Consider the following 55,538-nt stretch of genomic DNA (forward strand, 5'->3'; position numbering starts at 1 on the left):
TGCGCCCCAGACCCCCTGCGGGGGCTCCGCCCCCTGCACCCCCTTCGGGGCTCCGCCCCGGACCCCGTTCGCGCCTGAACGGCGCTCGTCCTCAATCTCCCCCAAGGCCTTAAGGGCCAGGGGGGACCCCCATGACGGGCTGAAATGCCCCGATGCGGGCCCGCACCGATCCTGCTAGGGGCGCGGGGAACTGCGCGACCAGCCACCCACGGCCCGAGGACGAAAACGGGGTTAGGGGCGCGGGGAACTGCGCGACCAGCCACCCACCACCCGCACCCACCACCCGCACCCACCACCCCCACCCGACGGACACTCCCAACGGACTCTCCCCCAACGGACTCTCCCCCGGCGGGTCTCGGGAAGGGGCGGGGTGGGGGAGAACAAGACACCAGCACAACACCACCCGCACGGAAGGGCACCAACCCCGATGGACATCGACCACCTCATCCCCGCGCCCAGCACCATCCGCCCACCCACCGCCGACCAGAACGCACCCACCCCGGACCCCAACCGCCTCACCGCCGCCACCACCCTCCACACCGCCCCCGGCACCGAACCCCTCGCCCCCCTTCTCCGAGGGACCATCGGCGCCGCGACCGGGCTCGCCCTGCCCGACGCGGGCGGCGCGGGCGACGCGGGCGGCATCGTGCTGCGGCTCGACCCCGGCATCCCCGGTGGCCCGGAGGCGTACCGGCTCTCCACCGACCGATCCGTCCAGGACGTCGCCGTACTCATCGAGGGCGCCACCCCCGCCGGCGTATTCCGTGGCATACAGACGTTCCGTCAGCTGCTGGGGCCGGAGGCCTTCCGGCGGGCGCCGTTGCGGGGCGGGCAGGACTGGCCGGTGCCCCGTGTGACCATCGAGGACAGCCCCCGGTTCGGCTGGCGCGGGCTCATGCTCGACGTCTCACGGCACTTCATGCCGAAGGACGGCGTGCTGCGCTATCTCGATCTCATCGCCGCCCACAAGCTCAACGTCTTCCACTTCCACCTCACCGACGACCAGGGCTGGCGGATCGAGATCAAGCGGTACCCCCGCCTCACCGACGTCGGCGCGTGGCGCAGCCGGACCAAATGGGGGCATCGCGCCTCGCCCCTGTGGGACGAGAAGCCGCACGGAGGTTACTACACCCAGGACGACATCCGCGAGATCGTCGCGTACGCCGCCGAGCGGCATATCCGCGTCGTGCCCGAGATCGACATCCCGGGACACTCGCAGGCCGCCATCGCCGCGTACCCCGAACTCGGCAACACCGATGTCATCGACACCGCCTCCCTCTCCGTCTGGGACACCTGGGGCGTCAATCCGAACGTACTCGCCCCCACTGACAACACCCTCCGTTTCTACGAGGGGGTGCTGGAGGAGGTGCTCGACCTGTTCCCCGAGGACGTCTCGCCGTTCATCCACATCGGCGGTGACGAGTGCCCCAAGGAGCAGTGGCAGAAGTCGGACGTCGCCCAGGAGCGCATCCGCGAACTCGGGCTCGCCGGTGAGAACGAGCTCCAGTCCTGGATCATCCGGCACTTCGACACCTGGCTGAGCGCTCGCGGGCGCCGCCTCATCGGCTGGGACGAGATCCTGGAGGGCGGGCTCGCGCCCGGCGCCGCCGTCTCCTCCTGGCGCGGCTACGGCGCCGGAATCGCCGCCGCCGAGGCCGGGCACGACGTCGTGATGTGCCCCGAGCAGTACGTGTACCTGGATCACCGGCAGGCCGGCGGTGCGCAGGAGCCCGTGCCGATCGGGTTCGTCCGCACCCTGGAGGACGTCTACCGCTTCGAGCCCGTTCCGCCGCGGCTCGGCCCCGAGGCGGCCGCCCATGTGCTGGGCACCCAGGCCAATGTCTGGACGGAGGTGATGGAGAACCAGTCCCGCGTCGACTACCAGGTGTTCCCCCGCCTCGCCGCCTTCGCCGAGGTCGCCTGGAGCGAGCTGCCCGCCCCCGCCGAGCGCGACTTCGCGGATTTCGAACGGCGAATGTCCGCCCATTACAAGCGACTTGACGCGCTCGGCGTCGACTACCGCCCGCCCACCGGCCCGTTGCCGTGGCAGCAGCGCCCCGGAGTGGTCGGACGCCCGATCGAGGGGGCGCCCCCAAACAGGTGAGCCCGGCGTCAAGGGCGGTGCCCGGCGGCCGTGCGCCTGGGAGCGTGGCCCCGGGTCACGGCCGCCCCGGCCGCGACCGGCTGCGAGGAAGACCGCTGTGACGAACACCCGGCGTGCGGAACGAGGCGTACCGCATAAGTCGTACAACGCCTGCGAAACCGGAACATTCCCCAGGTCGGGGACGGAAGTGCGCTTCGCGGACCCTGCCGTCGGCCGGTCCGGAAGATGTGCCAGAGTTGCCACGTCCGGGCTGTGAGCACGTACGGTACGGCCATCAGCAGGTGGCCACAGACGGCACAGTCGTACGGCCGGGACACCGGGAAGGGGCAGCTGGGTTGACCACGCACGCACCGCAGGCGGCGCAGTCGGTGACGCTGCCTGCCTCACTGGACGAGGCCGTGGCGGCGCTCGCGGCCATGCCTGCCGCCGTGCCGGTCGCGGGCGGCACCGATCTGATGGCGGCCGTCAACCGGGGCCTGCTGCGGCCCGCGGGGCTCGTCGGACTCGGCCGGATCAACGAGATCCGCGGCTGGCAGTACCAGGACGGCCACGCCCTGCTCGGCGCCGGTCTCACCCACGCCCGGATGGGGCGCCCGGACTTCGCGGCGCTCATCCCGGCGCTCGCCGCGGCCGCGCGCGCCGCCGGCCCCCCGCAGATCCGCAACGCGGGCACCCTCGGCGGCAACATCGCCTCCGCCGCCCCCACCGGTGACGCGCTGCCCGTGCTCGCCGCGCTCGAAGCGGCCCTCGTCATCGCGGGCCCGGACGGCGCCCGGCGTGAAATTCCCGTGTCGCATCTGCTGGCGGGGCGGGACATGCTCGCCCCGGCCGAGTTGATCGGTTATGTCCGGGTCCCGCTGCTGCACGCTCCCCAAGTTTTCCTCAAGGCCACCGGCCGCACCGGCCCCGGCCGTGCCACCGCCTCGGTCGCGGTCGTCCTCGACCCGGCCCGGCGCGGGGTGCGCTGCGCGGTCGGCGCCATCGCGCCGATGCCGCTGCGCCCCCTGGAGGCCGAGCGCTGGATCGCCTCGCTCATCGACTGGGACGGCGAGCGCGCGGCGCTGGCCCCGGAGGCGCTCGGCGCGTTCGGCGAGTACGTGGCCGCCGCCTGCATCCCGGATCCGGAGCCACCGGCGGACGGCTCACCGCCCGCGCCCCTCTCGCCCGCCGTACTGCATCTGCGGCGTACCGTCGCCGCGTTGGCCCGACGAGCACTGGGGAGGGCGCTGTCGTGACCAGCCGCAACAACGATCAGAACAGCGGTCGCGACCACGACCGGAACGACGACCGCAACGGCCCGTACGAGCCGGAGCGCGAGCACGAGCACGGCTACGGGCAGGTGCCCCGGCACGGTGGCTGGGAGCCGGTTCCGCACGGCGGCGAGTACGAGCCGGACGCCACGGCGTTCGTCCAGCTGCCTCCGGACATGGACCTGATGGGCGCCCCCCTCGCGGCGCCCGGCCACGGCTACGTGCCGCCGATGATCGTGCCGCTCACCCCGGCCGCCGCGACGGATCCCGGTGCCACCGGCGTCTGGCGCATCCCGACCGAACTGACCGGCCAGGGCGCGCCCGAGAGCGATCCCGCGCCCGGCGCGCAGACCGTGGTGTGGCCGGAGCCTGCCGCACCCACCCCCGTGCCCGCGACGCCGACGCACCCCGCCCACGACCCCTCGGCCACGGCCCAGTGGAACTTCGCGGACGAGCCGTCCCTCGCCGGTACGGGTCAGTGGACGATCCCGGTCGCCGACGGTGAACTCCCGGAGGAATCAGGTGAGTTCACCACGTCGTCGCTGATCGAGCAGTGGGGTTCGACCCCGCCCGCCACCCTCCCCGGCGGAGCCCCGGCCCCCTGGGCGAACCAGCTCCCCGAGCCGCCCGCGCCCGAGGCGGTGGAGGAGCCATCGGCACCCCCGGCGTCCCCGGCACCGGAGACTCACGCAGCCCCGCCGGCGCCCGAAGTGCCGGACGTACGTGACGTATCGGACCCGCTTGGTCACGCGGACGCCCCCGCCCCGGAGCCGCACGCGCACCCGGAAGCCGCGCACACGCCGCACACCCCCGAGCCGCCCGCCCCGGCGCCCGGGGCGTTCGCGCCGGAGCCGCCCCCGGAAGTGCCGCTGATCGTCGAGCCCCTCGCCGAAGCGGTCCCGGAGGCGTCGGCACCCGACGCCCCCGATGCCCCCGACGTGCCCCAAGCGCCGCAACCGGCGGCCGAAGCCGTCCCCGACGCGGTGGCCGAACCGACCGGAACCGGCGATGTACCCAAGGCCCGAGAGGCCCGAGAGGCCCAAGAGGTCACCGAGGCCCAAGGGAACCCCGAGGGCCGGGAGGCGCAGGACAGTCCCGGGACACCCGAGGCGGCGGAGCCCGTCGCCGGGGCCGAGCCGGAGTCGGAGCCCGCGCCCGCCCTCGCCGGGGCGCCCGACCTCGAACACCCCCGCGCCTCCTACGTGCTGCGGGTGAACGGCGCCGACCGGCCCGTCACCGAGGCGTGGGTCGGCGAGTCGCTGCTCTACGTGCTGCGCGAGCGGCTCGGGCTCGCCGGGGCCAAGGACGGCTGCTCGCAGGGCGAGTGCGGTGCGTGCAACGTCCAGGTGGACGGGCGGCTCGTCGCCTCCTGCCTGGTACCCGCGGCGACCACGGCCGGCAGCGAGGTCCGTACCGTCGAGGGGCTCGCCACCGACGGCGAACCCTCCGACGTGCAGCGGGCGCTGGCCGAGAGCGGAGCCGTGCAGTGCGGCTTCTGCATCCCCGGCATGGCCATGACCGTGCACGACCTGCTCGAAGGCAACCACGCCCCCACCGAGCTCGAAACGCGCCAGGCGCTCTGCGGCAACCTGTGCCGCTGCTCCGGCTACCGGGGCGTGCTCGACGCCGTGAAGGACGTGGTCGCGGGCCGCGAGGCGGCCGGCGCGGCCCCGGCCGACGAGGCCCGCATCCCGCACCAGGCACCCCCCGGGGCCGGCAGCGCCAAGCCCCCGCACACGCACGACGGAGGCATGGCGTGAGCAACGACGCAGCCACCGCGACGGTCGAAGGCGCCACCCCGGTGGCGGGGCCGGAGCAGGAGCCGCCCGCGCACGGGATCGGCGCCTCGCTCGCGCCCGTCGACGCGCGGGCCAAGACCGAGGGGACCTTCCCCTACGCGGCCGACCTGTGGGCCGAGGGCCTGCTGTGGGCGGCCGTGCTGCGCGCCCCGCACGCGTCCGCGCGCATCGTCTCCATCGACGCCGCGGCCGCCGTCGCCATGCCGGGCGTACGGGCCGTGGTGACCCACGCCGACGTGCCGGGCGACCCCGCGTTCGGCCGCCGGATCGCCGACCGCCCCGTGTTCGCGTCCGACTACGTACGCCACCAGGGCGAGCCGATCGCCGCGGTGGCCGCCGATCATCCGGACACCGCGCGCCTCGCGGCCGCGGCCATCGCCGTCGAGTACGAGGTGCTCGAACCGGTCACCGACCCGGAGAAGGCGTTCACGGCCGAACCGCTGCACCCCGACGGCAACCTGATCCGGCACATCCCGCTCCAGTACGGCGACCCCGAGGCGACCGGCGAGGTCGTGGTCGAGGGCCTGTACCGGATCGGCCGCCAGGACCCGGCGCCGATCGGCGCCGAGGCGGGCCTCGCGGTGCCCCGGCCCGACGGCGGCGTGGAGCTGTACACCGCCTCCACCGACCCGCACAGCGACCGCGACCTGGCCGCCGCCTGCTTCGGCCTGGAGCCGGACCGCGTCAAGGTCGTCGTCACCGGAGTGCCCGGCGCGACCGGCGACCGCGAGGACCTCGGCTTCCAACTCCCGCTGGGACTGCTGGCGTTGAGGACCGGCTGCCCGGTCAAGCTGACCGCGACCCGCGAGGAGTCCTTCCTCGGCCACGCCCACCGCCACCCCACCCTGCTGCGCTACCGCCACCACGCGGACGCCGAGGGCCGGCTGGTCAAGGTCGAGGCGCAGATCCTGCTCGACGCGGGCGCCTACGCAGAGGCCTCCTCCGAATCCCTCGCCGCCGCCGTAGCGTTCGCCTGCGGCCCCTACGTCGTGCCGCACGCCTTCGTCGAGGGCTGGGCGGTGCGCACCAACAACCCGCCCTCCGGACACGTCCGGGGCGAGGGCGCGCTCCAGGTGTGCGCGGCCTACGAGGGTCAAATGGACAAGCTGGCCGGGAAGTTGGGCATCGACCCGGCCGAACTGCGCATGCGCAATGTGCTCGCGACCGGTGACCTGCTGCCGACCGGTCAGACGGTGACCTGCCCGGCCCCGGTGGCCGAACTCCTCGCCGCCGTAAGGGACTTCCCGCTGCCGACCCTGCCCAAGGACGCACCCGAGGACGACTGGCTGCTGCCGGGCGGCCCGGAGGGCGCGGGCGAGCCGGACGCGGTGCGGCGCGGGGTGGGCTACGCGCTCGGCATGGTCCACATGCTCGGCGCCGAGGGCACCGACGAGGTGGCCACCGCCACCGTCAAGGTCCAGGACGGCATCGCTACGGTGATCTGCGCGGCCGTCGAGACCGGCCAGGGCTTCACCACCCTCGCCCGCCAGATCGTCCAGGAGACCCTGGGCATCGACGAGGTGCACGTCGCCCCCGTCGACACCGACCAGCCCCCGGCGGGCCCCGCCACGCACGGCCGCCACACCTGGGTGTCCGGCGGCGCGGTCGAGCGCGCGGCCAAGATGGTCCGTACCCAGCTGCTCCAGCCGCTCGCGCACAAGTTCGGCATGTCCACGGAGCTGCTCCAGATCGCGGACGGCAAGATCACCTCGTACGACGGCGTCCTGTCGACCACGGTCAGCGAGGCCATGGAGGGCAAGGAACTCTGGGCCACCGCCCAGTGCCGTCCGCACCCCACCGAGCCGCTCGACGAGACGGGCCAGGGCGACGCGTTCGTGGGCCTGGCGTTCTGCGCGATCCGCGCGGTCGTGGACGTCGACATCGAGCTCGGCTCGGTCCGCGTCGTCGAACTCGCCGTCGCCCAGGACGTCGGCCGCGTCCTGAACCCCCGTCAGCTCGCGTCCCGCATCGAGGCCGGCGTCACCCAGGGCGTGGGCGCGGCCCTGACCGAGAACCTGCGGACGGTACGCGGCCAGATCCGCCACCCCGACCTCACGGGCTACGCCCTGCCGACGGCCCTGGACGCGCCCGACATCCGCATCGTGAAGCTGGTGGAGGAGCGGGACGTCGTGGCCCCGTTCGGCGCGAAGGCGGCCAGCGCCGTCCCGGTCGTGACCTCGCCGGCCGCGATCGCCTCCGCCGTCCGCGCCGCGACCGGCCGCCCGGTCAACCGCCTCCCGATCCGGCCCCAGGCGGCGGTGGTCCAGCAGGGTTAGACGGCCGGCCGCCGAGGGCGTACGAGGAGGTCGACCACGCCGGTCAGGTCCTCCCCGGCGTCGCCCTCGGCGAGGCGCCGCCGCATCAACTCGAAGTAGGGAAGCAGCAGTTCGGGGTTCACGCCCTGCTGCTCGGCGGTGTCGAGGAAGGTCGCCACCCCGCCCACCTGCATGCCGAGGTTGGACACGACGCCGGTCGTGTAGTCGCCGCTGTTGAGCCGCGCGGCGGTCTGGTGCACCGACGGGGCCATCGCGCCGAGCCAGTCGGTGAGCAGCGGGGCCAGCGAGGCCGGGTCGATGTCCTCCGCGCGGATCAGGGCGAAGGCGTGCGTGACCCCGGCGAACATCCCGTACATGGCGCTGAGCAGAGCCACGTCGTGCAGCGCCGCGAAGCCCGCGTCCTCGCCGACGTACGTGGTGCCGGCCGGGACGGCCAAGGTCGCGCGGTGCCGCTCGAACAGCTCGGGCGAGCCGCTGTAGATGACGTAGGCCCCCGCGTCCGGCACGCCGATCATCGGCGGCACGGCCATGATCCCGCCGTCCAGATAGCGGGCGCCGCGCTCGCCGGCCCAGGCGGCGCGGGCGCGGGCCTGGGCCGGAGTGGTGGTGGTCAGGTTGACCACGTCCTTGCCGTCCAGGTCGACGCCGTCGAGCACCTCGCCGACCGAGGCGTCGTCCAACAGGCAGACCACGACAAGGGAGTTGGCGGCCACCGCACCGGCGGCGTCGTCGGCGACCCGGGCCCCTTCGGCGGCGAGCGCGGCGGCGCGGGCGGTACTGCGGTTCCACACGGTGAGCGGATGGCCGGCGGCCAGCCAGGTACGGGCCAGGGCGGTGCCCATGGCGCCGAGGCCGAGGAGGGTGACGGGGGTGACGGGGGTGACGGGGGTGGTCGGGGCGGGCTTCTCAGGATTGTTCTGTGCCATGCGGATCAGGCTCGCCGCGCGGCGAAGGATGCTCAAGTACGCACTAAAAAGTGGGTGGGGTGCCGCCGTACCGGCCCCGGCGGAGCCGCGCGGGCCGCCGTACCGGCCCCGGCGGATCCGCGCGGGCCGCTGTACCGGCCCCGGCGGATCCGCGCGGGCCTGGCAGGGGCACGGGCGGATGACGTCCGGCACACAGGTTCGCCCGCACTGTCACCCCTGAGGGCCCCCGGATGCCGGATCCGCGAGTTCTCCGTCCCGTACGCTGCCGGGCGAAGAGACGGCAATCGGCCCATGCGGAACGGGAGTTGGCGATGGCGTCAGAGGTGCCCGGCGCCCAAGGGGCGGGCGGTGCGGATCTGGTCGCGCACGCCGACGACCTCGGGGTGGTCGGCTCGGACGCGTACCGCCTGTACGAGGGGTTCCGGCGCGACGGGGACCACGCGAGGGCGGCCACCTTCGAGGCGGCCCGCGCGCTCAGCGCGAACAACTTCGCCAGCGGCGCCGCCCTGTTGAAGCTCCACGACACCTGGCAGCGCCAGTACACGACGCTCCGCGACGCCTGCGCGCAGATCTCCAACCACCTCGACCACTCGACCGCCCGGCACGCGAAGGATGACGCGCGCGTGCGGGGCTCCTTGACCGCCGTGTCCGTACTCAGCGACTACCTCAACTAGCCGACGGGACAGGTGACTTGCTGAAGTACGCGGACGTGTTGAACGCGCCGGTCGGCAGGCTCGGGAGCGCGGTCGACGACTGGTCGCAGATGGCGGTCCGGCTGAAGGGGCTGGCCGAGGAGGCCCACGACGGCCTGCGGGCGCACGCCGAGACGGCCAGGTGGGCCGGGGTCAACGCCTCGGTCACCCGCGAGTTCGTCCGCAGGACGGTGAAGGAGTTCGCGGACGCGGAGAGGGAGGCGGCGGGTGTGCACCGGCTGCTCCTGGACGCCTACACGGAGTTCAAGAGGGCGAAGGACGGTCTCCAGGCCGTCCTGGACGGCGCGCGGCGCGGCGGCATCGTGGTCGACGCGCACGGCAGGGTCGCGGCGCGCGAGCCGCTCGCCGACGACACGGCGGCCCGGCACGACCCCGGCCTCGACTTCCCCAAGGCCCTCAAGGCCCAGAACGCGAACGTGGCCGCCTGGCAGCAGAAGGTGGACGCGCTCGTCGCGGCGTGCGGCGCGGCCGACGAGGCGCTGCGGGCCGCCCTCACGGCCAACATCCCCGACGCGCACGACTTCACCGCCCCGAGGTACGCGTCCCTGGACGACGAGGAGGCCGCGCGGGCGGTGGACCTGGCGAAGCGGGTCACCGGCGAGGGTGGCACGGCCCGCAACGTGGACGAGCTGAGGCAGCTCCAGACCCTGCTGGACGCGAACGCCCGGGACCCCGAGTTCTCCACCGCCTTCTATCAACGCCTGGGCCCACAGGGCGCGTTGGACTTCTACGCCCGGCTCTCCCTCGACGCGACCGGCCTCGGCCCGGCGGGCCTCGACCGGGCCGCGATGGTCCGCCACGTCCAGGACGACCTGGGCCCGATGCTGGGCCTCGCCACGAACCCGGGCACCACCGGCCACCTTCCGTCCCGCTGGACGGCCGACCTGATGCGGGCGGGCCGCCGCCCTATCGACGTCGGGGACCTGGCGGGCCCCGGCGCGCGGGTGTACGGCTACCAGGCGCTGGGTGCGCTGCTGCGCCACGGCACGTACGACAGGGCGTTCCTGCTGCCCGTCGCCCGCGACATGGCGGGCTTCGAGCACCAGCACCCGAACCTCTTCGAGCGGGCCGTCCCGGCGGTCCCCGGCATGTCCCTGAACCTCGACCCGGCGGGCGGCCGGGGCTTCGACCCGTTGACAGGCCTGCTGTCAGCCATGGCCAACAACCCGGCGTCTTCAGCCCAGTTCTTCAACGAACCGCTCCGCGCGGACACGGACGGCGACGGCCTGGTGACGACACACGACGCGGCGGTCCGCACCCCCTCGGGCACCCCCCTGACCATGATCGACCACCTCCTGGACAAGCCCCCCACGACCGACCTCCACGACGCGACCCCCGACGCCCGCACCCCCTACCAGTCGGCCCTGGGCAACGCCCTGGAGGCGGCGGTGACGGGCCGGGTGCCGGGGAGTGCGGGGGGTGCGGGGGGTGCGGGGGTGCGGTCGGTGGAGCATACGGGGGTGATGGCGAGTGTGATGGAGCAGGTGGTGGCGAAGATCGGCTCGGACCCCGGGCTCCTGACGGAGGGCGAGGACGGCACCCCCGGCAAGCTGTCCGGCCTGGCGGGGCACTTCGGAAACATGGCGGCGGAGTACATGCCGGACTTGCAGGCCGTCGCCGAGAACGGCGCCCGTCAGGCGAGGCCGTTCGGAGTGCTCGCGGAGTTCAACAGGGGGCAGGTGGGGCACTTCCTCGGTGCCGTGGCCCAGGACCCCGAGGCGTACGGCGCGCTCACCAACGCCCAACAGGCTTATACGACACTGCTGGTGCGGGATGTCTTCGCGCACCCGGAGAATCACGGCCACGATGTGGGCGAGGCGGTACGCAACGCGGTGCATCCGGGCGGCCAGATCGCGGGAATGATGGCCGAGGCGCGGGTGGAGGCCGTCTACGAGAGGCATGCCGCCGCCGACGAGGAGTTCAACAAGGCCGTCGAGGAGAGGGTCGACTGGACGGGCCGAATGATCGACGCGGTCGGCGGCAAGTACATCGAGATGCTGCCGATCGGTGGCGACGCGATCGACTGGCTCAAGGAGGACATCTCGAGCTCCCTGGTGGAGCGGGCGCAGCAGGACTCGTCCAACGAGGCGAGCCAGGAGGCCGTCGCCGGCTACTCGAAAGCGGAGGCGAGCGCCAAGCGGGCCGCCGCCGACGCGGTGGGCGCCGCAGGGCGTAGTGCGGGCCTTGAGGAGCGGGACATCAGGGAGTATCAGGGGGCTGCCTCTACCAGCATCGCCGATGCGTATTCGGACGGGCGTAATGTTGCCGCGACCGCTGCAGCCAGAGGCGCTGAAAAGTGATACGTGCCGGGCGCCCGGCAGCCGCTGCCATGGCGGCCAGTTTGCTGCTGCTCGCACTGAGCAGCTGCTCGCATGAGCCGTCCGTGCCGAGCATTCCCAAAAGCCTGTGCTGGGGGGCATTCACCGGGAGTTCCGTTACGCCCCTACTCCCGGATGGCGACTCGGCCTCCCTGAAGAATGACGGCCGCTTCGACGCATTCGAGGCGCAGAGCAACGCTTACTGCACGCTGTTCGTCGACGACCATGCCGCCTTAATTGTCTCTGTCGAGCGCCGGAACAGCGGCAAGGGCACCGATTGGAACGGCTTTGCGCGCACTCACGGAACCCCGGTACAGGCCGGTGACGAGGGGTTTGTCTGGGACAGAGGGGCGGGTGCGGTCTTCTTGTGTGAGCGCCCGGACCTTCCGAGGGGGCCCGCGTTGCCCCCGTCGCAGAAGTATGTCGAGTTGGAGCTTTCCGCCGACCGGGCCCCGACAGTGCCCCGCACCCGCGAGGTTCTCACCGTGCTGCTGAAGCAATATGTGCAGTTCGCGACGCGGGAACTCAAATGCGCTAACAAATAAGGCAGTTGGAGGCCGTGGCGGGAATCGAACCCACGTAACTCGCTTTGCAGGCGAGCCCCTGAACCACTCGGGCACACGGCCATGTGCTGGTGCGTTGGTACGAACGTAGGGGGTGGGCCGGGGGAGGGGAAGAGGGGCGGGCGGGCTGCAATGTGACTGCCATGTGGCGTTCACAGGGGCCGGGACTACGACCATCGGCGTAGCCGGAGTCCCGTCCTTTGACAGGGGTCAGACCGTGATACGCCTCTTACTCTGGGCGGATGAGCGCCCTTGAACCGACCGATGCCCGCCTCGCCGACCTCCCACCGGAAGGCGTCGGCGAGGGCGGGATTCTGGGGCGGGAGCATCGCGCGCTGAGCTTCGGGATCGTCACCGTCGTGCTGCTCATCGCGTTCGAGGCGACCGCCGTCGGCACCGCGATGCCGGTCGCGGCGCGCGAGCTCGACGGGGTCTCGCTGTACGCCTTCGCCTTCTCCGCGTACTTCACGACGAGCCTGTTCGGGATGGTCGTCGCGGGGCAGTGGGCCGACCGGCGCGGTCCGCTCGGGGCGCTCGCCGTCGGGATGTCGGCGTTCGCGGCGGGGCTGCTGCTGTCCGGGACGGCGCTGAACATGTGGACGTTCATCGCCGGCCGGGCCGTGCAGGGGCTCGGCGGCGGGCTCGTGATCGTCGCGCTGTACGTCGTCATAGGCCGGGCCTACCCCGCACGCCTCCAGCCGACGATCATGGCGGCGTTCGCGGCGGGGTGGGTGGTGCCCTCGGTGGTCGGGCCGCTGGTGGCGGGGACGGTCACCGAACAGCTGGGCTGGCGTTGGGTGTTCATCGGCATCCCGGTGCTGGTGATGTTCCCGCTGGCGCTCGCGCTGCCCGCGACGCGGCGGATGGCGGCGGGGCCCGCGGATCCGTCGGCGCCGCCCGTGCCGTTCGAGCGGCGCCGGATCAGGCTGGCCCTGTGCATCTCGGTCGGCGCGGGACTGCTCCAGTACGCGGGGCAGGAACTGAGGTGGCTGTCGCTGCTGCCGTTCGTGGCGGGGGCGGCTCTGCTCGGGCCGGCCGTGGTGGGGAGGCGGGCCCTGCTGCCGCACGGCACCTGGCGGGCGGCGCGCGGGCTGCCCTCCGTGGTGCTGCTGCGGGGGATCGCGGCGGGGTCGTTCATCGCGGCGGAATCGTTCGTGCCGCTGATGCTGGTCACCCAGCGCGGGCTGACCCCCACCATGGCCGGGCTCTCGCTGGCCGTCGGCGGGGCCACGTGGGCGCTGGGTTCGTATGTCCAGGCGCGGCCCCGGATGGAGGCGCACCGGGAGCGGCTGATGGTGGTGGGGATGGTGCTCGTGGCCCTCGCGATCGTGGCCGCGCCGAGTGTGCTCGTCGAGGCGGTGCCGGTGTGGGTGGTCGGCGTCGCCTGGGGCGTGGGGTGTTTCGGCATGGGCATGGTCATCGCCTCGACGAGCGTGCTGCTCCTGAAGCTTTCGGCTCCGCACGAGGCGGGGGCCAACTCGGCCGCCCTCCAGATCTCGGACGGCCTGTCCAATGTGCTGCTGCTCGCGGCGGGTGGGGCGGGGTTCGCGGCGCTGGGTGGGGGTGCGGTGTCGGCGGCGTCGGCGGCGCGTCCGGGGGCGTTCGTGGTGGTGTTCGTGCCGATGGGGGTGGTGGCGCTGGGTGGGGCGTTCGTCGCGCGGCGGGTTCGGGGGAGTTGAGGGGTTGGGCTCCCGCCCGGGGGTGCGTCGGGGCTCTGGCCAGGTGTGCTGGGGCTCTGCCCCCGGCCCTGGATTTGGCCCCTCCCCGCCCCTTCCCTAAACCCGCCGGGGGTGAAGGGATGCCTGGTTGGCGTTCGGCTGCGGGCCGTGGGTGGCTGGTCGCGCAGTTCCCCGCGCCCCTAAATGCCCGGTGCGGGCCAGCACCGGGCAACCTCAGCCCGTCCGGCGATTGAGGACGAGCGCCGTTCAGGCGCGAACGGGGGTGCAGGGGGCGGAGCCCCCGCAGGGGGTCTGGGGCGCAGCCCCAGTAGCCGAACCATCCGACCCCTTGCACGGGCGGGTGGGTGGGCAAGTCCCCCGGGGTCTGGGGCGGAGCCCCAGGGGGACCGGAACCAACCAACCCCGGACCCGGGGCGGAGCCCCCGGCGGGCCTTGTGAGCCCGCTCTCACAGCCGCCCCGCCGGGACACGTTCCGCCCGGGCCCGGCACCCCCGCCGGTAAGGTGGCCCGGTTGTCGTACGTAAGAGCCGGTACCGGGGCCCCGCAAAACCCTCGGCCGGCCCGCCGGGCCCCGCGGCCCGGATGCCCGTGATCCCGTACACCGAGAGACCCGAACCGGAGACCGTGACTACTACCGCCTCCCACCACCTCTCACCCGCCTTCCCCGGCCGCGCCCCCTGGGGCACCGCCAACAAGCTGCGCGCCTGGCAGGAGGGTGCCCTGGAGAGGTATGTCCAGGAGCAGCCGCGCGACTTCCTCGCCGTCGCGACGCCCGGCGCCGGCAAGACGACCTTCGCCCTGACGCTCGCGTCGTGGCTGCTGCACCACCACGTCGTGCAGCAGATCACCGTCGTCGCGCCGACCGAGCACCTCAAGAAGCAGTGGTCGGACGCCGCCGCCCGGGTCGGCATCAAGCTCGACCCGGACTACAGCGCCGGGCCGCTGAGCAAGGAGTACCACGGGGTCGCCGTCACCTACGCCGGTGTCGGCGTGCGCCCGATGCTGCACCGCAACCGGTGCGAACAGCGCAAGACCCTGGTGATCCTCGACGAGATCCACCACGCCGGTGACTCCAAGTCCTGGGGTGAGGCCTGCCTGGAGGCGTTCGACCCGGCCACCCGCCGGCTCGCGCTCACCGGCACCCCCTTCCGGTCCGACACCAACCCCATCCCGTTCGTCGCGTACGAGGAGGGCAACGACGGCATCCGCCGGTCCTCCGCCGACTACACGTACGGCTACGGCAACGCGCTCGCCGACGGCGTCGTGCGGCCGGTCATATTCATGAGCTACAGCGGCAACATGCGCTGGCGCACCAAGGCCGGTGACGAGATCGCCGCCCGGCTCGGCGAGCCCATGACCAAGGACGCCATCTCGCAGGCCTGGCGCACGGCGCTCGACCCGCGCGGCGACTGGATGCCCAACGTGCTGCGCGCCGCCGACCAGCGCCTGACCGAGGTCAGGAAGGCCATCCCGGACGCCGGCGCCCTCGTCATCGCCTCCGACCAGGACTCCGCCCGCGCCTACGCCAAGCTGATCCGCGAGATCACCGGCTCCAAGGCGACCGTCGTGCTGTCCGACGACACCGGCGCCTCCAAGCGGATCGACGAGTTCGCCGAGGGCGACGACCGGTGGATGGTCGCCGTCCGCATGGTGTCGGAGGGCGTCGACGTGCCGCGCCTGGCCGTCGGCGTGTACGCCACCACGATTTCGACGCCCCTCTTCTTCGCCCAGGCCGTCGGCCGTTTCGTGCGGTCGAGGCGGCGCGGCGAGACCGCTTCCGTTTTCCTGCCCACCATTCCGATGCTCCTCGGCTTCGCCAACGAGATGGAAGTCGAGCGCGACCACGTGCTCGACAAGCCGAAGAAGGACGGCGAGGAAGAAGACCCGTACGCCGAGTCCGAACAGGAAATGGACGACGCGAACAAGCAGGAGGACGAGGACACCGGGGACGACATGCTCCCCTTCGAGGCCCTCGAATCCGATGCCGTCTTCGACCGGGTCATGTACAACGGCGCCGAATTCGGCATGCAGGCGCACCCGGGAAGCGAGGAGGAGCAGGACTATCTCGGCATTCCGGGGCTCCTCGAACCCGACCAGGTGCAGATGCTGCTCCAGAAGCGGCAGGCCCGGCAGATCGCGCACAGCCGCCAGAAGCCGGCCGAGCAGGCGGACCTCCTGGAGATGCCGGCCGAGCGCCGTCCCGTCGTCTCGCACAAGGAGCTCCTTGAGCTCCGCAAGTCGCTGAACACGATGGTCGGTGCGTACGTCCACCAGAGCGGCAAGCCGCACGGCGTCATCCACACCGAGCTGCGCCGGGTGTGCGGCGGGCCGCCGAGCGCGGAGGCCACGGCCGGCCAGCTCCGGGAGCGGATCAAGAAGGTCCAGGAGTGGGCCACCCGCATGAAGTAGCGGGTGGTGCCGGCGGGGCGAACCCCCGCACAACGAACGGGGCCCGGCGTGCGTTGCCGGGCCCCGTTCGTGATCCCGGGGGATCGTGATGTGTACGAGGACCGGCCCCCACGGACGCCCCTCGGACGTCTGCCACAGTAATGTCCCGGCAAATCCCTGTCGGTCGCCCAAGGTCCCCGTTAAGACGGACTTAGGTCCCGAAGGTGCTCGAACAGGGACCAAATTCGTCTGCCACGGGCGTTATTCGCCCGTCTGTTGGGGCTGTCGCGTCCATTCCCCGGGTTCCGGAATTCCACTGGCGCCCGGATTCTGGACGAGGTCTTCCGCTGAGCGGTGTCCGCTCGCTACTGTCCCCGCCATGCAAACGCCCCGTGGCAGCGTCGCCGCGGAGCGCAGCCGGTGCCTTGGGCTCGCCGGCGGGCTCTGCGCGCGATGCCGATGGGACCGGTGCCGCGAACCACGTGAGAGTGCCGCCGCGACTCACCACTTAAGGAGTGGGTGTCGTGACCGCGGAGACCTCCCAGACGCTCGACCGGGGGCTACGTGTCCTCAAGCTGCTCGCCGACACCGACCACGGTCTGACGGTCACCGAGTTGTCCAACAAACTCGGCGTCAACCGCACGGTCGTCTACCGCCTGCTCGCGACCCTGGAGCAGCACGCCCTCGTCCGCCGTGACCTGGGCGGCCGCGCCAGGGTCGGGCTCGGGGTGCTGCGCCTGGGCCGCCAGGTGCACCCGCTCGTCCGCGAGGCCGCGCTGCCCGCGCTGCGCTCGCTCGCCGAGGACATAGGCGCGACCGCCCACCTCACCCTCGTCGACGGTTCGGACGCGCTCGCCGTGGCCGTGGTCGAGCCGACCTGGACGGACTACCACGTGGCCTACCGGGCCGGTTTCCGCCACCCCCTGGACAAGGGCGCGGCCGGCCGGGCGATCCTCGCCGCGCGCCAGGCGGGGGGCCTCGCCGAGCCCGGCTTCACCCTCACCCACGGCGAGTTGGAGGCCGGGGCGAGCGGGGCGGCCGCGCCGCTGGTCGGGGTCACCGGGATAGAGGGCAGCGTGGGCGTGGTGATGCTCGCCGACGCCGTACCCGAGCGGGTCGGGCCCCGGGTCGTCGACGCGGCCAAGGAAGTCGCCGACGCCCTGCGCTGAGCCGATGCCCGGCACGGGGTTCGTGCCGGGCCCGCGCCCGCCCGCGCCCGGGGGACCGGCCCGGGCGGCCGGGTGCGTACGGATAGATTGGAGGCGTGCTCATTCGTCACTCCCGCCTCCGTAACCTCGCCATCGGCGCCGCACCGGTCGTCGCGCTGCTCGCCGTCGCCTGCTTCGCGCCGCTGCCGTTCGCGGTGGCGCAGCCGGGGCCGACCGCGAACGTGCTCGGGAACGACGAGGGCAAGCCGGTGATCACCATCTCCGGCGCGCCCACCCGCCCCACTACCGGGCAGCTGCGGATGACCACCATCGTGGCCACCGGACCCAAGGCCGACGTCGGGATCTCCGACGTCGTCGACGGCTGGTTCCGCACCGACCGGGCCGTGATGCCGCGCGATTCGGTCTATCCGGGCGGCGGCAGCGAGAAGGAGATCTCCGCCCACAACCAGGCCCAGATGAAGCAGTCGCAGGACGCCGCCTCCGTCGCGGCCCTCGGCTACCTCGGTCTGAGCCCCGACAAGGTCAAGGTCGATCTGCACCTCGCCGACGTCGGCGGCCCGAGCGCGGGGCTGCTCTTCACGCTCGGCATCATCGACAAGCTGAACGGCGACGGCTCCGGCGGCGACCTCACCGGCGGCCGCACCATCGCCGGTACGGGGACGATCAGCGACGGCGGGGACGTCGGCGCGGTCGGCGGGGTCGCGCTCAAGACACAGGCCGCGGCCCGGGACGGGGCGACCGTCTTCCTCGTGCCGGAGGCCGAGTGCTCGGACGCCAAGTCGGAGCTGCCCAAGGGGCTGCGCCTGATCCCCGTGACTACGCTGAAGGGTGCGGTGTCCGCGCTCCAGGCGCTGCGGAAGGGCGACCCGGTTCCGTCCTGCTGACGGCTCCCGCGTCCATGTCCTTCCAGGCCGGGAGGACCAGCGGGCTCAGCGTCGCGAGCAGGTACACCCCGCCGACCGCGAGCAGCGCGCCGCGCAGGCCCGCGCCCTGCACCAGGAGGCCCGCGGCGAGCCCGCCGAGCGGCATCGCCAGTTCGCAGCCGGCCGTGAGCACCCCGGCGACCCGGCTGCGCAGCACGTCCGGCACCTTCTCGTAGATCACCGTCGTCAGGATCGGGTTGAGCGCGCCGCCGGCGAGCCCCGCCACCACCATCGTGACCGCGAGCGGCGGGGTGGTGCCGGTGAGCGCTGCCACCGCGTACCGGGGCGCCCCGCACAGGAGCACGCAGACGGTGAAGACCGTCCGGCGCCCGAAGCGGTGGCCGACCAGGCCGTACAGGAGCGCGCCGCACAGGCCGCCGGCCGCGGACAGGGCGGCGAGCAGGCCGAGCTGGGACGCCCCGCCCAGCTCCCGCTCGGCGTGGACCGGGAGCAGTACCGAGGTCCAGCCCTGGTCGGTGCCGTTCATCAGCATCACCATCGTGACCACCGCGAGGAGCAGCCGGTTGCGCGCCAAGTAGGCGTATCCCTCGCGCAGTTCGGCCCGGTAGGTGCGCAACGAGACCGGTGGCGCGTCGCGCTGCGGCCGGGCCTCGCGGACCCCGCGCAGGCCGGTCGCGACGAGCGCCGCCGAGACGGCGAAGGTGGCGCCGTCGACGAGCAGGACGTTGCCGGCGCCGGTCAGCGCGATGAGTACGCCGGCCAGGGCCGCGCCGGTCATCCTGGCTCCCCGCGACACGGCGTCGTAGACGCTGGCGGCGCGGGCCAGGGTCGTGCCGGAGCGGCGGGCCAGATCGGGCAGCAGGACGTAGCGGGCGGAGACGCCCGGGGTGTGGGCGAGCCCGCCGAGCGCCATCAGGGCGCACAGGAGCCAGAACGCGAGCAGTCCGGCGTGGTGCAGCAGCGGGATCGCGGCGACCGCGAGCCCGCACACCACGTCGGAGCCCACCGAGACCCGGCGGCGCCCCACGCGGTCGATGACCGGGCCGCCGATCAGCGCCGAGACGACGATCGGCAGCGTCGCGCAGAAGGCGACCACCCCGGCCCGGCCCGCGCTGCCCGTGGTCTGGAGGACGAACCACGGCACCCCGATCAGGGTGAGTGAACTGCCGCTCGCCGAAACGGCGTTGGCGGCGAGCACGGCCACCAGCGGCCGCCTGTCGCGGCGCCCCGGTCCTTCGCGGTGCCGCGCCCTCTCGTGGTGTCCCGGTCCTTCGCGGTGTCCCCCCGGCCCGCTCACGCGAGGCGGGTTCGCCGGTGGGGTGCCTGCTGGGTCAGGCGGAGGCCCAACTCGACGAGGATCCAGCCCAGTTGTATGCGCAGCCGGTGCTCACGGGGGAGTGCGGTGCGGGCCTCGTCCGCCAGTTCGGCGGCGCGCTGGTGGTGCAGCAGGAGATGGGTGTCGCTGTGCATGGCGCGAGTCCCTTCGGCCGGGGCGGGTTCAGCGGGGCGGGGTGGAGCGCGGGAAGGAGTGCAGATGGACGCGGACCTGGGCGGCGTCGCCGGCCTCCGCCGGGTCCGGCGCGAGGGTGCGGTAGGTCTCGATGACGGCGTGCAACTTGGCGTTCAGCTCGCTGAGTTGGGTTACCGTCAGGTCCAGTGTGAAGTCGCTCAGGTCGCCGCTCGTGGCCCAGGGCTCGGGCCAGTCGCGCATGGTGGCGAGCCAGGTCGAGAGCTCCTGGGTGTGGATGCCGGCGATCTCGTGCAGGAACAGATTGGCCGCGCCCCGCACCTCCGGATCGCTGCTGGTGTGCAGGTCGTCGGCGAACGACGTGCCGTTGTGTGCCGCCTTCCACCAGCGTTCGCGGCCCTTGCCGCGCCCCGGGTCGTCCTCGACGAAGCCGTGTGTGGCGAGCTGGCGCAGGTGGTAGCTGGTCGCGCCGCTCGACTCCCCGAGCCGCTCGCCCAGTTGGGAGGCGGTGGCCGGTCCGTCGTGCCGAAGCGACTTCAGGATCCGGATCCGCAGGGGGTGGGCGAGTCCGCGCAGGGAGCGCGCGTCGAGGATGCGCTCCCCGGCCGCGTTCACGGCGAACGGGGCGGCCGGTGCGGGCGACGGGTCGTCGGACGGCTCGTGCTCGTTGTTCTCGGGCATGGTCCAAAGATAGCTATGCAAAGAGAGCCTTGCAACGCTTTCTTTGCATCGACTTCTTGGCAACCCGTGCCCCGCCGCCCTCGCCCTCCTTCGGCGACCCCGGCCGCCCCCGCCGGCCGCTTCCGGCGCCCGCCCCCCGGGCTCGCCTCACCCCTTCTTGATGAACCCCTCCTTGACCAGCCAGTCGAGCGCCACGTCGTGCGGGTCCTGGCCGTCCACGTCGACCTTGGCGTTGAGGTCCCGGGCCACCTGCGTCGTCAGCTTGGCGCTGAGCGGGTTCAACAGGCCCGCGATCGCCGGGTACTTGTCGTACGTCCTGCTGTGCAGCTCGGGCGCCGCGTTGTAGTTGGGGAAGAAGTGCTTGTCGTCCTCCAGGGTCGCCAGGTTCATCGCCTTGATGCGGCCGTCGGTCGTGAACACCTCTCCGAGCAGGCACGAGCTGGACTTGGACACCTGGGTGTAGATGATCCCGGCGTCCATCTTCTGGATGTTGGAGGCGGGGATCGACATCCCGTACGCCTTCTCCATGCCGGGCAGCCCGTCCTCGCGCGAGGCGAACTCGTTCTCCACGCAGATCGTCACCGCCGAGGGATCCCGCTTCGACAGCGCGGCCACGTCCGACATCGTCCTGAGGTGGTACTTGGCGTTGTTGGCCTGGCTGATGCCGAGCGAGTACGTGTTGTTGAGGGTCGACTGGGGCAGCCAGGTCACGCCGTTCCTCAGGTCGGCGTCCCGCACCGCCCGCCACTGCGCCTGCGGGTCGACGATCGGCCTGCTGTTGCCCAGATAGGTGATCCACGCCGTGCCGGTGTACTCGTACATGGCGTCCGCGTCGCCCTTCACGATGGCCTCGCGGGCGCTGATCGAGCCGGGCAGGTTGGTGCGGTCGAGGACCTCGGCGCCGGCCGCCTTGAAGACCAGGCCGACCATCTGGCCCAGAATGATGTTCTCGCTGAAGTTCTTCGACGTGACCGTCAGGGAGGCTCCTTTGAGGGGCAGGCCCTGGCCGACCGAGCCGGGCAGCACGTCGTCCACCAGCGGCGAGCCGGACTTGAGCCCGCAGCCGGCCAGCGCGGCGAGCAGCGCGAGCGCGCCCCCGGCGGCGGCCAGTGCCGTACGCGGGTGTCGCATCACTCCGCCTCCAGTCCGCGCGGGGTCAGCGCCAGTTCGGCCAGCGAGGCCAGCCAGTCCACGAGCAGGGCGAGCGACACCGTCAGGATCGAGCCGAGCACCAGGACCGGCATGCGCTGGGTCTGGATGCCCGAGGTGATCAGGTCGCCGAGGCCGCCTCCGCCGCCGAAGGTGGCGAGCGTGGCGGTGCCGACGTTCAGGACGAGCGCGGTGCGCACCCCCGCGAGGATCAGCGGTACCGCGAGCGGCAGTTCGACCTTGCCCAGGGTGCCGGGCGCCGACATGCCGATGCCCCGGGCCGCCTCGACGAGCTGGGGGTCGATCGCCTTCAGGCCGGCCACCGTGTTGGAGAGGACCGGAAGGACCGCGTAGATCACCATGCCGACGACGGCGGTGCCCGGGCCGATGCCGAGCCAGATGACCAGCAGGGCGAGCAGGCCGATGGCCGGGGTGGCCTGGCCGATGTTGGCGAGCGCGGTGACCGGCGCGGCCGCCCGGCTCACCCCGCGCCGGGTCAGCGCGATGCCCAGCGGGATCGCGATGATCAGCACCCAGAACGTGGAGATGGCGGTCAGCTTCACGTGCTGCCACAGGCGCAGCTGGACGTTGCCGTTGTCGAGCGAGTTCCTCGCGATCGCGTCCAGATGGACGTGGGTGATCCAGAAGTAGGTGAGGAGGAGGACCACCGCGAGCACGGCCGGCAGGAAGACCAGCTTCTGCCAGGTGATCCGGCGGGCCGGCCTTCCGGGCGCCGGGCTCGCCGCGTCCTCGGGCTCCGCGAGCGGGTCGGCCAGCGGATCGGACAGCTCGTCGCGGAAGGCGTGTCCCTTGACCTCGTGCTCGCCCGGCGGGCGCTCGGCGGGGGCGGGGCTCCTGGGCGTCATGACTTCTCCGCACCGCCCTCCAGCTCCTGTTCGGTCTGGTGGTGGCGGAGCTCCGCGAGGTCGTGCTGGTGCTCGATGGCGGCGAGCCGGTCGGCCTCCAGGAGCTCGTGCACGGAGTTCATCAGCGTCTCCATGTCGACGACGCCGATGTACTCGCCGCGCCGGCCGGTCACCGCGACCCGGCCGCCGGAGTCGATGAGTACGGCCTCCAGGGCGTCGTGCAGCGTGGCGTCCCGGGTCACCGTGTCGTGCACCATCTGCCCGGCCCGCGCCAGCGAACCCTTGGCGCGCATCAGGTCGCCGCGCCGCAGCCACTTGTAGGGGCGGTTCCTGCGGTCCAGCATGAGCAGCTCGTTGTGCGGGCCGCTGCGCAGCTTGTTGAAGATCGACTGGAGCGGGTCGTCGACGGTGACCGTGGGGAACTCGGCCATCTCCACGTCCCGTACGCGGGTGAGGTTGAGCCGCTTGAGGGCGGCGCCCGCGCCCACGAACCCGGAGACGAAGTCGTCGGCCGGGTTGGTGAGGATGGCCTCCGGGGTGTCGAACTGGGCGATGTGCGAGCGTTCGCGCAGCACCGCGATCCGGTCGCCGAGCTTGATCGCCTCGTCGAAGTCGTGGGTGACGAAGACGATCGTCTTGTGCAGCTCGTGCTGGAGGCGGATCAGCTCGTCCTGGAGGTGGTCCCGGGTGATCGGGTCGACCGCGCCGAACGGCTCGTCCATCAGGAGCACCGGCGGATCGGCGGCCAACGCCCTTGCCACGCCCACCCGTTGCTGCTGCCCGCCGGAGAGCTGGCGCGGATAGCGGCCGTGGAACTCGCGCGGGTCGAGCCCGACCAGGTCGAGCATCTCCTCCACCCGGTCCTTCACCCTCGACTTGGACCAGCCGACCATCTTGGGTACGAGCGCGATGTTCTCGGCGACCGTCATGTGCGGGAAGAGCCCGGACGACTGGATGGCGTAGCCGACCTTGCGGCGCAGCTTCACCGGGTCGATGTCGGTGACGTCCTCGTCGTTGATCCGGATGCGGCCCGATGTCGGTTCGATCAGCCGGTTGATCATCTTGAGCGTGGTCGACTTGCCGCAGCCCGAGGGGCCCACGAAGACGACGGTCTCGCCCGCCTTGATCTCCATGGTGACGCTGTCCACCGACGGGTCGGGGTTGCCCGCGTACCGCTTGGTGAGGTTCTCCAGCTGGATCGAGGCGCCGGAGGTGGAGGTCCCCTCCGGTGCGGGGGCGGCCCCGGACCGTTCGTGCTCGGATCGCTCAGACACGGATCCCCCTCGGGATGGTGAGTCGGCCGATCAGGACGTACGCCGCGTCGAAGAGCAGGGCGAGCACCACGATGCCGAGGGTGCCGGCGAGCACCTCGTTGATGGCGTTGGCGCTGCCCAGCGAGGCGATGCCGCGGAAGATCTCGTTGCCGAGCCCGGGGCCCGAGGCGTACGCCGCGATGGCCGCGATGCCCATCAGCATCTGTGTGGAGACCCGGATGCCGGTCAGGATCGGCGGCCAGGCCAGCGGAAGTTCGACCCGCAGCATGCGGGCGGCCCGCGACATCCCGATGCCCTTGGCCGCGTCCACGAGGGCGGGGTCCACACCGCGCAGGCCGACGATCGAGTTGCGGACGATCGGCAGCAGCCCGTACAGCGTCAGGGTCACCACGGTGGGGGCCACGCCGAGGCCGACCAGCGGGATCAGCAGGCCGATCATGGCGAGCGAGGGGATCGTGAGGATCGTGGACGTGGTGGTGATGGCCAGTCCCGCTCCCCAGCCGCTGCGATAGCTCACCACCCCGATGAGAACGCCGAGCACGGTAGCGATCACCATGCACTGGAACACCGCGCTGGCGTGCTGGAAGGCGTCGGTGAGCAGCTGTTGGTGTCTGCTGGACACGAAGTCCCAGAAGCCCATGCGCGCTCACCCCTGTCGGTCGCCGGTCAGCCGCCGCCGGGTGCGGAGTCCTGTGCCGCCTGCTCCACCAGCGGGATGATCCGCAGCGGGACCGGGTTCTCCATGACGATCGCCGTGGCGGCCCGGACGATGCCATCAAAACCGACAACCCGGTCGATCACACGTTGGAGATCGGCGTTGGAGCGGGCCACCAGGCGGCACAGCATGTCGCCCTGGCCGGTGGTGGTGTGCAGCTCCAGGACCTCGGGCACGGACGCCAAGTGGGCCCGTACGTCGGCCCCCTGGCCCTGTTTGATCTCCAGGGTCGCGAAGGCGGTGACCGGGTAGCCGAGCGCCGCCGGGTCGACGTCGGGGCCGAGGCCCCGGATGACTCCATTCGACTGAAGGCGGTCGAGCCGCGCCTGGACCGTGCCGCGCGCGACCCCGAGCCGGCGGGACGCCTCCAGGACGCCGATCCGCGGTTCCCTTGCGAGCAGCACGATCAGACGCCCGTCCAAATGATCGATCGACATGGCCGCCTCCGGATGGTCATCGTGTACAGAACGCCCCCTGATACTGCCCATTCACTGCACACATTGACCAGTGAAAACGCGAACTATTGCGCAGCTTGCCGGACAGCGAGACTCTGCGGCCATGGCAGACAACTCGATGATCATCGATCCCGCCCCCGAAACCGCGCGGCAGGCCGACCCCTTCCCGGTGAGGGGCATGGACGCGGTCGTCTTCGCCGTGGGCAACGCCAAGCAGGCGGCGCACTACTACTCGACGGCCTTCGGCATGAAGCTGGTCGCCTACTCCGGACCGGAGAACGGCAGCCGCGAGACCGCCAGCTACGTGCTGACCAGCGGCGCCGCCCGCTTCGTCTTCACCTCCGTCATCAAGCCCACCACCGACCGGGGCCGCTTCCTGGCCGAGCACGTCGCCGAGCACGGCGACGGCGTGGTGGACCTCGCCATCGAGGTGCCGGACGCGCGCGCCGCGTACAAGTACGCCACCGAGCACGGCGCCACCGGCATCGAGGAGCCGCACGAGGTCGGCGACGAGCACGGCACCGTCGTCCTCGCCGCGATCGCCACGTACGGCAAGACCCGGCACACCCTGGTCGAGCGGACCGGCTACACCGGCCCCTACCTGCCCGGCTTCGTCGAGGCCGCGCCGATGGTGGAGACGCCCAAGAGGTTCTTCCAGGCGATCGACCACTGCGTCGGCAACGTCGAGCTCGGCAAGATGAACGAGTGGGTGGCGTTCTACAACAACGTCATGGGCTTCACGAACATGAAGGAGTTCGTGGGCGACGACATCGCCACCGAGTACTCCGCGCTCATGTCGAAGGTCGTCGCCGACGGCACCCTCAAGGTGAAGTTCCCGCTCAACGAGCCGGCCATCGCCAAGAAGAAGTCGCAGATCGACGAGTACCTGGAGTTCTACGGCGGCCCCGGCGTCCAGCACATCGCGCTCGCCACCAACGACATCGTCGCCTCGGTGCGGGCCATGCGCGCGGCCGGCGTCCAGTTCCTGGACACCCCCGACTCGTACTACGACACCCTCGGCGAGTGGGCCGGCGAGACCCGGGTGCCGGTCGAGACGCTGCGCGAGCTGAAGATCCTGGTCGACCGCGACGAGGACGGCTATCTGCTCCAGATCTTCACCAAGCCGGTCCAGGACCGACCCACCGTCTTCTTCGAGATGATCGAGCGGCACGGTTCGATGGGCTTCGGCAAGGGCAACTTCAAGGCCCTGTTCGAGGCGATCGAGCGCGAGCAGGAGCGTCGCGGCAACCTCTGACCTGCAACGCACCACGTCCGTACGGTAATTGAGTTACCGTCACTAGTCTCCGGCCCCACGGACCTGACCCGTGGGGCCGGGGCCGTTCCGGCCCTGCCCACCCCGCTGTCGCGGTGCGTTCAGCCGCGCCGCGAGGGCTTGGCGGGGCGGGGCCGTGCCGGGCGCTTGGAGCCCTGGCTCGACGACTGGCCCGACGACGAGTCCGCCGACGCGGAACCGCCGCCGCCCCCGCCGCCCCCGGAGCCCGACTGCGCGGCGGACGCCACATGGCCGTACATGTCCCTCGGCCCGCCGTCCGCCGGCTCGCCCAGCGCCGCGAGCGCCTCGGCCGCCTTCGGCGCGAGCACCGGGGAGAACTGCGGGTTGGTGCGCAGCGCGTCCTGCAGGTGGCGCCGGGCCGCGCCCGACTGGCCCAACTCCCGCTCGATGGTGGCCTGGTGGTAGGAGAACAGCGCGCTGCGCACCCCCGAGTCGGTGGCCTTGCGCACGTGCGCGAGGCCCTCCTCCGGCTCGCCCGCCCGGTACATCGCCCAGCCGAGCGCGTCCTCGGCCGCCGCGCTCGGATGGGCCCTCCACTCGGCTTCGAGCCGGTCGACCGCCGCGTGCGCGGCCCCGTGGTCGGCCTCGAACCGGCCGAGCACCAGGGCGTCGTCCACGCCGTTGGACTCGTCCCGCGCGGCCCGCTCGCGCAGCTTGTCGAACCAGGCGCGCGCATCGCCGTCCAGGCCCTGCGACTCGTACAACTCGCCCAGTTCCAGCAGGTATTCGGGCCGGGGGAGCAGCGCGACCGCCGCCAGGTAGTCCCGCTGGGCGTCCGCCTTGCGGCCCAGCGCCACCTTGGCCCTTGCCCGGCCCGCGAGGGCCGCGTGCGCCCCCGGATCGGTGCGCAGGGCCGCCTCGTAGTGGGCGAGGGCCGCGTCCGGCTCGCCCCGCTCCCACGCCAGGTCGCCCGCCGAGACCAGGGCGGCCGCCTTCTGCGCGGGCGAGGCGGCGTGTGCGACCGCCTCGTCCAGGGCCACCAGCGCGTCCTCGCGCCAGCCGTGCTGCCGGTAGACCTCGGCGGCCTGGGTCAACGCGGCCGAGCCGGCGCGCAGTTCGAGCAGTTGCTCCACCGCCTTGGCGGCCGCCTTGGGGTCGCCGAGCCCGTTGTACGCCTCGATCAGCGGGGGGTAGAGGGTCCAGCGGTCCGCCTTGCGGGCGCGTACGGATTCGGCCAGGGTGCGCGCGGCCGCGTAGTCGTGCCGGGCGTTGGCGAGGGCCGCGAGGCCAGTCTCCGCGTCGAGGTTGTCCTTCGGGCGCACCTGGAGCGAGCGCTTCAGCGCCCACTCGGCGCGCGGATAGAACGAGGAGTCGGCGCCCCGCACACCCCGCTCCAGATAGGCGGAGCCGAGCACCGTCCACGACGCCTCGTCGTTGGGGTGGCCGCGCACCCAGGCGGCGCGTTCGGTGATCAGGGCCGTCACATCGGCCACCGAAGCGGGCGCACCGCCCGTCACCGCCGTCAGGGCCCGGGCCGCCGGGCCCGGCGCGGGCGGCGGGGCCTTGGGGCCCCGGCCGTCCGGCATGATCAGCACCACGCCCCCGATCAGCACGCCCGCCGCGAGGGCCACCAGGACGGCCCGCCTCAGGGCCACCCGGGGCCTGGACCGCTGCGCGGTCCGCTGGGCCGCGGCCGCGGTCGACTGCCACGCCGCCCGCCGAGCCGCGTCCGCATCGTGTTCGGTCTTCGCGATCTCCATGGCGCTCACTGTGCGTCAATACGAAGACCACACCGGCCCCGCCCGCCCGACCGGGGAAAGGGTTCACACCGATGGCCCCGGGTGCCAGGCTGAAGACATGGACGATCTTCTCGAACGGCTGCGCGAGCACCTCCCGGCGGACGCCGTCATCACCGACCCCGACATCACCGCCTCCTACGCCCACGACATGGCGAGCTTCTGCGCGGCGGGCAGTCCGGCCGTGGTGGTGCTGCCCCGCACCGTCGAGGAGGTGCGGCACGTGATGCGCACGGCGACCGCGCTGCGGGTGCCCGTCGTGCCGCAGGGCGCGCGCACCGGCCTGTCCGGCGCGGCCAACGCCAGCGACGGCTGCATCGTGCTGTCCCTGGTCAAGATGGACCGCATCCTGGAGATCAACCCGGTCGACCGGGTCGCGGTCGTCGAACCCGGCGTCGTCAACGCCGTGCTGTCCCGCGCGGTCCACGAACACGGGCTCTACTACCCGCCGGATCCCTCCAGTTGGGAGATGTGCACCATCGGCGGGAACATCGGCACCGCGTCCGGCGGCCTGTGCTGCGTGAAGTACGGGGTGACCGCCGAGTACGTCCTCGGCCTGGAGGTCGTGCTCGCCGACGGGCGGCTCATGAGCACCGGCCGGCGCACCGCCAAGGGCGTCGCCGGGTACGACCTGACCCGGCTCTTCGTGGGCTCCGAGGGCAGCCTCGGCATCGTTGTCAAGGCGGTGCTCGCGCTGCGGCCCTCGCCGCCGCCCCAGCTCGCGCTCGCCGCCGAGTTCGCCTCCGCCGCGGCCGCCTGCGACGCGGTCGTACGGATCATGGAGCGCGGGCACGCGCCCTCGCTGCTCGAACTCATGGACCGCACCACCATCCAGGCCGTCAACCGCATGGCGAACATGGGTCTTCCCGACACCACCGAGGCGCTGCTGCTCGCCGCCTTCGACTCGCCGGACCCGGCCGCCGACCTCGCCGCCGTCGGCGAGCTGTGCACCGCCGCCGGCGCGACCCAGGTCGTCCCGGCCGAGGACGTCGCCGAGTCCGAACTGCTGCTCCAGGCAAGGCGGTTGTCGCTCACCGCCCTTGAAACGATCAAATCGGCCACGATGATCGACGACGTGTGCGTTCCGCGGTCGAAGCTCGCCGCGATGCTCGAAGGCACCTCGGCGATCGCCGCCAAGTACGAGCTGACCATCGGCGTCTGCGCCCACGCGGGCGACGGCAACACCCACCCGGTGGTCTGCTTCGACGCCGCCGACGAGGACGAGTCGCGGCGCGCCCGCGAGTCGTTCGACGAGATCATGGCGCTCGGTCTGGAGCTGGGCGGCACCATCACCGGCGAACACGGCGTCGGCGTACTGAAGAAGGAGTGGCTGGCCCGCGAACTGGGCCCGGTGGGCATCGAGATGCAGCGCGCCGTGAAGCACGCCTTCGACCCGCTGGGTCTGCTGAATCCCGGCAAGCTGTTCTGAGCCCGACAGCTCACGGCCCGGCCCCGCGGGCCCCCTCCGCGCACGCCCGCCCGCCTCACACTCCCTCCTCCGGCCGCGACTCGTCGGAGGGCCAGGGGTCGCGCAGCCACAGCTCGTCGCAGCCGCCGGTGGTCGGCGCGAGCAGTTCGGCGAGGCCGTCGTCGATGCCGAGCTGCTCGCTCTCGGAACCCGGCGGCACCGCCCGCAGCGTCCGCTCCAGCCACGCCGAGACCTGGGCGGCGGGCGCTTCGAGCAGCGCGTCGCCGTCCGGCGAGCTGAGCGCCATCAGGACCACACTGCGGCCCTCCACCTTCGTCGGCCAGATCCGCACGTCCCCGTGCCCGCACGGCCGGAACACCCCCTCGACCAACAGCTCGCGCGCGAACGTCCAGTTCACCGGGGAGTCGGAGCCGATGTGGAAGGTGATGTGCACGGCGTACGGGTCGCCGGTGCGGTAGGTGAGCCGGGCCGGTACGGGGATGCTGCGCTCGGGCGACAGCACCAGCTTGAGCTCCAGTTCGCGTTCCACGACGGTGTGCATGGGGTCCCTCTTCTCTTCCCTGTACGCCCCGCTGCGAGGCTCGTACGTCTGCGTGCTGCGGTACGGGCCCGGTGCGGGCCGTACAGGGTGAGAGCGCGTTCCCCCGGGGTCATTACGCGACTTCGGGAAGTTTTTCTCAGCGGGCTTTCGCGACGGGCCCGGCCGCGGGTTCTCCTCAGGCCGCCCGGCCCGGCCTACGGCGGGCCCGAGCCGTTGAGCCAGCTCGCCCCGTACACGGCGGAGCCCAGCGCGAGCACGGCCACCACCGCCGCCGCCCGCGCGGCACGCACCCGGGACAGCGCGAGCGCCACCGGCAGCAGCAGCGGGAACGCGGGCAGCAGCAACCGGGGCTTGGACCCGAAGTAGCCCGATGAGCACAGCGCGAGGGCCATGACGATGCCGGTGTAGACGAGCAGCGGCAGCGGCTGACGCCCGCGCACACCGGCCCAGTACGTCCAGAGTGCGAGCGCGGTGCCCGCGATCAGGGCGACCCCGGCGAGCGCGACGGGCCAGCCCCCGAGGTGGTCCAGGATGAACTTCCCGTACGCGAGGCCCCCGTCGAACCCGTTGCCCCACTCCGCCTGCACATCGAGATAGGCGAACGGGTTCCCCCGTCGCGCCCCCACCCACAGGACGTAGCCGGCCGCACCGAGCGGCGCCAGCACCATCCCGGCGAGCATCCGCGCGTCCGGACGCCGGGTGCGCCGCGCCTCGACGACGGCCCCGGCCCACAGCGCGGCCGCGACCGCCAGCCCCACCGGCCGGGTGAGCCCCGCGAGCGAGGCGAGCACCCCCGCCTCCACCCAGCGCCGCCGCAGCACCGCGTACAGCGCCCAGGCGGCGAGCGCGGCGAAGAGGGCCTCGCTGTACGCCATCGACTGGACGATCCCGACCGGCATCGCCGCCCACAGCGCCACCAGGAGGAGCCCCGCCCGGTGCCCGTACAGGTGATGGCCCAGGAGGTACATCCCCCAGGCGCCGAGCAGTCCCGCGATCCCGCTGACGAGCAGCCCGGCGTCGCCGAGCCCGAGCGGGCTCACCGCCGCGACGGCCTGTTCCAGCCAGGGCAGCAGCGGGAAGAAGGCCATGTCCGACAGGACGCGGCCGTCGGGCGCGGCCAGCGTGAAGTCGTAGCCCGACTCGGCGACCCGCACGTACCAGAGCGAGTCCCAGCGCGCCGAGAGCAGCGCGTGGGCGTCGGAGCCGGCCAGGTGCGACCACAGGGCGAGGACCAGCAGGCCGAGCGCGCGGACCGCCGCGAACACCGCGACGGCCGACCAGGCCCGCCGGGTCGCGGGCGCCGCCGACGGGGCGCCGGTCGCCGGTTCGTCATGACCGGTTCGGCCAGGCCCCACGCGCATTCCCACTCACTTTCCTGACCGGCCGGGCACGTTACCGACCGGCCGGGCCGGGTGCACCAGTTCGATCGGCAACGACTGTACGCACTGGCGGGACCCCGCCGCGCGGCCCGGCCCCGGGGAGCCCCGCACGGGCCCGGCGTCGCTCTTACGCGGTCTTACTCCCCGGCTTCCTGCTACCGGCCGCGCGTTCTTCGTTACTGTCCTCCTGGGACAAGCGGAAGCGCGCGGTCGGTGCCCGGCCCGGCCGGGGCACCGCGGTAGAGATCAAGTGTGCTGGATCGGAACGGAGTTGGGGACATGGCGACGGTTCCTCCTGACAGCGGCGGGAGCGTAGCCCGGGAAGGTTATTACCCGGACCCCTCCATTCCCGGATATGTCCGGTACTGGAACGGGGCCTCCTGGGTGCCCGGCACGAGCCGGCCCGCCCCTGCCGTGGGCGAGGCACCGCCCAGCCCGCCGCCGGGCGCCGCGCCCGCCCCGGCGCCCTCGCTCGCCGCCGCCCCGCCGGTCCAGGCCGCTCCCGCCGAGGAGACGGGGCCGGTCTTCCTCGACGAGCCCGAGGCCTCGGCCGCCGCGCCGGGCCAGGACGCCCGCCCGCAGCCCGCCTGGCACGCGGACGCGGCCCACCAGTCCGGCTTCGGCGGCGACCAGGACCGCCGGATCTCCTGGGGCCGGCCGGTCGATCCGCGCGGAGTGCCCGAATCGGCCGACCCGCGCCGCCTGCCCGACCCCCGGCGCGCGGAGCCCGCGCAGTCCCCGCGGCCCGTACCGCCGGCGTCGTCCGCGCGGCCCGGCGGCGCGGTGCCGCACCAGAGCCAGCAGCAGTCCGCGCACTCCGCGCAGCCCGGCCGCCTCGCGGGGGCGATGCCGCCCGCCGCCGTCGAACCGCCTCCCGCGCGGGCCCAACTGCCCGCCGCCGCCGACCCGTTGGGCCCGGCGCCGACCGGCCGCGCGGACGGCTCGTACTCCGTACCCGTACAGCCCCAGCCGGTGCAGCCCCAGCCGGTACAGCCCCAGCCGGTGCGGGCACAACCCCTACAGGCGCAGCCGTCGCGGGCCGGGACCGTACAGCCGCAGCCGCAGCCCGTGCAGCCCGGGGCCGGTCAGCCGGCGCACTCCGGCGTGAGCGGGTCGCCGATGACGGCGGGGCCCGGGGGAGGGGCCGCGTCCTGGGCCCAGCAGGTGCACCGGCTCGCCCAGCCCGACCCGCAGCCGCAGGAACCGGTCGTGCCGTGGAAGCCCCCCGTCACCGACCCGTTCCTCGCGGCCGCCCAGGCGCAGGCCTCGGCAAGGCCCGCCGGACTCGGCAGGCGCCTGATCGCCCGGCTCGTCGACACCGTGCTGCTCGGCGCTCTCGTCGGGGGCCTCGCCGTGCCGCTCCTGACCCGGGTGGGCGACCACATCCAGGAGAAGATCGACGCGGCGAAGCTGTCGGGGCAGACGGTGACCGTCTACCTCCTCGACGGCACGACCGCGGGCTTCCTCGGCATCGTGCTCGGCGCCTTCCTCGTGCTCGGCCTGCTGTACGAGGCGCTGCCCACCGCCAAGTGGGGCCGCACGCTCGGCAAGCGGCTGTGCGGGGTGCAGGTGCGCGGCATCGAGTCCTACGAGCCGCCCACGTTCGGCCAGGCGGCACGGCGCTGGCTGGTCTACGGGGTGCTCGGGCTCTTCGCGGTCGGCGTGGTCAACGTGGTGTGGTGCGTGTTCGACCGGCCGTGGCGCCAGTGCTGGCACGACAAGGCGGCCCGCACCTTCGTCGCGCAGGGCTAGGGGCGCGGGGCTCGGGGCGTCCCCCCGGCGCGGGGCTCGGGGCGTCCCCCGAACGGCGTCCCCCCGGTCGCGGGGGCAACGCGCGCGCGTTGCACTACCGGCATGAGCACCGATCAGCCGCCGCCCGGTCAGCCGCCCGAGGACGACCCGTTCCTCAAGAAGCCGTCAGAGCCTCCGGGGGGCGGGTCTCCCTACGGTGGCGCGCAGCCGCCGCCCGCGGGCCCGCCGCCCGGTGACTCCCCCTACGGTTCGGGCCCGCCGCCCAGCGGCGCGGGCCCCTACGGCGCGCCACCGCCCCCGGGCGGCGGGGGTCCGTACGGCGGACCGCCTCCCCCCGGTGGCGGCTCGCCGTACGGCAGCGCGCCGCCACCGCCCTCCGACCCCTACGGGGGCGGGTACGGCGGTGTCGACCCGCTGGCCGGCATGCCGCCGCTCGCCGACTTCGGCAAGCGGTTCCTGGCCCGCGTCATCGACTTCCTCATCATCGCGATCCCGCTCGGCCTGATCGAGTGGGCCACCAGCAACCGGGTCGTCATCTCCACCACGGACAACGGCGACTCCGGCACCGAGGTGATCAGCAAGGCGTACTCCGGTACGGGTCTGCTCTGGCTGCTGATCACGCTCGTCGTCTACATCGGGTACGACACCCTGATGGTGTCCAAGTCCGGTCAGACGCTGGGCAAGAAGTGGCTGGGGCTGCGGGTCGCGATGCTCAACGACGGCAGTGTGCCCACCACCAACTCGGCGCTCGCCCGGGCCGCCGTGCTGTGGGCGCCGTTCGTGCTGTGCTGCTACTGCCTGTGGGACATCGTCCTGGCCATCACGATCGTGGCGGACAAGCCGTACCGGCAGGGCTGGCACGACAAGGCCGGCAAGACGGTGGTGGTGGTCTCAACCCCGCAGTGAGTGCTCGCGCGTGACCGCCCGCCGCTCGCGGGGGGCCGGGACACGCAGGTCGGCGGTCTCGACGACGGCCGCACGGTTCACCGGTGCCGCACCAGCGGCCGGGGCCGTGCGGTCGTTCGCGTTGGCGTCCGCGCGGGTCCGGCGGGACAGCGGCATCGGGACCGTCACGGCGACGAGCAGGCCGAGCAGGAGCGCGGCCAGGACGATGACCGCGACCCCGACGCCCGACTCGGTGCGGGAGAGCAGCAGCATGGCGACGGTCGAGAAGACGACGGTGGCCGAACCGTAGGAGAGCTGTGCGGCAGTGGGACGCGGCATGGCGTTATCCGTCCTCATGGTTCGGATAGGGGGGCGAGCCTCTCGACCGTTCTCAACCGGCGGCCCTGGCCACCGGATCGCACTGCCAAGCGACTCTACGACGGTCCATGCCCGAGGGGAACTGTTGGTAAGCGTGACCTAACCCACGGTGCCGGTGCACAGGGGGCGCACGGAGTCATTCCGCGAAGCGGCCCTGTCCACATGCCGAGACGTGCGCACCTGTTGTCCCGGTCTGTTACCACGTCCGTCACGTTCGGATAGCGGAACTGGCCTTCTGCATAATGTACTTGGCACGAACAAGTCAAGATCTGTCTTTTCTTTGGTAACTCCGGTCCAATGTCGTCACTTGAGACGCGTGTCGAGCACCGGAGCCAACCCCTCACCCCCCGGTTCCTGCCGGCCGCGGGGGAGGAAATCGTCAAGTGACCAGCAGTAGGAGGGCGGCCAGAGCCGCCGCCGTGCTCGTGGCTCTCGCCACGGCCGGCGCCACGGGCTCGGTGTACGCCACCGCCCAGGCGGATTCGAAGGCTCCGGTGGCGGTCCAGCGCCAGGACCCGTCGACGGCCAACGGCCAGGAGCACAACCTCAAGGGCCCGTTCACCGACCAGCAGGCCCAGCAGCGCCAGGCCGCGCTCGAAGGCGTGCTGTCCGGCAAGAAGCAGGTCGAGAAGCGCGGTGGCTCCGACGTCGTCAAGCTCAGCGACAAGAAGTACGTCGAGCTCGGCCGGCAGAAGACCGACAAGATCTTCACGATCCTGGTGGAGTTCGGCGACCAGGTCGACAACACCACCATGTACGACCCGGACGGTCCGGACGGCCCCAAGCCGCCGCAGCCCAAGTACGGCGGCAACCCCGGCCCGGCGCACAACCAGATAGCCAAGCCGGACCGGTCGAAGGACAACTCGACCGCCTGGCAGGCCGATTACAACCAGAAGCACTTCCAGGACCTGTACTTCGGTACGGGCAAGAACGTCAACTCGCTGAAGACGTACTACGAGAAGACGTCCTCGGGCCGCTACTCGGTCGACGGTCAGGTCACCGACTGGGTCAAGATCCCGTACAACGAGGCCCGTTACGGCTCCAACTACTGCGGCCAGACCAACTGCGCCAACGTGTGGGACACCGTCCGCGACGGCGTGAACGCCTGGGTCGCCGACCAGAAGGCCAAGGGCCAGACGGACGCGCAGATCAAGGCGACCCTGGGTCAGTACGACCAGTGGGACCGCAACGACTACAACAACAACGGCAACTTCAACGAGCCCGACGGCTACATCGATCACTTCCAGATCGTGCACGCCGGTGAGGACGAGTCCGCGGGCGGCGGCGTCCAGGGCACCAACGCCCTGTGGGCGCACCGCTGGTACGCGTACGGCACCGACGCGGGCAAGACCGGCCCCGCCTACAACAAGGCGGGCGGCACCCAGATCGGCGACACCGGGATGTGGGTCGGCGACTACACGATGCAGCCGGAGAACGGCGGGCTCGGCGTCTTCGCCCACGAGTACGGCCACGACCTCGGTCTGCCGGACCTCTACGACACCACCAACACCGCCGAGAACTCGGTCGGTTTCTGGTCGCTGATGTCGGCGGGCTCCTGGCTCGGCACCGGCAAGGACTCCATCGGAGACCTGCCCGGCGACATGACCGCCTGGGACAAGCTCCAGCTGGGCTGGCTCGACTACGCCTCGGTGAAGGCGGGTTCGAAGATCACCGCCAAGCTGGGCGTCTCGGAGTACAACACCAAGAACAACCAGGCGCTCGTCGTCGAGCTGCCCAAGAAGGAAGTCACCACCACCGTCGTGAAGCCCGTCGAGGGCACCAAGCAGTGGTGGAGCGGGATGGGTGACAACCTCAACAACACCCTGACCCGGTCGGTCGACCTGACCGGCAAGTCCAAGGCGTCCCTGGACCTTTCGGGCTGGTGGGACATCGAGAAGGACTACGACTTCCTCTACACCGAGGTCTCCACGGACAACGGCGCCAGCTGGACCGCGCTCGACGGCACCGCCGACGGCAAGGCCATCCCGCGCGACTCCAGCGACAAGCCGGCCCTGACCGACGCCTCGGGCGCGTACAAGAAGCTGTCGTACCCGCTCGACCAGTTCGCGGGCAAGCAGATCCAGCTCCGCTTCCGCTACCAGACCGACGGCGGCGCGGGCGGCAAGGGCTTCACCGCCGACGCGATCACCGTCACCGCCGACGGCACCGCCGTCGTCACCGACGGCGCCGAGGGCGGCGACAACGGCTGGACGGCGAAGAACTTCTCCCGCATCGGGGAGTCCTTCACCAACGACTACCCGCAGTACTACCTCGCGGAGAACCGCCAGTACGTCTCGTACGACCAGACCCTCAAGGTCGGCCCGTACAACTTCGGCTTCTCCACCACCCGTCCGAGCTGGGTCGAGCACTACCCGTACCAGCGGGGCCTGCTCATCTGGCTCTGGGACACCTCCCAGAAGGACAACAACGTCTCGGCCCACCCGGGCCAGGGCCTGATCCTGCCGGTCGACGCGCACGCCAAGCCGCTCAAGTGGGCCGACGGCACGTTGCTCCGCAACAAGATCCAGCCGTTCGACGCGCCGTTCAGCCAGTACCGGACGGACGCCTTCACGCTGCACAAGGCGGACGTGGCGACGAAGATCAAGTCGCAGCCCGGCGTCCCGGTCTTCGACGACCACAAGGGCACCTACTGGTACGCCGAGAACCCGACGGGCAGCGTCAAGGTTCCTGACACCAACACGCGGATCTCGATCGTCGACCAGCCGTCGAACGGCCAGACGATCACGGTGAAGGTCGGCACCTCCACCAAGTAATTCTCAAAACCGCAGGTCAAACCATGATCGGCCGTCGCCCTCTAGCGGGCGGCGGCCGATCGTGTTTAGGTGCGTCCTACGAGTCCTTATTGACAGCGGGTCCAACGCGTCGTCTTACAGGGGGAGTGGTCCGGCATGCCCGGCGGAGGTTTCTGCAAGCTGCCAGGCGGCAGCGTGGTCGTCGCGCTCACGCTGCCGAACCCGGCCGCGCCGGGTACGAACGTGCGCGTCCTGGTGCACGCCGTCAACCGTGCGCGAGCCCTGACCAGGCTGCGCAACCTGGGTCTGCGCGCGGTCTATCTGCGCGGCCAGACCGAGCCGCCGACCCTGGACGAGATCACGGCCGTCCTGCACCATCCGGACGGCCTGCTGTGGCGCACGGCCCCCGAGACCACCGAAGAGCTCTGGCACCCGATACGCGCCCTGCTCAAGTAGCCGCGCGCTACACCACGGGCTTGCCGGACAGCTCGACGCCGGCCGCCCGCATCTCCTCCAGGGCCGCCGAGGTGGTGTGCTCGGCCACCCCGGCCGTCAGGTCGAGCAGCACGGTCGTGGCGAACCCGGCCCGCACCGCGTCCAGGGCGGTGGCCCGCACGCAGTGGTCCGTGGCGATGCCGACCACGTCGACCTCGCCCACCTGCCGGGCCCGCAGCCAGTCCGCGAGCGAGAGCCCGTTCTCGTCGAGGCCCTCGAAGCCGCTGTAGGCGGCCGCGTACGCACCCTTGTCGAAGACCGCGTCGATGGCCCCGCTGGCGACCGCGGGGGCGAAGTTGGGGTGGAAGCCCACGCCCTCCGTGCCGGCCACGCAGTGCGGCGGCCAGGAGTGCTCGAAGTCGGGGGCGTCCGAGAAGTGCGCGCCCGGGTCGATGTGGTGGTCGCGGGTCGCCACCACATGGCGGTAGGCGGAGCCCGCCGCCTGGCCCACCAGGTCGGTGATCGCGGCGGCGACGTCCGAGCCGCCCGCGACCGCGAGGGAGCCGCCCTCACAGAAGTCGTTCTGGACGTCCACGACGATCAAGGCGCGGTGCATGTCGTCTTTCCTTCGGTCTGCGGGCCCGTCACGGGCGCTGTTCCTTGAGCGTAGAGACTTCGCGGGGCGCACGGCAGGGGGCAAACGGGGGCGGAAACCCTGCCGGGCGGCTCACACGTACTCGGTCGGGATGACCGGCTCGCCGCGCGAGAGCTGGCCCGCGGACATCGGCAGCGCGGCCAGCGCGTCGATGTGCCGCTCGCGGGCGGTGTCCAGCGGCTCGCGGGCCACCACCGTGCCGCCCTTGACCAGCTCGACCAGGAGCTGGCGGTCGGCGAGCGCGGTCGGCACGGCTCCGGTGCCGATGACCTCGGCCTCGGCGATCCCGTACGCGTCCGAGCGGCGCGCGGCCCACTTGCGGCCGCCCATCGAGGACTTCGCGCCGAGCGACTTCTTGGCGACGGGCTGCAGCGGGGCCTTCGGGTCGGCGGACTGGGCGCGGGCGACCAGCTTGTAGACCATCGAGCAGGTCGGGTGCCCGGAACCGGTTACCAGCTGGGTGCCCACCCCGTACGCGTCCACGGGGGCCGCGGCCAGCGAGGCGATGGCGTACTCGTCGAGGTCGGAGGTGACCACGATCTTGGTGTTGGTCGCGCCGAGCTCGTCGAGCTGCTGGCGCACCCGGTGGGCGACCAGGAGCAGGTCGCCCGAGTCGATGCGGACCGCGCCGAGCTCGGGCCCGGCGATCTCCACGGCCGTGCGTACCGCCTCGGCCACGTCGTACGTGTCGACCAGGAGGGTCGTGCCGCGGCCGAGCGAGTCGACCTGGGCCCGGAAGGCGTCCCGCTCGCTGTCGTGGAGCAGGGTGAAGGCGTGCGCGCTGGTGCCGACGGTGGGGATGCCGTAGCGGAAGCCGGCCGCGAGGTCGGATGTGGTGCTGAAGCCGCCGACGTAGGCGGCCCGCGCGGAGGCGACCGCGGACAGCTCGTGGGTGCGGCGCGCGCCCATCTCGATCAGCGGGCGCCCGCCGGCCGCGGCCGACATCCGGGAGGCGGCGGCCGCGATCGCGGAGTCGTGGTTGAGGATCGAGAGGATCACGGTCTCGAGCAGCACGCACTCGGCGAAGGAGCCCTCGACCCGCAGGATCGGCGAGCCCGGGAAGTAGACCTCGCCCTCGGGGTAGCCCCAGATGTCGCCGCTGAAGCGGTAGGAGGCGAGCCACCGCAGGGTGGGCTCGTCGACGATCCCCCGGTCGCGCAGGAAGCCGAGCACGTCCGCGTCGAAGCGGAAGTTCTCGACGGCGTCCAGGACGCGCCCGGTGCCCCCCACCACGCCGTAGCGCCTGCCCTCGGGGAGGCGGCGGGTGAAGACCTCGAAGACCGAGCGCCGGTCGGCCGTGCCGGCCTTCAGGGCGGCCTGGAGCATCGTGAACTCGTACTGGTCGGTGAAGAGCGCGGTCGACGGCACGTCCACCGGCAGACCGAGGTCCGGGGCATTCACAGCGAGCCACCTCGCCCTTTCGTCCGGGCCGGGCACACGCCGGCCGGGGATCCGGTAATGGGCCCCGAGAGCTGGGGCCTGGGGGGATGCTACCCCGAATACTCGTCACTCTGACGATTTCTAGGGTCCGTTTGTGCGATGACCGGCCCCGGGTGGCAGCATGGAGGCCGTGGCTGTCATTTCCGGGGGCCACTCCCGGGACCCCGGGAGCCGCGCTTCCCGGGCGTAACCCCCGGACCCCCGGCAGAGAGAAAAAGGTCGCCCAGAGTCGTGAGCGTCGCCCCCGTAGAGATCGAACGCCCCGAGTCGGCGGAGTCGGACCTTCCCGTCGCCGAGCCCGACGTGCCCTGGGTGACGCTCGTGCACAACGACCCCGTCAACCTGATGAGCTACGTCCAGTACGTCTTCCAGTCCTACTTCGGCTACTCGAAGGACAAGGCCCACAAGCTGATGCTCGACGTGCACCACAAGGGACGGGCCGTGGTCTCCAGCGGCAGCCGCGAGGAGATGGAACGCGACGTGCAGGCGATGCACGGCTACGGCCTGTGGGCCACGCTCACCCAGGACCGCGGCTGATGGCCGGGCACTTCGAGGCGCTGCCCCGCGGTGGCGCGGCCGTCGCGCTCGACGAGGTCGAGATCGCCATCCTGCGCTCGCTCGCCGTCCAGCTGCTCGAACTCATCGGGCCGGGCGACGAGCCGGCCGAGGACGAGGACCCGCTGGCCGCCCTGTTCGCCGAGGGACCGAGCGAACCGCCCGCCGACCCGGCGCTCGCCCGCCTCTTCCCCGAGGCGTACGCGAGCGAGGAGAGCGACGAACTGCGCGCCAAATCAAGCGAGTTCAGGCGGTTCACCGAGAACGACCTGCGGGCCCGCAAGCGCGCCGACGCCCTCGCGGTCGTCCACTGCCTCGACGGCCTGACCCCGAAGGGCGACGGCGGTGCCGTCCTGAAGCTGACCGCCGAGGACTCACGGCACTGGCTGGGCGCGCTCAACGACCTGCGGCTGACCATCGGCACCCGCCTGGACGTGACCGACGAGGACGAGAGCGGCGAGCTGTACCGGCTGCCGGACGACGATCCGCGCAAGCCGATGGTGATGGCGTATCTGTGGCTCGGTGTGCTGCAGGAAACACTCATCGAAACGCTCATGCCCTGAGCGATCGGCCTCTGGAAGGCCGTTCGCTCAGCGGACGCTCAAATCCGTATAACGATCCCATCACCACATCGACCTGCTTTGTCATGTCGAGGGACTTTTGTCCGCTTCTTCCTGTGGTCCCCGTCACAAAGGCCACTGGGGATCACCCATAAGGCCGTGATAAATCTTCACGACCACCCGGGGACGCCACCCATGTTCCCGGGGGCGCTTCGACCGGCTGACCGCCGGTGGCACTCCATCCACATCCGGGGGGATCAGGACCTGATCCGTCGCTTCGTGACCGAGGCGGGCGGGTCAGCATGGAGAAAGGCGCACCACCATGACCTCAGCGCAGGTCGACAAGCACGACGACCGTCCTGCCGGCAATGAGGCCGCGGGGACCGCCCACGGCGCGGGCGAAGGCTCGGGCGAGGGATACCAGCGGGGCCTCGGGGCCCGGCAGATCCAGATGATCGCGATCGGCGGTGCCATCGGCACCGGCCTCTTCCTCGGCGCGGGCAAGGCCATCTCGAAGGCCGGCCCCAGCCTCATCCTGGCCTACGCCATCGCGGGCCTGGTCATCTTCTTCATCATGCGCGCCCTCGGCGAGCTGCTCATGTACCGCCCGGTGTCGGGCTCCTTCTCGGAGTACGCCCGTGAGTTCGTCGGCCCCTTCTGGGGCTTCGTGACCGGCTGGACGTACTGGCTCTTCTGGGTCGTCACCGGCATCACCGAAGTCACCGCGGCCGCCCAGTACATGTCCTTCTGGACCCACGGCACCATCCCGCAATGGGCCTACGCGCTGATCTTCACGCTCATCCTGTACGCCGTGAACCTCATCTCCGTGAAGCTCTTCGGCGAGCTGGAGTTCTGGTTCTCGATGGTCAAGGTGACGGCCATCGTCGGCATGATCCTGATCTGCGCCGGCATCCTCACCGTCGGCTTCTCGGACGCGGCGGACACCGCCACCGTCGCCAACCTCTGGAGCGACGGCGGGTTCTTCCCCAAGGGCATCGGCGGCACGCTGATGACCCTGCAGATCGTGATGTTCGCCTTCCTCGCCGTCGAGCTGGTCGGTGTGACCGCGGGCGAGTCCAAGGACCCCGAGAAGACCCTGCCCAAGGCCATCAACACCGTGCCGTGGCGCATCGCCGTCTTCTACATCGGCGCCCTGATCATGATCCTCTCGGTCGTCCCGTGGCACGAGTTCCAGCCGGGCGTCAGCCCCTTCGTCGCCGCGTTCCAGAAGATGGGCCTCGGACTCGGTGCGGGCATCGTCAACTTCGTCGTGCTGACCGCCGCGCTCTCCTCCTGCAACTCGGGCATGTACTCCACCGGCCGCATGCTGCGCGACCTCGCGCTCAACGGCCAGGGCCCGAAGGCCTTCACCAAGCTCACCAAGAGCGGCACTCCGCTGATCGGCACCACGGTCTCCGCCGCCCTGATGCTGGTCGGCGTGTGGATCAACTACGTGGCGCCCGGCAAGGCCTTCGACTACGTGGTCTCCTTCGCCACCATCTCCGGCATGTGGGCCTGGATCATGATCCTGGTCTGCCAGATCCGCTACCGCCGCCAGTCGGACGCCGGCGCACTGCCGAAGTCCAGCTTCCGCGCCCCCGGGGCCCCGTACACCAGCTGGTTCGCGCTGCTCTTCATCTTCATGGTCATCGTGATGATGGGCATCGACAAGGACTCCCGCGTCTCGCTCTACTGCGCGCCGCTGTGGGCCCTGATCCTGGGCGTCTCCTACCTCGTCCTGCGGGCCAAGAACCCCGAGAACAAGGCGTTCGCCAAGCGCGACTAAGTCTCCGACCAGCACGTTCTCACCATGCGGGCCGTTACGTATCGCACCTCGATACGGGACGGCCCGCATGCTTATCCTTGCCGACATGCTGACCATCACCCAGGCCCTGTACGACCAGCTCGTCGCGCACGCCCGCGCCGACCACCCCGACGAGGCGTGCGGTGTGGTCGCGGGCCCGGCCGGCACCGGCCGCGCCGAGCGCTTCATCCCGATGCTGAACGCGGCCCGGTCGCCCACGTTCTACGAGTTCGACTCGCAGGACCTGCTGAAGCTCTACCGCGAGATGGACGACCGCGACGAGGAGCCGGTGATCGTCTACCACTCCCACACCGCGACCGAGGCCTACCCCTCCCGCACCGACGTCACCTATGCCAATGAGCCCGGCGCGCACTACGTCCTGGTGTCGACGGCGGACACGGACGGAGCCGGGGAGTTCCAGTTCCGCTCGTACCGCATCGTGGACGGCGTGATCACGGAGGAAGACGTAAGGGTCGTAGAGGCCTACTGACGGATACGCGAGCCCGGTGATCCCGCATACTGTGCGTACGCACTTTTTGATCATCGGGCGGCAGGGCCCAGGAAGCCGGTGCGAATCCGGCACGGTCCCGCCACTGTGACCGGCCCCGTGGCAAGCGCCCCGGAGCCGGAAGCCAGGAACTGACCTGCCGCCTTCTCCCGACGACAGGGGACGTGGAAATCCCCTTGGAGGAGCTCAGCCATGCTCTGGCGCCGTGCGGCCCTGGCCGCCGCCCTGCTGTTCCCGCTCGCCGCGTGCACCACCCAGGCGAAGCCCGAAGCCGGCGGCGCCACCGCCCCCGGCTTCCCCTACACGGTCACCAACTGCGGGGTGACGACGACGTTCACCGCGCCCCCCAAGCGGGCGGTGACGATGAACCAGCACGCCACGGAGGTGATGCTGGAGCTGGGCCTCGCCAAGTCCCTTGCCGGAACCGCCTACTTGGACGACAAGGTGCTGGCGAAGTACGCGGCGGACTACCGCTCGGTGCCGGTCCTCGCCGCCGAGTACCCCTCGTACGAGAAGCTCCTGGCGGCCAACCCGGACTACGTCTACGGCGGCTACGCCTCGGCGTTCGCCGCGAACGAGGGGCGCGGGCGCGAGGCGCTCGCCAAGAGCGGCATCAAGTCCCGCCTCAACGTGGAGAACTGCCCCAAGGGGGCGGCGACCACGATGGACGACGTCTACCAGGAGGTCCGCGAGGTGGGCCGCACCTTCGGCGTCGGTGACCGCGCGGAGTCGTGGATCCGCTCGGCCGAGACCACCAACGAACGCACCCGGTCGGCGCGCAAGGACAAGGCGCCCACCCCGGTCTTCGTCTACGACAGCGGCGACAAGACGGCGTTCACGGTGGGCGGCAAGGGCATAGGCAACGACATCGTGACCCGCGCGGGCGGTCGCAACGTCTTCGCGGACGACCTGAAGACGGCCTCCTTCGGCGACGCGAGCTGGGAGAACGTGGTGGCCCGCGCCCCCGAGACCATCCTGATCCTCGACTACGGCGGCACGAGCGTCGACGCCAAGAAGAAGCGGCTGCGCGACGACCCGGCCCTCGCCTCCGTCCCCGCCGTCAAGAACAACCGCTTCGCCGTCCTGCCCCTCTCCGACATGGTCACCGGCGTCCGCGCGCCGGACGCGGTCGCCAAGCTGGCCGCGCAGCTCGGGGCGGGGGAGTGAGCGGTGCCGCCGTCGCCGCGGGCCCGCTCGTGACGGCCCGTTGGCGCTACTCCCTCGTCCTCGCGGGGCTCACGCTGGTGCTGGTCGCCGGCGCCGTCGCGGGGCTCGCGCTCGGCTCGGTGCGGATCCCCGCGGGCCAGGTCCTCGCGATCGTCGACGGCAGCGCCGAGCCGAGCCCGTACCGCACGATCGTCCTGGAGGTCAGGGCGCCCCGCGTCGTGCTCGGCGCCCTCACCGGTGCCGGGCTCGCCGTCATCGGGACCGTGCTCCAGGCCCTCGTGCGCAACCCGCTCGCCGACCCGTTCCTGCTCGGCGTCTCCAGCGGCGCCTCCGCCGGAGCCGTCGCCGTGATCGTGCTCGGGGTCGGGGCCGGAGTGGCCACCACCGTCGCCCTGCCGGCCGCCGCCTTCGCGGGCGCGCTCGCCGCCCTCGTCCTCGTGTACGCCCTGGCCCGGCGCGCGGGCTCCATGACGGGCGGCCGCCTGGTGCTGGCCGGCGTCGCCGTCTCGTACGTCCTGTCGGCGCTCACCAGCCTCATCCTGGTCACCTCGGCCAGCGCCGAGCACGCCCAGGAGGTCCTGCACTGGACGCTCGGCGGACTCGGCGGCGCCCGCTGGGACATGCTCGCGCTGCCCGCCGTCGCCCTCACCCTCGGCACGCTCGTCCTGATCGCGCTCGCCCGCCCGCTCGACCTGCTCCTCGTCGGCGAGGAGGGCGCGGGCGCCCTCGGCCTCGACACCGGCCGCTTCCGCGCCGGAGTCTTCGTCCTCGCCTCCCTGCTCACCGGCGTCCTCGTCGCCTACACCGGGGCGATCGGCTTCGTCGGCCTGATGGTTCCGCACGCCGCCCGCATGGCCGTCGGCGCCGCCCACCGCACCCTGCTGCCCGTGGCGGCCCTCGGCGGGGCCGCCTTCCTGGTCCTCGCCGACCTCGCGGCCCGTACCGTCGCCGCCCCGCGCGACATCCCCGTCGGCGTCCTCACCGCGCTCACCGGCGGCCCGTTCTTCCTGTGGATGCTGCGCGGCCACGGCACCCGCACGGAAGGCGGCCCCGCATGACGACCCTGCGCACCGAGTCGCTCTCGTACACCACGCCCCAGGGCCGCACCCTGCTCCACGACATCACCCTTGGCGCCGCCGACGGCGAGACCGTCGGCCTGGTCGGCCCCAACGGCAGCGGCAAGACGACCCTGCTCCGCTGCGTCTACGCCGCCCTGCGCCCGACCGCCGGACGCGTCCTGCTCGACGACGCCGACCTGCACGCGCTGCCGGTCAAGGCCCGCGCCCGGCGCATCGCGACCGTCCCGCAGGACGCCGACGCGGGAGGCATCGAGCTGACCGTCCGCGAGATCGTCGCCATGGGCCGCTCCCCGCACCACCGCTTCTGGGAGGCCGACACCACCGCCGACCACACCCTGGTGCGCGAGGCGCTCGCCCGCGTCGGCATCGCCGGCCTCGCCGACCGCCCCTTCCCGTCGCTGTCCGGCGGCGAACGCCAGCGCGCCCTGGTCGCCCGGGCCCTCGTACAGCAGCCGGACGTCGTCGTCCTGGACGAGCCGACCAATCACCTCGACATCCGCTACCAGCTCGAAGTCCTTTCCCTGGTAAGGGAGTTGGGCACGGTCAACCTGCTGGCCCTGCACGACCTGAATCTCGCCGCGTACTACTGCGACCGCGTCTGCGTCCTGGCGGCCGGCCGCATCGTCGCCTCGGGGCCGCCCGCCGACGTGCTGACCGCCGACCTGCTCGGCGCGGTGTACGGGGTGAACGCCGAGGTGAGCGTCCATCCGGTCACCGGCGCGCCCACCGTCGTCTACCTGCCGCCGACCGGCGCCCGGGTTCCGCCGGCATCCGGGCTGCCCACATCCTGAGCGGGATCCGTCCGGCATGCGAGATCACATTCCGGGAAGCGGACCGGGAATCTATACGATGACCCCATGGTTTCGAACGACGTGAGCGACAAGACGCCGAGCAGCGGTCCCGCCCTGCTGCTCGTGGCGCGGCTGCACGTCGACCTGTGCCGGCTCGCCAGCGCGATCTGTACGGCCCGCGCAGCCGCCGTCTGACGCCGCGCGCCGAGACCAACGCACCACCGCACGCCCCGGCGTGCGGCGCGCGGACCCGAGCCCGAGCCGCGCCCACCTGCCTCTTCCTTCCGATCAGGAGCCCACGCCATGGCCATCGAGGTCCGCATCCCGACCATCCTCCGCACCTACACCGACGGCGCCAAGGCCGTCGAGGGCAGCGGCGCCACCCTCGCCGACCTCTTCAACGACCTCGACGCCCGGCACACCGGCATCCGCGAGCGCATCGTCGACGGCGACAACCTGCGCCGCTTCGTGAACGTGTACCTCAACGACGAGGACGTCCGCTTCCTCGACGGCATCAACACCCAGCTCGCCGACGGCGACAACGTGACGATCCTGCCCGCGGTCGCGGGCGGTTCCGTCTGAGATGCGTTACGACTCCGCTCTCGCCGCGGTCGGCAACACCCCGCTGGTCCTGCTCCCGCGTCTGTCCCCCTCGGACGACGTACGGATCTGGGCCAAGCTGGAGGACCGCAACCCGACCGGCTCCGTCAAGGACCGGCCGGCCCTCCACATGGTCGAACAGGCCGAGAAGGACGGCCGGTTGACGCCGGGCTGCACCATCCTGGAGCCCACCAGCGGCAACACCGGCATCTCGCTCGCGATGGCCGCGAAGCTCAAGGGCTACCGCATCGTGTGCGTGATGCCGGAGAACACCTCCCAGGAGCGGCGCGACCTGCTGGCGATGTGGGGCGCCGAGATCGTGTCGTCCCCGGCGGCGGGCGGCTCCAACACGGCGGTGCGGGTCGCCAAGGAGCTGGCCGAGCGGAACCCGTCCTGGGTGATGCTCTACCAGTACGGAAACCCGGACAACGCGGGCGCCCACTACGCCACCACGGGCCCCGAGATCCTCACCGACCTGCCCTCCATCACCCACTTCGTGGCGGGCCTCGGCACCACCGGAACCCTGATGGGCGTCGGCCGCTACCTGCGCGAGAACGTCCCCGGCATCCAGATCGTCGCCGCCGAACCCCGCTACGACGACCTGGTCTACGGCCTGCGCAACCTGGACGAGGGCTTCGTGCCCGAGCTGTACGACGCCTCGGTCCTGACCACCCGCTTCTCGGTCGGCTCGGCCGACGCGGTCACCCGCACCCGGGAGCTCCTCCAGCAGGAGGGCATCTTCGCGGGCGTCTCCACCGGCGCCGCCCTGCACGCGGCGATCGGCGTCGGCAAGAAGGCCGTCAAGGCGGGCACCCCCGCCGACATCGTCTTCGTCGTCGCCGACGGCGGCTGGAAGTACCTCTCGACCGGTGTCTACACCGCGCCGACCACCGAGGCCGCGATCGAGACCCTGCACGGCCAGCTCTGGGCCTGACGGGCCGTAGGGCCCGGCGGCCGGCGGCCCGCCAAGCCGTCGTGCGAGGGGCCGGGGTCCGTCACCCCGCCAGGTGACGGACCTGGTCCCACAGGGCCGGGTCCACCACACCCACCCGGCGGCGGAAGGCCCACACCCCGACCTCGCGCAGCTCGTCGGTCTCCAGGAAGCTGGGCCGCCCGTGCGCGTCGGCCACCGTGCCCGGCGGCAGCGGAATCACCCCGGCCCGCTCGTCGTGGTACTTGCTGGTGATCTTCACGACCGTGGCCGCGTCACCCCGCACCCGCAGCACCAGACACGGCCGGTCCTTGGCGCCCGGCACGTCCTCGTACGGCACCTGCGCCCACCAGATCTCCCCGGCCTTCGGCAGCCGGCCCGGCGCCTGCCCGGGACCGGCCGGACGGCCGGGCGGCCGGGTGCGCCCACCCGGCCGGCGCCGCGCGCGCCCGCGCCCGTCCATCAGAGCCGCGACGGCCGCGAGCGCCACCACGGCCCCCAGGGCCAGCCACCACGACGTGTCCATAGCGCAGACGTTACCGGCGCACCACCCGTGGCGCGCGCTCCCTGACAACACCATCCGAACCGGTGACAGCGCAGGTGAGTTCCCCCACAACGGCCCGCTCCAAAGGAGCGAGGGGCCTTGGCGCGCCTTACGCTCGATCCACCGCGGCCCTTCCCCGCGGCCTCCCCGCCAGCCCCGTCCGCCCCCTCAACGACAGGCTTCGCCTGGCCCCTCTGTTCCGGAGGTTCACGCTCCATGAAGCTCACCGTCGTCGGCTGTTCCGGGTCGTTCCCGTCCGCGGAATCGGCCTGCAGCAGCTACCTCCTCGAGGCGGACGGCTTCCGGCTGCTCCTCGACATGGGCAACGGGGCCCTCGGTGAGCTGCAGCGCCACATCGGCCTGTACGACCTGGACGCGATCTTCCTGTCCCATCTGCACGCCGACCACTGCATCGACATGTGCGGCTACTTCGTGGCCCGCTACTACCGCCACGAGGGCGGCCGCTGCGCCCCCATGCCGGTGTACGCGCCGGAGGGCGCCGAGCAGCGCCTGACCACGGCGTACGCGGACACGCCCTCCGCGTCCTCGATGAGCGAGGTCTTCGACTTCCACACCCTGAAGCCGGGCACGTTCGACATCGGCCCCTTCTCGGTGCGTACGGAACGGGTCTGCCACCCCGTCGAGGCGTACGGCATCCGTGTCGAGCACGCCGGATCCACGCTCGCCTACTCCGGCGACACCGGGGTCTGCGCCGCCCTGGATGAACTGGCCGAGGGCGCCGACCTGTTCCTGTGCGAGGCGTCCTTCACGTACGGCAAGGAGGACATCCCGGCGCTGCACCTCAACGGCCGCGAGGCCGGCGAGCACGCGGCCCGGGCCGGGGCGGGCCGCCTGGTCCTCACCCACATCCCGCCGTGGACGGACGCGGAGGTCAACCTGGCGGACGCCCGCGCGGTCTACGCCGGTCCGACGGAACTGGCCGCGCCGGGCGCGGTCTACGAGTTCTGACCGCGCCCCGCTTGGCGCGGGCACGCGAAAGGGCCCCCGGAACCGTTCGGTTCCGGGGGCCCTCTCGTCAGGCGTGGGCGGGGCTTACTTGGCCTCGGCCTTGGCCAGCTCCGCCAGCTCCTCGTCGGACTCGCGGCCCGGCGTCGGCAGGTTGAACTTGGTGATCGCGAACCGGAAGATCACGTAGTAGAGCGCCGCGAAGCAGAGGCCGACCAGCGCGAGTCCCCACGGGTTGGTCGCGATGCCCAGGTTGAGGAAGTAGTCGACCGCGCCGGCCGAGAAGCCGAAGCCGTCCTTCATCCCGAGGGACCAGGTCAGCGCCATGGAGACACCGGTGAGCACCGCGTGGATCGCGTAGAGGACCGGGGCGATGAACATGAAGGTGAACTCGATCGGCTCGGTCACACCGGTCACGAAGGCGGTGGCCGCGAGCGAGAACATCATGCCGCCGACGACCTTGCGGCGCTCGGGGCGGGCGCAGTGGGTGATCGCGAGGCAGGCCGCCGGGAGGGCGAACATCATGATCGGGAAGAAGCCCGTCATGAACTGGCCGGCGGACGGGTCGCCCGCGAGGAAGCGGGCGATGTCGCCGCTCTTGCCGTCGTACGAACCGGCCTGGAACCAGGGGAAGGAGTTGAGCAGGTGGTGCATGCCGACCGGGATCAGCGCGCGGTTGGCGACACCGAAGATGCCGGCGCCGACCGCGCCCGAACCGACCAGCCACTCACCGAAGTTGTGCAGACCCGTACCGAGGACCGGCCAGATCAGACCGAAGACGATGCCGACGAGCAGACCCGCGAAGGCCGACAGGATCGGCACCAGGCGGCGGCCGCCGAAGAAGCCCGCCCAGTCGGGCAGCTTGGTCCGGTAGAACTTCTGGTACAGCAGGGCGACGATGACGCCCATGACGACACCGCCGAGCACACCGGCGTTCACCGGGGCGGCGTTCATGACTATCTTGCCGTCGACGACCGACGCGACCTTCGGGAGGTTGCTGTCGGTGAAGGTGGCGAGCACCTTCTGGAAGACGAGGTAGCCGGTCACGGCCGCCAGGGCGGTCGAGCCGTCCGACTTCTTGGCGAAGCCGATCGCGATGCCGACGCAGAACAGCAGCGCCATGTTGTCGAGCAGGGCCCCGCCACCGGCGGCCATGTAGCTGGCCAGCTTGTGGATGAACTCCGGGAACGAGGGGCGGCCGAGCATGTCCGGCTGTCCGAAGCGGACCAGCAGTGCGGCGGCGGGCAGCACGGCGACCGGCAGCATCAGGCTGCGGCCGATGCGCTGCATGACAGCCATCGCGCCGGCGCCCTTCTTCTTCGTGGCCGCGGGGGCGGCACTGGCCGTACTCACAACATCCTCCAGTAGGCAAGGCGCCGCCCGGGGGCATGGGAAAATACGGGGGGACGGCGGCGTCTCAGGGGAACGCGGTCAAGCCCGCGTGGTCTACACCAATGAGTGGTGTAGACCAGTTGTAGCACGGTGAGGGTTAGATAAGGAACCTTCGTTTTTTGTGGTCTGAGCCATACCTGGCAATACGGGCAACACCGACTCCGCGCCGTGACCTTTCCGTAGCCGCGCCGAGCCCCGAACGGCCCCCGGACGGCGCGTGGGTGGCCCCCGGGACGACGTGCGAAGGCCCCCGGACCGAAGGGTCCGAGGGCCTTGCCGGTCCGGGCCGAAAAGCCCGGCGAAAGGAGGGCGCCGAGAAGGGGCGCCTACGCCTTGATGTTCTCCTCTTCCAGCTCGTCCGCGTCGGGCTCGCGCCCCGGCGTCTGGAGGTTGAACTTGGTGATCGCGAAGCGGAAGACCGCGTAATAGACCACCGCGAAGCACAATCCGATCGGAATGATCATCCAGGGCTTCGTCGCCAGGCCCCAGTTGATGACGTAGTCGATCAATCCCGCCGAGAAGCTGAAGCCGTCCTTGACGCCGAGCGCCCAGCTCACGGCCATCGACACACCGGTGAGCACCGCGTGGATCGCGTACAGCAGGGGCGCGATGAAGACGAAGGAGTACTCGATCGGCTCGGTGATGCCGGTGACCAGCGAGGTCAGGCCGACCGAGAGCATCATGCCGCCGACCTCCTTGCGGCGGTGCGGCTTGGCGCAGTGCGTGATCGCGAGGGCGGCCGCGGGCAGCGCGAACATCATGATCGGGAAGAAGCCCGTCTGGAACTGGCCGGCCGTCGGGTCGCCCGCGAGGAACCGCGGGATGTCGCCGTGCACGACCGTGCCGTCCGGCTTGGTGAAGTCGCCGAACTGGAACCAGATGAAGGTGTTCAGGAACTGGTGCAGACCGATCACGAGCAGCGCGCGGTTGGCCACACCGAAGATGCCCGACCCCCACGAGCCGAGGTCCACGAGCCACTTGCTGAAGCTGGTCAGCGCGTCACCGACCGGCGGCCAGACCCACAGGCACAGGACCGCGAACACGATCGCGATCCCGGCCATGATGATCGGCACGAGCCGGCGCCCGTTGAAGAAGCCCAGCCAGTCCACCAGCTTCGTACGGTGGAAGCGCTGCCAGAAGTACGCCGTCAGCAGGCCCATCACGATGCCGCCGAAGACGCCGGGGTTCTGGTAGGTCGCGAGGACCGCCGTGCCGTCCTTGGCGACGCACGCGCCGGCCGTCAGCGTCGAGCCGGCGGCGCAGTCCTTCGGGAACATCAGGAGGACCCCGTAGTAGACGAGGAAGCCGGCCACCGCCGCGAGCGCGGTCGAGCCGTCGGACTTCTTCGCCATGCCGATCGCGACGCCCACGCAGAACAGCAGGGGCAGTCCGAGCGAGCCGTTGAGCAGGGCGCCGCCCGCGCCGTTGAACACCTTGGCGACGTCGTCCCAGCCGAGCCCGGTCTTGCCGAACATGTCGTCCTGGCCGAACCGGTTGAGAATGCCCGCCGCGGGCAGCACGGCGATCGGCAGCTGGAGGCTGCGGCCCATTTTCTGCAGCCCCTGGAACAGTCCGTTCCACCACTTGGGCTGCGGCACTGCGGCCGCGCTGCTGGCACTCATCGGCAACCTCCAGGCTTGCGGAACAAGCCGGCTCGGGCGGTCGTTGCAAACTGGTGTAGACCAGTTGCGGTATCGTCCGGAGGGGCCCCTCGCGGGACATGGCTCCGGTGATCGCCATCCTTGGCCAGGCAGAATGCGCCCGCGCGCATAGCTGGGCCAAACGTGGGTTACCGTGACAAAGCGGACCTACCGTGGGCCGACACAGCGTTCTTCAAGAACCAGGAGAGACACATGGCCAGCAAGGCTGAGAAGATCGTCGCCGGCCTCGGCGGTATCGAGAACATCGAGGAAGTCGAAGGCTGCATCACGCGCCTGCGCACCGAGGTCATCGACCCGAGCAAGGTCGACGAGGCCGCGCTCAAGGCCGCCGGCGCCCACGGCGTCGTCAAGATGGGCACCGCCGTCCAGGTCGTCATCGGCACCGACGCGGACCCCATCGCCGCGGACATCGAAGACATGATGTGAGTCGCTGACCCACACCGCCGAAGGTCGGCCCCCGACGGGGCCGGCCTTTCGCGTACGCACACACCTGCCGCCCGCCCGGAACCCCCGCCCGCGCGGAACGCACCAGCGGCGGCATCACCTAGGCTCATAGCCATGTCTCGAATCGACGGCCGCACCCCCGAACAGCTCCGCCCCGTCACCATCGAACGCGGATGGAGCAAGCACGCCGAGGGCTCCGTCCTCGTCTCCTTCGGCGACACCAAGGTCTTCTGCACCGCCTCCGTCACCGAAGGCGTCCCGCGCTGGCGCAAGGGCAGCGGCGAAGGCTGGGTCACCGCCGAATACTCGATGCTGCCCCGCTCCACCAACACCCGCGGCGACCGCGAATCCGTGCGCGGCAAGATCGGCGGCCGCACCCACGAGATCTCCCGCCTCATCGGCCGCTCGCTGCGCGCCGTCATCGACTACAAGGCGCTCGGCGAGAACACCATCGTCCTGGACTGCGACGTCCTCCAGGCCGACGGCGGCACCCGCACCGCGGCCATCACCGGCGCCTACGTCGCCCTCGCCGACGCCATCACCTGGGCCCAGGGCAAGAAGCTCGTCAAGCACGGCCGCAAGCCGCTCACCGGCACCGTCTCCGCCGTCTCCGTCGGCATCGTCGACGGCGCCCCGCTCCTCGACCTCTGCTACGAGGAGGACGTGCGCGCCGAGACCGACATGAACGTCGTCTGCACCGGCGACGGCCGCTTCGTCGAGGTCCAGGGCACCGCCGAGGCCGAGCCCTTCGACCGCAAGGAGCTCAACGCCCTCCTCGACCTCGCCACCGGAGGCTGCGCCGATCTCGCGGCGCTCCAACTCCGCGCGCTCGCCGCGGTGTCCGGAGAGTAAAGAGGCAACCAGGCAGGGCGCTCCCCGCGTCCCTACGGGCACGGGCGTACGGGTCGACCGTGCGCCCGTCCGTACCTTCCGGAGCGCCGTCCAGGGCGCCTTCCGGAACTCCCGGGGGAGGACCCGACCGATGCGCCGAACCGTGCTCGCCGTCGCCACCGCGGCCCTGGCCGTCACCGTCACCGCGGGCTGCGGGGCCATCGACAAGGCGATCGACTGCGTCAACACCGCGGACGCCATCGGCACCAGCGTCGGCAACCTCGGCCGCGCCGTCGGCAACGCCACGGACAACCCCGCGCAGGCCGGCCAGGCGCTCGACGACATCGACAAGGAGCTGTCGTCCCTGAAGGGCAAGACCGGCGACGCCGACCTGTCCAAGGCCGTCGACGACCTCGACAAGGCCGTGGGCAACGTCCGCATTGCCATCAAGAACGGCGACAACACCCCGGACATCAGCGGCGTCACCGACGCGGCCAAGGAAGTCGGCAAGGTCTGCACGCCCTGAGCCGGCGGCCCCGGTCGGGCCCCCGATACTGGTGGGCATGACCCGCCTGATCCTCGCCACCCGCAACGCCGGCAAAATCACCGAGCTGCACGCCATCCTCGCCGCCGCCGGGCTGCCCCACGAACTCGTGGGCGCCGACGCGTACCCCGAGATCCCCGACGTCAGGGAAACCGGCGTCACCTTCGCCGAAAACGCCCTCCTCAAGGCACACGCCCTGGCCCGGGCGACCGGCCTGCCCGCCGTCGCCGACGACTCCGGCCTCTGCGTGGACGTCCTCAACGGCGCCCCCGGCATCTTCTCGGCCCGCTGGTCCGGCACCCACGGCGACGACCAGGCCAACCTGGACCTCCTGCTCGCCCAGCTCTCCGACATCGCCGACGAACACCGCGCCGCCCACTTCGCCTGCGCCGCGGCCCTTGCCCTGCCCGACGGCACGGAACGCGTGGTCGAGGGCCGCCTCCTCGGCACCCTGCGCCACACCCCCGCGGGCAGGGGCGGCTTCGGCTACGACCCGATCCTCCAGCCGGACGGCGACACCCGAACGTGCGCGGAGCTGACGGCCGACGAGAAGAACGCGATCAGCCACCGGGGCCAGGCGTTCCGGGCGCTGGTGCCGGTGGTGCGGGAGCTGGTGGGCTGACACGCCAACGGCGTGGTTTCCCCCGCCTCGGGGGAAGCCACGCCGTTCCGTTTCGGTGCGCCCGGTCGGATTCGAACCGACAGACACGACCACCTAAAGATCGCCGCTCAGCCCTTGGCGTACGGGCGCGCATCCAGCCCACACTCTACTGGGCGAAGCCCGCGCCCGGGGGCCCGTATCCGGCGGACCGGGGCCGCTCGCGCAGATCCGCCCGGCCGCCCCGGAACCATCCGCGTCAGCCGCCTCGGACCATCCACGCCGACGGTCCCGGGATCAGATCCCGAGATCCTTGATGATCTTGGCGACATGGCCCGTGGCCTTCACGTTGTACAGGGCGCGCTCCACCTTGCCCTCCTCGTCCACGACCACCGTCGAGCGGATGACTCCCGTCACCGTCTTGCCGTACAGCTTCTTCTCGCCGTACGCCCCGTACGCCTCCAGGACCTCCTTCGAGGGGTCGCCGACCAGCGTGACCTTCAGGGACTCCTTCTCGCGGAACTTCGCCAGCTTCTCGGGCTTGTCGGGGGACACGCCGATGACGTCGTAACCGGCGCCCGCGAGCAGCTCCAGGTTGTCCGTGAAGTCGCAGGCCTGCTTGGTGCAGCCGGGGGTGAGGGCGGCCGGGTAGAAGTACACGATGACCTTGCGGCCCTTGTGTGCGGCGAGCGAGACGTCGTTGCCGTCGGCGTCGGGCAGGGTGAAGGCGGGGGCGGTGTCGCCGGGCTGAAGTCGCTCGCTCATGGGGTTTCCTCCGGAAAGGCCGAGGGGGTGGCGTACACCGACAGAGCCTAATGGGGGCCTGTGACAGTGCATTGGCGGCGGAGCTGACAGACTGTGGATGACGGATGACCCCAAACGACCACCGGAGGCGGCGCAGTGTCGGATGCCAGGACCCCTGCGCAGATCGAGGCGGACATCAGGAGCCGGCGGGACCAGCTCGCGGTGACCCTCGACGAGATCGGGGTGCGGCTGCACCCGTCCACGATCGTCGGCGACGCGAAGGCCAGGTTCGCCTCGGCCGTGGACCACACGGCGGGCCGCGCGTACGTGGCGGTGAACCGCACCGTGAGCGACGTGAAGGCGCAGTTCGTCTCCGAGGAGGGCGCGCCCCGCGTGGAGCGGATCCTGCCGGTCGCGCTCGTCGCCGTCGGCCTGGTGGGGCTGCTCGCCCTGTCGGCGCGCAAG

Annotated in this window: 52 protein-coding genes, 2 tRNA genes and 1 riboswitch (1 of these 55 running past the window's edge); of the genes, 33 read left to right on the forward strand and 21 right to left on the reverse strand. The window is 71.8% G+C overall.

From position 1 onward, the window contains the following. Positions 1-427: 427 nt before the first annotated feature. The 4 genes from ACFYZA_RS18395 to ACFYZA_RS18410 all read left to right on the forward strand — a co-directional run bounded on the left by ACFYZA_RS18395 (position 428) and on the right by ACFYZA_RS18410 (position 7,429). Positions 428-2,104: a beta-N-acetylhexosaminidase gene (locus ACFYZA_RS18395; protein ID WP_388491567.1), complete on the forward strand. Its 1,677-nt coding sequence runs from the start codon at positions 428-430 to the stop codon at positions 2,102-2,104. 335 nt (positions 2,105-2,439) lie between these two features. Further along, positions 2,440-3,339 carry an FAD binding domain-containing protein gene (locus ACFYZA_RS18400; protein ID WP_382600759.1) on the forward strand — a complete coding sequence of 300 codons (900 nt, stop codon included), beginning with the start codon at positions 2,440-2,442 and terminating at the stop codon, positions 3,337-3,339. Next, a complete protein-coding gene (locus tag ACFYZA_RS18405; RefSeq protein WP_388491570.1) occupies positions 3,336-5,114 on the forward strand; it encodes a 2Fe-2S iron-sulfur cluster-binding protein in 1,779 nt (592 codons plus the stop codon). Before ACFYZA_RS18400 ends, ACFYZA_RS18405 begins: the two co-directional genes overlap by 4 nt. After that, a complete protein-coding gene (locus ACFYZA_RS18410) occupies positions 5,111-7,429 on the forward strand; it encodes a xanthine dehydrogenase family protein molybdopterin-binding subunit (protein ID WP_388491573.1) in 2,319 nt (772 codons plus the stop codon). Before ACFYZA_RS18405 ends, ACFYZA_RS18410 begins: the two co-directional genes overlap by 4 nt. Here the strand turns inward: ACFYZA_RS18410 and ACFYZA_RS18415 are convergent. Continuing rightward, a complete protein-coding gene (locus ACFYZA_RS18415) occupies positions 7,426-8,355 on the reverse strand; it encodes an NAD(P)-dependent oxidoreductase (protein ID WP_388491981.1) in 930 nt (309 codons plus the stop codon). The two genes, ACFYZA_RS18410 and ACFYZA_RS18415, sit on opposite strands and share 4 nt — an antisense overlap. Positions 8,356-8,666: 311 nt before the next feature. On the opposite strand from ACFYZA_RS18415, the gene ACFYZA_RS18420 reads away from it, so the two are divergent. The 3 genes from ACFYZA_RS18420 to ACFYZA_RS18430 are packed head-to-tail and all read left to right on the forward strand — an operon-like array spanning position 8,667 to position 11,931. Then, complete coding sequence (locus ACFYZA_RS18420) at positions 8,667-9,029, forward strand: hypothetical protein (protein WP_382600751.1); 363 nt, start codon at positions 8,667-8,669, stop codon at positions 9,027-9,029. A 17-nt stretch (positions 9,030-9,046) separates the two neighbouring features. Next, the gene (locus ACFYZA_RS18425; RefSeq protein ID WP_388491576.1) at positions 9,047-11,368 is read left to right on the forward strand and encodes a hypothetical protein; all 2,322 of its coding nucleotides are present in this window, start codon (positions 9,047-9,049) and stop codon (positions 11,366-11,368) included. Between the two features lie 29 nt (positions 11,369-11,397). Further along, positions 11,398-11,931 (forward strand): hypothetical protein, encoded by a 534-nt coding sequence (locus tag ACFYZA_RS18430; RefSeq protein WP_388491579.1) that lies wholly within the window; start codon positions 11,398-11,400, stop codon positions 11,929-11,931. A gap of 6 nt (positions 11,932-11,937) precedes the next feature. Here ACFYZA_RS18430 and ACFYZA_RS18435 read toward each other — a convergent pair. Further along, a tRNA-Cys gene (locus ACFYZA_RS18435) sits at positions 11,938-12,012 on the reverse strand. Positions 12,013-12,191: 179 nt separating this feature from the next. Here ACFYZA_RS18435 and ACFYZA_RS18440 point away from each other — a divergent pair. From ACFYZA_RS18440 to ACFYZA_RS18455, 4 genes are all read left to right on the forward strand, one after another. Further along, the gene (locus ACFYZA_RS18440) at positions 12,192-13,628 is read left to right on the forward strand and encodes an MFS transporter (RefSeq protein WP_388491582.1); all 1,437 of its coding nucleotides are present in this window, start codon (positions 12,192-12,194) and stop codon (positions 13,626-13,628) included. A 582-nt stretch (positions 13,629-14,210) separates the two neighbouring features. Next, entirely contained in the window at positions 14,211-16,037 is a 1,827-nt protein-coding gene (locus ACFYZA_RS18445; protein ID WP_382592009.1) for a DEAD/DEAH box helicase, read from the forward strand. Between the two features lie 503 nt (positions 16,038-16,540). Next, positions 16,541-17,185, forward strand: a complete 645-nt coding sequence (locus ACFYZA_RS18450) for an IclR family transcriptional regulator (protein WP_382592012.1) — start codon at positions 16,541-16,543, stop codon at positions 17,183-17,185. Between the two features lie 95 nt (positions 17,186-17,280). After that, positions 17,281-18,069: a S16 family serine protease gene (locus tag ACFYZA_RS18455; RefSeq protein ID WP_388491585.1), complete on the forward strand. Its 789-nt coding sequence runs from the start codon at positions 17,281-17,283 to the stop codon at positions 18,067-18,069. Here ACFYZA_RS18455 and ACFYZA_RS18460 read toward each other — a convergent pair. The 8 genes from ACFYZA_RS18460 to ACFYZA_RS18495 all read right to left on the reverse strand — a co-directional run bounded on the left by ACFYZA_RS18460 (position 18,002) and on the right by ACFYZA_RS18495 (position 24,659). After that, a complete protein-coding gene (locus ACFYZA_RS18460) occupies positions 18,002-19,273 on the reverse strand; it encodes an MFS transporter (protein WP_388491588.1) in 1,272 nt (423 codons plus the stop codon). The two genes, ACFYZA_RS18455 and ACFYZA_RS18460, sit on opposite strands and share 68 nt — an antisense overlap. 89 nt (positions 19,274-19,362) lie before the next feature. Then, a complete protein-coding gene (locus ACFYZA_RS18465) occupies positions 19,363-19,539 on the reverse strand; it encodes a hypothetical protein (protein ID WP_382592022.1) in 177 nt (58 codons plus the stop codon). Between the two features lie 28 nt (positions 19,540-19,567). Then, entirely contained in the window at positions 19,568-20,218 is a 651-nt protein-coding gene (locus tag ACFYZA_RS18470; protein WP_388491591.1) for an ArsR/SmtB family transcription factor, read from the reverse strand. A gap of 147 nt (positions 20,219-20,365) precedes the next feature. Beyond that, positions 20,366-21,349 (reverse strand): glycine betaine ABC transporter substrate-binding protein, encoded by a 984-nt coding sequence (locus ACFYZA_RS18475; RefSeq protein ID WP_382592028.1) that lies wholly within the window; start codon positions 21,347-21,349, stop codon positions 20,366-20,368. After that, positions 21,349-22,233, reverse strand: coding sequence for an ABC transporter permease (locus ACFYZA_RS18480; RefSeq protein WP_388491594.1), 885 nt, complete (start codon positions 22,231-22,233; stop codon positions 21,349-21,351). The genes ACFYZA_RS18475 and ACFYZA_RS18480 overlap by 1 nt, the downstream gene beginning before the upstream one ends. Then, positions 22,230-23,507, reverse strand: a complete 1,278-nt coding sequence (locus ACFYZA_RS18485) for an ABC transporter ATP-binding protein (protein ID WP_388491596.1) — start codon at positions 23,505-23,507, stop codon at positions 22,230-22,232. The genes ACFYZA_RS18480 and ACFYZA_RS18485 overlap by 4 nt, the downstream gene beginning before the upstream one ends. Beyond that, on the reverse strand, positions 23,500-24,147 hold the full coding sequence (locus ACFYZA_RS18490; protein ID WP_382592037.1) for an ABC transporter permease: 648 nt from the start codon (positions 24,145-24,147) through the stop codon (positions 23,500-23,502). The genes ACFYZA_RS18485 and ACFYZA_RS18490 overlap by 8 nt, the downstream gene beginning before the upstream one ends. A 26-nt stretch (positions 24,148-24,173) precedes the next feature. Then, positions 24,174-24,659 (reverse strand): Lrp/AsnC family transcriptional regulator, encoded by a 486-nt coding sequence (locus ACFYZA_RS18495; RefSeq protein ID WP_382592040.1) that lies wholly within the window; start codon positions 24,657-24,659, stop codon positions 24,174-24,176. Between the two features lie 136 nt (positions 24,660-24,795). Here ACFYZA_RS18495 and hppD point away from each other — a divergent pair, with 136 nt between their 5' ends. Beyond that, entirely contained in the window at positions 24,796-25,932 is a 1,137-nt protein-coding gene (gene hppD / locus ACFYZA_RS18500; protein WP_388491983.1) for a 4-hydroxyphenylpyruvate dioxygenase, read from the forward strand. Between the two features lie 119 nt (positions 25,933-26,051). On the opposite strand, the gene ACFYZA_RS18505 is transcribed toward hppD, so the two are convergent. Continuing rightward, complete coding sequence (locus ACFYZA_RS18505) at positions 26,052-27,671, reverse strand: tetratricopeptide repeat protein (protein ID WP_388491600.1); 1,620 nt, start codon at positions 27,669-27,671, stop codon at positions 26,052-26,054. A gap of 97 nt (positions 27,672-27,768) precedes the next feature. On the opposite strand from ACFYZA_RS18505, the gene ACFYZA_RS18510 reads away from it, so the two are divergent. Further along, a complete protein-coding gene (locus ACFYZA_RS18510) occupies positions 27,769-29,136 on the forward strand; it encodes an FAD-binding oxidoreductase (protein WP_382592046.1) in 1,368 nt (455 codons plus the stop codon). A gap of 55 nt (positions 29,137-29,191) precedes the next feature. On the opposite strand, the gene ACFYZA_RS18515 is transcribed toward ACFYZA_RS18510, so the two are convergent. Both ACFYZA_RS18515 and ACFYZA_RS18520 read right to left on the reverse strand, forming a co-directional pair. After that, complete coding sequence (locus ACFYZA_RS18515) at positions 29,192-29,677, reverse strand: SsgA family sporulation/cell division regulator (RefSeq protein WP_388491603.1); 486 nt, start codon at positions 29,675-29,677, stop codon at positions 29,192-29,194. Positions 29,678-29,871: 194 nt separating this feature from the next. Next, positions 29,872-31,038, reverse strand: coding sequence for a hypothetical protein (locus tag ACFYZA_RS18520; RefSeq protein ID WP_388491606.1), 1,167 nt, complete (start codon positions 31,036-31,038; stop codon positions 29,872-29,874). 297 nt (positions 31,039-31,335) lie between these two features. On the opposite strand from ACFYZA_RS18520, the gene ACFYZA_RS18525 reads away from it, so the two are divergent. Next, a complete protein-coding gene (locus ACFYZA_RS18525; protein ID WP_388491609.1) occupies positions 31,336-32,808 on the forward strand; it encodes an RDD family protein in 1,473 nt (490 codons plus the stop codon). A gap of 102 nt (positions 32,809-32,910) precedes the next feature. Next, positions 32,911-33,714, forward strand: a complete 804-nt coding sequence (locus tag ACFYZA_RS18530; protein ID WP_388491612.1) for an RDD family protein — start codon at positions 32,911-32,913, stop codon at positions 33,712-33,714. On the opposite strand, the gene ACFYZA_RS18535 is transcribed toward ACFYZA_RS18530, so the two are convergent. Continuing rightward, positions 33,700-34,032, reverse strand: a complete 333-nt coding sequence (locus ACFYZA_RS18535) for a hypothetical protein (protein ID WP_388491614.1) — start codon at positions 34,030-34,032, stop codon at positions 33,700-33,702. The genes ACFYZA_RS18530 and ACFYZA_RS18535 overlap by 15 nt on opposite strands. Positions 34,033-34,454: 422 nt before the next feature. On the opposite strand from ACFYZA_RS18535, the gene ACFYZA_RS18540 reads away from it, so the two are divergent. Further along, positions 34,455-36,845, forward strand: a complete 2,391-nt coding sequence (locus tag ACFYZA_RS18540) for an immune inhibitor A domain-containing protein (protein WP_382592065.1) — start codon at positions 34,455-34,457, stop codon at positions 36,843-36,845. A 135-nt stretch (positions 36,846-36,980) separates the two neighbouring features. Then, positions 36,981-37,280 carry a hypothetical protein gene (locus ACFYZA_RS18545; RefSeq protein WP_100578583.1) on the forward strand — a complete coding sequence of 100 codons (300 nt, stop codon included), beginning with the start codon at positions 36,981-36,983 and terminating at the stop codon, positions 37,278-37,280. 7 nt (positions 37,281-37,287) lie between these two features. On the opposite strand, the gene ACFYZA_RS18550 is transcribed toward ACFYZA_RS18545, so the two are convergent. Together ACFYZA_RS18550 and ACFYZA_RS18555 are read right to left on the reverse strand one after the other, a co-directional pair. After that, entirely contained in the window at positions 37,288-37,875 is a 588-nt protein-coding gene (locus ACFYZA_RS18550; protein ID WP_388491618.1) for an isochorismatase family protein, read from the reverse strand. A gap of 111 nt (positions 37,876-37,986) precedes the next feature. After that, positions 37,987-39,315: a nicotinate phosphoribosyltransferase gene (locus ACFYZA_RS18555; RefSeq protein WP_388491621.1), complete on the reverse strand. Its 1,329-nt coding sequence runs from the start codon at positions 39,313-39,315 to the stop codon at positions 37,987-37,989. Positions 39,316-39,585: 270 nt separating this feature from the next. Between ACFYZA_RS18555 and clpS the strand changes: the two genes are divergently transcribed. The 10 genes from clpS to ACFYZA_RS18605 all read left to right on the forward strand — a co-directional run bounded on the left by clpS (position 39,586) and on the right by ACFYZA_RS18605 (position 47,352). Next, a complete protein-coding gene (gene clpS / locus ACFYZA_RS18560; RefSeq protein WP_382592075.1) occupies positions 39,586-39,891 on the forward strand; it encodes an ATP-dependent Clp protease adapter ClpS in 306 nt (101 codons plus the stop codon). Beyond that, the gene (locus ACFYZA_RS18565; RefSeq protein ID WP_382592078.1) at positions 39,891-40,472 is read left to right on the forward strand and encodes a DUF2017 domain-containing protein; all 582 of its coding nucleotides are present in this window, start codon (positions 39,891-39,893) and stop codon (positions 40,470-40,472) included. The genes clpS and ACFYZA_RS18565 overlap by 1 nt, the downstream gene beginning before the upstream one ends. A gap of 319 nt (positions 40,473-40,791) precedes the next feature. Beyond that, entirely contained in the window at positions 40,792-42,255 is a 1,464-nt protein-coding gene (locus ACFYZA_RS18570; protein WP_382592081.1) for an amino acid permease, read from the forward strand. 85 nt (positions 42,256-42,340) lie between these two features. Continuing rightward, entirely contained in the window at positions 42,341-42,763 is a 423-nt protein-coding gene (locus ACFYZA_RS18575) for a Mov34/MPN/PAD-1 family protein (RefSeq protein ID WP_100578666.1), read from the forward strand. 41 nt (positions 42,764-42,804) lie between these two features. Next, positions 42,805-42,940: riboswitch (cobalamin riboswitch) on the forward strand. Between the two features lie 33 nt (positions 42,941-42,973). Continuing rightward, positions 42,974-43,948, forward strand: a complete 975-nt coding sequence (locus tag ACFYZA_RS18580; protein ID WP_388491626.1) for an ABC transporter substrate-binding protein — start codon at positions 42,974-42,976, stop codon at positions 43,946-43,948. Then, positions 43,945-45,006, forward strand: a complete 1,062-nt coding sequence (locus ACFYZA_RS18585) for a FecCD family ABC transporter permease (RefSeq protein ID WP_388491629.1) — start codon at positions 43,945-43,947, stop codon at positions 45,004-45,006. Before ACFYZA_RS18580 ends, ACFYZA_RS18585 begins: the two co-directional genes overlap by 4 nt. Continuing rightward, positions 45,003-45,818: an ABC transporter ATP-binding protein gene (locus tag ACFYZA_RS18590; protein WP_382592091.1), complete on the forward strand. Its 816-nt coding sequence runs from the start codon at positions 45,003-45,005 to the stop codon at positions 45,816-45,818. The genes ACFYZA_RS18585 and ACFYZA_RS18590 overlap by 4 nt, the downstream gene beginning before the upstream one ends. 66 nt (positions 45,819-45,884) lie before the next feature. After that, entirely contained in the window at positions 45,885-46,013 is a 129-nt protein-coding gene (locus tag ACFYZA_RS18595; protein WP_264198279.1) for a putative leader peptide, read from the forward strand. 108 nt (positions 46,014-46,121) lie between these two features. Then, positions 46,122-46,400, forward strand: coding sequence for a MoaD/ThiS family protein (locus ACFYZA_RS18600; RefSeq protein ID WP_100578573.1), 279 nt, complete (start codon positions 46,122-46,124; stop codon positions 46,398-46,400). Position 46,401: 1 nt separating this feature from the next. After that, positions 46,402-47,352, forward strand: a complete 951-nt coding sequence (locus tag ACFYZA_RS18605) for a PLP-dependent cysteine synthase family protein (RefSeq protein WP_388491632.1) — start codon at positions 46,402-46,404, stop codon at positions 47,350-47,352. A 61-nt stretch (positions 47,353-47,413) separates the two neighbouring features. Here the strand turns inward: ACFYZA_RS18605 and ACFYZA_RS18610 are convergent, their stop codons facing one another. Then, positions 47,414-47,875: a type II toxin-antitoxin system PemK/MazF family toxin gene (locus ACFYZA_RS18610; RefSeq protein ID WP_382592099.1), complete on the reverse strand. Its 462-nt coding sequence runs from the start codon at positions 47,873-47,875 to the stop codon at positions 47,414-47,416. Positions 47,876-48,109: 234 nt separating this feature from the next. Here ACFYZA_RS18610 and ACFYZA_RS18615 point away from each other — a divergent pair, with 234 nt between their 5' ends. Beyond that, positions 48,110-48,862: an MBL fold metallo-hydrolase gene (locus tag ACFYZA_RS18615; RefSeq protein ID WP_382592102.1), complete on the forward strand. Its 753-nt coding sequence runs from the start codon at positions 48,110-48,112 to the stop codon at positions 48,860-48,862. 84 nt (positions 48,863-48,946) lie between these two features. On the opposite strand, the gene ACFYZA_RS18620 is transcribed toward ACFYZA_RS18615, so the two are convergent. Both ACFYZA_RS18620 and ACFYZA_RS18625 read right to left on the reverse strand, forming a co-directional pair. Next, positions 48,947-50,212, reverse strand: a complete 1,266-nt coding sequence (locus ACFYZA_RS18620) for a PTS transporter subunit EIIC (protein ID WP_382592105.1) — start codon at positions 50,210-50,212, stop codon at positions 48,947-48,949. Positions 50,213-50,577: 365 nt separating this feature from the next. Beyond that, positions 50,578-51,873 carry a PTS transporter subunit EIIC gene (locus ACFYZA_RS18625; RefSeq protein ID WP_161256925.1) on the reverse strand — a complete coding sequence of 432 codons (1,296 nt, stop codon included), beginning with the start codon at positions 51,871-51,873 and terminating at the stop codon, positions 50,578-50,580. A gap of 231 nt (positions 51,874-52,104) precedes the next feature. On the opposite strand from ACFYZA_RS18625, the gene ACFYZA_RS18630 reads away from it, so the two are divergent. The 4 genes from ACFYZA_RS18630 (at position 52,105) to rdgB (ending at position 54,353) form a co-directional block, all read left to right on the forward strand. Continuing rightward, positions 52,105-52,338: a glucose PTS transporter subunit EIIB gene (locus tag ACFYZA_RS18630; protein ID WP_053729485.1), complete on the forward strand. Its 234-nt coding sequence runs from the start codon at positions 52,105-52,107 to the stop codon at positions 52,336-52,338. A 132-nt stretch (positions 52,339-52,470) separates the two neighbouring features. After that, positions 52,471-53,208 carry a ribonuclease PH gene (gene rph / locus ACFYZA_RS18635; protein WP_382592110.1) on the forward strand — a complete coding sequence of 246 codons (738 nt, stop codon included), beginning with the start codon at positions 52,471-52,473 and terminating at the stop codon, positions 53,206-53,208. Positions 53,209-53,338: 130 nt separating this feature from the next. Then, positions 53,339-53,713: a hypothetical protein gene (locus tag ACFYZA_RS18640; RefSeq protein WP_388491638.1), complete on the forward strand. Its 375-nt coding sequence runs from the start codon at positions 53,339-53,341 to the stop codon at positions 53,711-53,713. Positions 53,714-53,750: 37 nt separating this feature from the next. After that, positions 53,751-54,353: an RdgB/HAM1 family non-canonical purine NTP pyrophosphatase gene (gene rdgB, locus ACFYZA_RS18645; protein WP_382592116.1), complete on the forward strand. Its 603-nt coding sequence runs from the start codon at positions 53,751-53,753 to the stop codon at positions 54,351-54,353. Between the two features lie 56 nt (positions 54,354-54,409). Here the strand turns inward: rdgB and ACFYZA_RS18650 are convergent. Further along, positions 54,410-54,482 (reverse strand) — tRNA-Leu (locus ACFYZA_RS18650). Positions 54,483-54,626: 144 nt separating this feature from the next. Beyond that, positions 54,627-55,094, reverse strand: coding sequence for a thioredoxin-dependent thiol peroxidase (gene bcp, locus ACFYZA_RS18655; RefSeq protein WP_100578563.1), 468 nt, complete (start codon positions 55,092-55,094; stop codon positions 54,627-54,629). A gap of 135 nt (positions 55,095-55,229) precedes the next feature. Here bcp and ACFYZA_RS18660 point away from each other — a divergent pair, with 135 nt between their 5' ends. Further along, on the forward strand, positions 55,230-55,538 hold the 5' portion of the coding sequence (locus ACFYZA_RS18660) for a DUF3618 domain-containing protein (RefSeq protein ID WP_359832340.1). The gene runs 12 nt beyond the window's last position; 309 of the gene's 321 nt are visible here — the first part of the coding sequence; its start codon is at positions 55,230-55,232; its stop codon lies beyond the right edge, outside the window.

The organism is Streptomyces sp. NPDC001828 (assembly GCF_042892175.1).
In the GTDB taxonomy this organism is placed as follows: domain Bacteria; phylum Actinomycetota; class Actinomycetes; order Streptomycetales; family Streptomycetaceae; genus Streptomyces.

Bases quoted from the DNA above. Each gene is read 5' to 3' on its own strand.
- ACFYZA_RS18440 (WP_388491582.1), top strand. From the start codon at position 12,192: ATGAGCGCCCTTGAACCGACCGATGCCCGCCTCGCCGACCTCCCACCG.
- ACFYZA_RS18510 (WP_382592046.1), top strand. From the start codon at position 27,769: ATGGACGATCTTCTCGAACGGCTGCGCGAGCACCTCCCGGCGGACGCC.
- ACFYZA_RS18490 (WP_382592037.1), bottom strand. From the start codon at position 24,147: ATGGGCTTCTGGGACTTCGTGTCCAGCAGACACCAACAGCTGCTCACC.
- ACFYZA_RS18495 (WP_382592040.1), bottom strand. From the start codon at position 24,659: ATGTCGATCGATCATTTGGACGGGCGTCTGATCGTGCTGCTCGCAAGG.
- ACFYZA_RS18515 (WP_388491603.1), bottom strand. From the start codon at position 29,677: ATGCACACCGTCGTGGAACGCGAACTGGAGCTCAAGCTGGTGCTGTCG.
- ACFYZA_RS18505 (WP_388491600.1), bottom strand. From the start codon at position 27,671: ATGGAGATCGCGAAGACCGAACACGATGCGGACGCGGCTCGGCGGGCG.
- ACFYZA_RS18525 (WP_388491609.1), top strand. From the start codon at position 31,336: ATGGCGACGGTTCCTCCTGACAGCGGCGGGAGCGTAGCCCGGGAAGGT.
- ACFYZA_RS18600 (WP_100578573.1), top strand. From the start codon at position 46,122: ATGGCCATCGAGGTCCGCATCCCGACCATCCTCCGCACCTACACCGAC.
- ACFYZA_RS18580 (WP_388491626.1), top strand. From the start codon at position 42,974: ATGCTCTGGCGCCGTGCGGCCCTGGCCGCCGCCCTGCTGTTCCCGCTC.
- ACFYZA_RS18465 (WP_382592022.1), bottom strand. From the start codon at position 19,539: ATGCACAGCGACACCCATCTCCTGCTGCACCACCAGCGCGCCGCCGAA.
- bcp (WP_100578563.1), bottom strand. From the start codon at position 55,094: ATGAGCGAGCGACTTCAGCCCGGCGACACCGCCCCCGCCTTCACCCTG.
- hppD (WP_388491983.1), top strand. From the start codon at position 24,796: ATGATCATCGATCCCGCCCCCGAAACCGCGCGGCAGGCCGACCCCTTC.
- ACFYZA_RS18430 (WP_388491579.1), top strand. From the start codon at position 11,398: ATGGCGGCCAGTTTGCTGCTGCTCGCACTGAGCAGCTGCTCGCATGAG.
- ACFYZA_RS18550 (WP_388491618.1), bottom strand. From the start codon at position 37,875: ATGCACCGCGCCTTGATCGTCGTGGACGTCCAGAACGACTTCTGTGAG.
- ACFYZA_RS18605 (WP_388491632.1), top strand. From the start codon at position 46,402: ATGCGTTACGACTCCGCTCTCGCCGCGGTCGGCAACACCCCGCTGGTC.
- ACFYZA_RS18575 (WP_100578666.1), top strand. From the start codon at position 42,341: ATGCTGACCATCACCCAGGCCCTGTACGACCAGCTCGTCGCGCACGCC.
- ACFYZA_RS18610 (WP_382592099.1), bottom strand. From the start codon at position 47,875: ATGGACACGTCGTGGTGGCTGGCCCTGGGGGCCGTGGTGGCGCTCGCG.
- ACFYZA_RS18530 (WP_388491612.1), top strand. From the start codon at position 32,911: ATGAGCACCGATCAGCCGCCGCCCGGTCAGCCGCCCGAGGACGACCCG.
- ACFYZA_RS18470 (WP_388491591.1), bottom strand. From the start codon at position 20,218: ATGCCCGAGAACAACGAGCACGAGCCGTCCGACGACCCGTCGCCCGCA.
- rph (WP_382592110.1), top strand. From the start codon at position 52,471: ATGTCTCGAATCGACGGCCGCACCCCCGAACAGCTCCGCCCCGTCACC.
- ACFYZA_RS18615 (WP_382592102.1), top strand. From the start codon at position 48,110: ATGAAGCTCACCGTCGTCGGCTGTTCCGGGTCGTTCCCGTCCGCGGAA.
- ACFYZA_RS18445 (WP_382592009.1), top strand. From the start codon at position 14,211: ATGCCCGTGATCCCGTACACCGAGAGACCCGAACCGGAGACCGTGACT.
- ACFYZA_RS18595 (WP_264198279.1), top strand. From the start codon at position 45,885: ATGGTTTCGAACGACGTGAGCGACAAGACGCCGAGCAGCGGTCCCGCC.
- ACFYZA_RS18640 (WP_388491638.1), top strand. From the start codon at position 53,339: ATGCGCCGAACCGTGCTCGCCGTCGCCACCGCGGCCCTGGCCGTCACC.
- ACFYZA_RS18420 (WP_382600751.1), top strand. From the start codon at position 8,667: ATGGCGTCAGAGGTGCCCGGCGCCCAAGGGGCGGGCGGTGCGGATCTG.
- ACFYZA_RS18570 (WP_382592081.1), top strand. From the start codon at position 40,792: ATGACCTCAGCGCAGGTCGACAAGCACGACGACCGTCCTGCCGGCAAT.
- ACFYZA_RS18395 (WP_388491567.1), top strand. From the start codon at position 428: ATGGACATCGACCACCTCATCCCCGCGCCCAGCACCATCCGCCCACCC.
- rdgB (WP_382592116.1), top strand. From the start codon at position 53,751: ATGACCCGCCTGATCCTCGCCACCCGCAACGCCGGCAAAATCACCGAG.
- ACFYZA_RS18415 (WP_388491981.1), bottom strand. From the start codon at position 8,355: ATGGCACAGAACAATCCTGAGAAGCCCGCCCCGACCACCCCCGTCACC.
- ACFYZA_RS18590 (WP_382592091.1), top strand. From the start codon at position 45,003: ATGACGACCCTGCGCACCGAGTCGCTCTCGTACACCACGCCCCAGGGC.
- ACFYZA_RS18630 (WP_053729485.1), top strand. From the start codon at position 52,105: ATGGCCAGCAAGGCTGAGAAGATCGTCGCCGGCCTCGGCGGTATCGAG.
- ACFYZA_RS18625 (WP_161256925.1), bottom strand. From the start codon at position 51,873: ATGAGTGCCAGCAGCGCGGCCGCAGTGCCGCAGCCCAAGTGGTGGAAC.
- ACFYZA_RS18480 (WP_388491594.1), bottom strand. From the start codon at position 22,233: ATGACGCCCAGGAGCCCCGCCCCCGCCGAGCGCCCGCCGGGCGAGCAC.
- ACFYZA_RS18520 (WP_388491606.1), bottom strand. From the start codon at position 31,038: ATGCGCGTGGGGCCTGGCCGAACCGGTCATGACGAACCGGCGACCGGC.
- ACFYZA_RS18565 (WP_382592078.1), top strand. From the start codon at position 39,891: ATGGCCGGGCACTTCGAGGCGCTGCCCCGCGGTGGCGCGGCCGTCGCG.
- ACFYZA_RS18475 (WP_382592028.1), bottom strand. From the start codon at position 21,349: ATGCGACACCCGCGTACGGCACTGGCCGCCGCCGGGGGCGCGCTCGCG.
- ACFYZA_RS18535 (WP_388491614.1), bottom strand. From the start codon at position 34,032: ATGCCGCGTCCCACTGCCGCACAGCTCTCCTACGGTTCGGCCACCGTC.
- ACFYZA_RS18545 (WP_100578583.1), top strand. From the start codon at position 36,981: ATGCCCGGCGGAGGTTTCTGCAAGCTGCCAGGCGGCAGCGTGGTCGTC.